Source organism: Burkholderia sp. Bp9004, from assembly GCF_003858025.1.
In the GTDB taxonomy this organism is placed as follows: domain Bacteria; phylum Pseudomonadota; class Gammaproteobacteria; order Burkholderiales; family Burkholderiaceae; genus Burkholderia; species Burkholderia diffusa.
Genome location: NZ_QTQD01000037.1, coordinates 1 through 55,023, shown reverse-complemented (window position 1 = coordinate 55,023; position 55,023 = coordinate 1). Strand labels below are relative to the sequence as shown.

Below are 55,023 nucleotides of genomic sequence, written 5' to 3'. Positions count from 1 at the left end.
GCATGCATCGCATGTCGTCGCGAGGGAGATCGGTAAGGTTGTGTCAGCGCTTGCGCAGACGGCCGGTGAACCGGCCCGACAACGGATCGACGCGGCTGGCAAACGCCACCAGCGCACCGATTCCGAACAGGCTGAACCCCGCAGCTATCAGAAGCAAATCCATGGTCTCATCACTGTTTTTTCATGATCTTATGCGTCATGGCGGAATCGTGCACTGAGCCGCCCCCGTTGGACGAGTCCGCACATTCCCTATCCATCAGGCGCCATTGTGATTTCGGTCGCGTGAAATGCCGATGTAATCTATCGACCAATGCCGACGATCGACGCCAAGGAGACACGCGATGCTACCCGCCGCCGACCGCTACGACGACCTGCTCTCCCGCTTCGCGTGGGACGTTCCGGCCCGTTACAACATTGGTGTGGACGTCTGCGACAAGTGGGCTGACGGCAGCGGACGGCTCGCGCTGATTCACGAAACGACGCAAGGCGACGTGTCCCACCTCACGTTCGACGACCTGAGGAATGCTTCTAACCAGCTCGCGAACAGCTTTGCGCGTGCGGGTTTGCAACGCGGCGACCGGATCGCCATCTTCCTCGCGCAGGGCCCCGAAACCGCGATCGCCCATCTCGCCGCGTACAAACTCGGCGCGATCGCGGTGCCGCTGTTCACGCTGTTCGGCGCCGACGCGCTCGAATACCGGCTCTCGAACAGCGAAGCCGCCGCGCTCGTCACCGACGCGGCCGGTTACGCGAAGATCGCGCCGCTGCGCGCGCAACTGCCGGCGCTGCGCACGTGCTACTGCATCGGCGACGATGCGCCCGATGCGCCCGGCGTGCTGCGCTTCGACGCCGCACTGGCCGCCGAATCGCCGGATTTCGTGCCGGCGGACACCGCCGCCGACGACCCGGCGGTAATCATCTACACGTCCGGGACGACCGGGAAGCCGAAAGGCGCACTCCATGCGCATCGCGTGCTGCTGGGCCACCTGCCGGGCGTCGAGATGTCGCAGCAATGCTTTCCGCGCGACGCGCGCCTGTTCTGGACACCCGCCGACTGGGCGTGGATCGGCGGGCTCCTCGACGTGCTGCTGCCGTCATGGCACCACGGCGTGCCCGTACTCGCGCGCCGCTTCGAGAAGTTCGACGGCGAAGCCGCGTTCGCGCTGATGGCGCGGCACGGCGTGACCCATGCGTTCCTGCCGCCGACCGCGTTGAAGCTGATGCGCGCGGTGCCCGCGCCGCGCGAGCGCCATGCGCTGGCGCTGAAATCGGTCGCGAGCGGCGGAGAATCGCTCGGCACCGAACTGACCGCCTGGGGACGCGACGCGCTCGGCGTGACGATCAACGAGTTCTACGGACAGACCGAATGCAACATGGTGCTGTCGTCATGCGCGGCGCTGTTCGACGCGCAGCCCGGTGCGATCGGCAAGGCCGTGCCCGGCCATGCGGTCGCGATCGTCGACGAGCACGGCACGCCGCTCCCGCCCGGCGTCGAGGGGCGCATCGCGGTGCGTCGCCCCGACCCGGTGATGTTCCTCGAATACTGGCGCAATCCCGCCGCGACGCGCGACAAGTTCGCGGGCGACTACCTCCTCACCGGCGACACCGGCACCATCGATGACGACGGCTTCGTGCGATTCGTCGGCCGCGACGACGACGTGATCACGAGCGCCGGCTACCGGATCGGGCCGGGGCCGATTGAAGACTGCCTGCTCACGCACCCGGCAGTGCGGATGGCGGCCGTCGTCGGCGTGCCCGATCCGACGCGCACCGAGATCGTCAAGGCGTTCGTCGTGCTGAACCCCGGCCATGTCGGCGACGACGCGCTCGTGCAGGCACTGCAGGCCCACGTGCGAACGCGCCTGGCCGCGCACGAGTACCCGCGCGCGATCGCGTTCGTCGACAGCCTGCCGATGACGGCAACCGGCAAGATCGTGCGCCGCGCGCTGCGCGACGCATGAACCGGGCGCGTGCCGCCGCGCCGCGTGGCTGGCCGCGCGCCCGGATGGTTTATAGTGGCGCCCACGCAGTCTTTTCAGTACACGACCGATGTCCTCCGACCAACACGAATCCGCCGCGGGCGCGTCGCACAGCCCGCTCTACGCCAAACTCCTCGGCGAAACCGCCAAGATCGACTGGTGCGACCTCGAGCGCTTCTTCGCGCAGGGCAAGCTGCTGTCGGTCGCACGCGATCTCGATCTCGTCAGCGTCGCGGAAGCGATCGCCGGCGACGACGCCGAACAGGTCACGCGCTGGCTGTCGTCCGGTCTCGTCGCGCGCATGCCCGCGGAAACCGCCGCCGACTTCGCGGCGCGCAATCCGGAGCTGTGGGCGGTAGTGGTGTCGCCGTGGGTCTGCGTGCAGGAACGCGCCTGACGCGTTCGCCATGTCCGAATCCGCATTACCGCACGGGGCCGGCACCGGGTCGGCCGCGGTCTCGCACCGGCGCGTCCTCGCGCTCGCCTTCCCGATCGTCCTGGCGAACCTGACCCAGCCGATCCTCGGCGCGGTCGACACGGCCGTCGCCGGCCACCTCGACGGCGCGCAGTATCTCGGCGGCGTCGCGCTCGGCGGGCTGTTCTTCAACTTCGTGTTCTGGGGCTTCGGCTTCCTGCGCATGGGCACGACCGGCCTCGTCGCGCAGGCGCACGGCGCCGGCGACGCCGCCAGCATCCGGCTCAACGTGCTGCGCGCGCTGATCGTCGCGTTCGCGCTCGGCGCCGCCGTGCTCGCGCTGCAGGTGCCGCTGCTGTCATTCGCGCTGACCGCGCTGGGCGGCAGCGACGCCGTCCGCGCGACGGCGCTGGCCTATGGCCACGCACGAATCTGGAGCGCGCCGTTCGCGCTCGCGAACTACGTCGTGCTCGGCTATCTGCTCGGCGTGCAGCGCGTGCGGCTCGCGCTCGTCGCGCAGGTCTTCATCAACGCGGTGAACATCGGCGCCGTGCTGCTGTACGTGTACGGCTTCGGCTGGGGTATCGCCGGGATCGGTGCGGCGACCGCGACCGCGGACGCGTGCGGCTTCGCGCTCGGCGCATGGATGCTATGGCAACTGCGCCCGCGCGGCCTTGCGCCGCTGGCCGCGGGTGCATTGGCGGATCGCGCGGCGCTCAAGCGGCTGATCGCGCTCAATCGCGACATCTTCCTTCGCACGCTGTGCTTGCTCGGCGCGTTCGGCTGGTTCGCGCACCTGGGCGCCAAACAGGGTGACGCGACGCTCGCGGCCAACGCATTGCTGCTGAATTTCCAGACCTTCATGGCGTACGGGCTCGACGGCTTCGCGCATGCGGCCGAGGCGCTCGTCGGCGCCGCAGCCGGCGCGCGCGACCGCGCCGCATTCCGGCGGGCCGTGCGGGTCACGCTGCTGTGGTCCGCGCTCGGCGCGCTGCTGTTCGCGCTCGTCTACTGGGCGGCCGGCGGCTGGATCGTCGCACGGCTGACCGACCAGGCCGGGATCCGCGCGGTCGCGCTGCAATACCTGCCGTGGGCGGCGATCTCGCCGATCGTGTCCGTATGGGGGTTCCTGCTCGACGGCGTGTTCATCGGCGCGACGCAGACGCAATCGCTGATGCGCGCGATGGTCGTGTCGTTCGCGATCTTCATTGCCGCGACGCTGGCGGCTGTCGGCCCGTTCGGCAATCACGGGCTGTGGTTCGCGCTGCTGCTGTTCATGGTGGCGCGCGGCGCGACGCTCGCGCGCTACCTGCCGGCGCTGACGCGGCGAATCGGCGCCGACGCACCCGCAGCCGGCACCTGACGGCCACTCAGGCCGGCCGGTTTCGTCATTGCGCGGATGCGGGTGCGGGTGCTGACGGCGCAGGCGCACCGAGCATCGACGGTGGCGTCATGTCGGTCGGCACGCCGTGGTAATCGGCCGGATCTTGCGGCGGGTGGCCGCGGCGGGCCTGGCGGGGATCGCTGGAACAGCCGGCGAGAATGGACGCGGCCAGCACGGCCAGCATGAAACGGGTCATCGGTGAGGCTCCGGAAAACGGCGCGCCCATCGCGCGCCAGGACCGCGCCGAGTCTAGCGGAATTCCGGGTTAGGGGTTGTCCCGCGCATGTTCTACCATGTACCCATGGCGCTGTGCCGTTGAAAGGAGGCTGCCATGTCGTCTGAAGAGATCGCCGGCCTGATCGGTCTGTTCATCGGTCTGATGGTGCTCGTCGCCCTGTCCTATTTCGAGTCGCGCGAATACAAGCGCAGCCACGGCGGCGAAGGAATGATCCATCACTGGATGGCCGAACACCACCTGCTCGACTGGCGGCGCAAGCACTAGGCAAGCCCGCCCTGTCGTCCGGGCCGCCGCTTGCGCGGCCTGCTCCGAACGTGCGCCTGCGTGCACGGTGGGCAGTGTGTACCGCCCAAATTAACAGGGCCGGATAGAACAACTTCCTCGGAACGAACAAACGCCGTCGCGCGGCAATCTGCCGTGCGACGGCGTTCGCTTGCGTGCGCGCCTGAGCAGCGCGCTGCGATCAGAATGGCTCAGCCCAGAAAGTGCCGGGCGTAGCGGGCGTTGATGTCCGACAGCCGGAACAGCGTCAGGAAGTCCGCGCAGTTGAAGTCGGGATCCCACGCCGGAGCACCGCAAATCTTCGCACCGAGACGCAGGTAGCCCTTGATCAGCGGCGGCGGTGCGACGACGGTGCCCGTCTGCAGTTCGTCGACCGGCAGCGCCGTATGAGGGAACGCGCGGTATTCCGGCGCCGTCAGCGAGTTGGCCGGCAGCGACTGATACAGGTTCGCCGCATAGTGCCCGCCGTCGGCCATCGACACGCTCGCGCAGCCGAGCATCGTCTCGTAGCCGTTCTGCATCATGTACGCGCCGAGACCGCCCCAGAGCGCCATGATGACGGCGCCGCTGCGGTAGTCGCTGTGCACGCACGAGCGGCCGACCTCGACCATCTTGCCGCGCAGGTGCGTCAGGCGCGACAGGTCGAATTCGCCTTCGGCGTACAGACGGCCGACACGCGCGGCCTGGTGCGGCGGCAGCACACGGTACGTGCCGACCACCTTCAGCGTGTCGAGATCGCGCACCAGCAGATGATCGCAATAGGCGTCGAACGGATCGACGTCGAGACCGGATGGACCGCTGACCTGCGCGCCCATCTCTTCGGCGAACACGGTGTAACGCAGGTGCTGGGCCTCGCGCAGTTCGTCTTCCGTGCGGGCCCAGGCGGCCCGCAGACGGAACTCGGATGTGACGGTTTCAGCAGCGCGCGGCAGGTGACGCCGCGACGTGTCGAGGGGAAGCGAGGCAAAGGGGAGCGTAGGCGTCGGCAGTTCTCGCATTAGGCTTTCCTGATCGTAAGGAATAGGACGACATGCCAGCCAATGTAGTAACCGGTCGTTACCGTTCTGTGGCACGACCGTGTCCTTTCAATGACGTGTCGCCGAATTGACTTTAGCAGAAAGCCTGCGAAACCGTATGATCAATGCCTTCGAACCCCGTCAGACAAGGTCTGGCGTCAATACCGCGCGCAGCACGGCCTGACGGCTGCCGTCGCGCGTGCGGCTCGCGAGCCACACGATACCGCCCTTCTTGACGCTCCAGCTGTCGCCGTTGCCGGCGATCAGCTGCGCCGCGACGCTGCCGAGCGTCGGCTGGTGCCCGACGATCACGACCGTCGGCGCGATGCCGTCGGGCCACCCGGCGGCCGCCAGCACGTCGTCGACGCTGCCGCCCGGCGCGAGCGCATCGACGGTCCGGTATTGGTCGGTCAGCGCCTCGACGGTCTGCACGGTGCGCGCCGCCGGGCTGGCGAGGATCACGCTGCTCGACTCGAGCCGGCCGCGCAGCCATTTGGCCATGGCCTGCGCTTCCTTGCGCCCGCGGGCCGTCAACTGGCGCGCGAGGTCGCTTGCCGCGTAGTCCTCGGCTTCGGCGTGGCGCCACAGGATCAGGTTCATCATGATGTCTCTCCATGCTTCGACGAATGATCCGGCCACACGCTCGCAGGCCGGACGATCACGCTTCGAATTGTCGCCAATCGTGAGCGTTTCGTGATGACGTGCGCCTTGTGCAAAACGTGATTGACCCAGTTACCCATTAGACGATAGAATCTTTGGCTCGTCGGAGCGTAGCGCAGCCTGGTAGCGCATCTGATTTGGGATCAGAGGGTCGTAGGTTCGAATCCTATCGCTCCGACCACGAGATACACGATAAGGGTTGCAAGCCATCGCGCTTGCAGCCCTTTTTCGTTTGGTCCGCCGCCCGCTTGCGCCACCGGTGCCGTACCGCCCGCAGCCCGCGCACGAAAATTGCGGGAACACGCGATAATGTCCGCGACCAACCCGCAATCGCGCATGAAAAACCACGTTTTCAAGACTGCCCTGCTCGGCGTGCTGCTCGCAATCGGCACCCTCGGTGCGTCCGGCGTCGCATCGGCCAAGTCGCTCGATGACGCGCTCGACTGCCATTCGAACGGCCACAAGTTCGTCGCGCCGCTGCTCGCGGCAGGTGACATCCAGTCGGAGCCGATGCACGTCGAATCGAATTCGGTGAACGCATTCCGCACGAACCATCCGCTGACCGCCTACGGCTTCGGCGTCTATGTCGTGCTCGGCTACCAGGCGAACGATCCGATTTTCCAGCCCGGCGACGGCACGCCGATCGGCAACTGGGCATACGGCGTCGTGGTGCGCGGCACGAAGAACGCGGTCGAGCAGGCCGTGCGCAAGGCCGGCAGCGACGCGACCGTCAAGCAGGCATTCCCGTTCCTGACCGCGATCGTGTGCTCGGACTGAGCGCATCGCAAGGCAGCCTGGCGGCGCGAGCGCGCCGCCGTCGTGCCGGCGCGTCACGCGCCCGTATAAACCACGCGGTACGGAATACCGACCTTCTCCCACTCGGCCGCTTCCTGGCTGAGGCTGTAGTCGGTCAGCGGGTTCTGCTCGACCCATGCGCCCGGCAGGCGCACTTCATACCCGCCCTTCTTCATCTGCGACACGGAAATGTCCGGCAGCCCGGCATCGGTCCGGCGCCGGCACAGCAGCGCCGCGAGCCTCAGGCAGAACAACAACGGCCATTCGACGTCGCGCGCCTGCGACAGCTTGCCGAGCTTGCCCGCATGCCCGAGCACGAGCGCGGCAAGGCGCGCCTGGTCGGTGCGCGAGAAACCCGGCATGTCGGCGTTGCTCGCGATATAGGCCGAATGCTTGTGATACGAGCTGTGCGAAATCGACAGGCCGATCTCGTGCAACGCGGCGGCCCAACCGAGGAACATCCTGCCTTCCTCGCGTTCTTCGTCGTCGGATTCGTCGAGCTCGTCGTAGAACCGCACCGCGAGCGCACCGATACGCCCGGCCTGCGCGCGATCGACGCCGTAGCGGCGCGTGAAGCCCTCGACGGTCACCGCGCGCATGTCCTCGTGCTGGGTCCGGCCGAGCAGGTCATACAGTACGCCGAGACGCAGCGCGCCGTCGGTGGTATCGACGTAGTCGACCCCCAGTTCCTCGAATACCGCGAGCATGATCGCAAGGCCGCCGGCGAGCACCGGCACGCGATCGGGCTTCAGCGCGATCAGCTTCAGCCGGTTCACGTTCTCGGACTTGATCAGCGCGCGCTTCAGGCGTTCGAGCCCGCCGCGTGAAATGCCGTGCGTGATGCCCGCGTCGTTGAAGCCGTTCGCCTCGACGAGCTCGGCGAGCGCACGCGCCGTGCCGGACGAACCGATCGCCTGGTCCCATCCGGCCTTCTTGTACTCGCTGGAAATGATCTGGATCTCGCGCTTGGCCGCGAGTTCGGCCTGCCGCATCGTGTATTCGTCGACGTTGCCGGCCGGGAAGAACGCGCGGCTATGGCTCACGCAGCCGATGTAGAGGCTCTCCATCACGATCGGCGTGTAGTGCGAGCCGATGATGAATTCGGTCGAGCCACCGCCGATGTCGACGACGAGCCGCTTGCCGGCGCTCGCTGGCACCGAATGTGCGGCGCCCGCATAGATCAGACGCGCCTCTTCGCGGCCCGCGATCACTTCGATCGGAAAACCGAGCGCCGCTTCGGCCTCGCCGAGAAATTCGCCCGCGTTCTTCGCGACGCGCAGCGTGTTGGTCGCCACCGCGCGCACATGATCGGGATGGAAATCGCGCAGGCGCTCGCCGAACCGCTTGAGCGCCTCCCAGCCACGCTCCTGCGACGCGCGATCGAGCATCTTGTCGCTCGACAGGCCCGCGGCCAGTCGAACGGGCTCGCGCAGCGCATCGACGGGATAGATCTGGCTGCCCGCCGGCGTTTCCTCGACGCGCCCGACGATCAGCCGAAAGCTGTTCGAGCCGAGATCGACGGCAGCCAGCAAGTGGGGGGATGTAACCATCAGAAGGGGGCTCCGTGCGCGTTCGCCCGCGGCAGCCGGCCGGCCACGCTGGGCGATCAATCAAAGGCGACATTTTAAGCGTGGAACGCTTGCCGTTGCCACGCTTCACGGGCATGTACACGGGTAGATTGTATATGGCCGAAACATTTATGAGACAAAACGGTTCAGGCGTAGAATTTCCCGATATAAATACATTATCGTCATCAGCACGTCATCGTACCGTGAGAGTTTCCGAGCGTCCTTTCGAATCATCGCCCGAATCCCCCCCTACTCTGCCGATGTCCGTCCGCTATCCGCTTCTCAATCGTGAACTCGGCATCCTCGGTTTCAACGAGCGCGTGCTGGCCCAAGCGGCTGACCCGCAGATTCCGTTGCTCGAGCGACTCCGCTTCATCTGCATCACGAGCAGCAACCTCGACGAATTTTTCGAAGTCCGGATGGCCGGCCTTCAGGAACAGATCCGCGACAACCCGGGCGCACTGACCCCCGACGGCATGTCGCTGCAGCACGCTTACGACCTGGTCGTCGAGCGTGCGCAACGGCTCGTTCACCGCCAGTACACGATGCTGCACGATACCGTGCTGCCCGCGCTCGAACAGGAAGGCATCTACTTCCACGCGAGCGACACGTGGAACGAAGAGCAGCTCGAATGGGCGCGCCGCTACTTCCTCGATGAACTGCTGCCGGTGCTGACGCCGATCGGCCTCGATCCCGCGCACCCGTTCCCGCGCGTGCTGAACAAGAGCCTGAACTTCGTCGTCGAGCTCGAGGGCCGAGACGCGTTCGGCCGCCAGGCGGTGATGGGCATCGTGCAGGCGCCGCGCGCGCTGCCGCGCGTCGTGCGCATGCCGCAGGCGCTGTCGGGCTTCGAGCACGGCTTCGTGCTGCTCAGCTCGTTCATGCAGCGCTTCGTCGGCGAACTGTTCCCGCAACTGGTCGTGAAAAGCTGCAACCAGTTTCGCATCACGCGCAACAGCGAGCTCTTCGTCGACGAGGACGAAATCACCAACCTGCGCGTCGCGCTGCAGGGCGAGCTGCCCGCGCGCCACCTCGGCAACGCGGTACGGCTCGAAGTGTCGGCCGATACGCCGGCGCATATCGTTCGGCGCCTGCTCGAGGAAAGCCTGCTCAGCGAGAAGGACTGCTATCGCGTGGCCGGCTCCGTGAACCTCGTGCGACTGATGCAGATCCCCGATCTCGTCGATCGCCCCGACCTGAAGTTCGCGCCGTTCGCCGCGTCGATCCCGCCTGCGATCGTCAACGCGCCGACGATGTTCGACGCGATCGACGACGGCGACATCCTGCTGCACCATCCGTACGAAAGTTTCCAGCCGGTGCTCGAACTGCTGCAGCAGGCCGCGAAGGACCCGAGCGTCGTCGCGATCAAGCAGACGATCTACCGCACCGGCACCGATTCGCCGTTGATGGACGCGCTGATGGAAGCCGCCCGCAACGGCAAGGAAGTGACCGTCGTCGTCGAGCTGCTCGCGCGCTTCGACGAGGAAACCAACATCAACTGGGCGTCGCAGCTCGAAGCCGTCGGCGCGCACGTCGTGTACGGCGTGGTCGGCCACAAGTGCCACGCGAAGATGATGCTGATCGTGCGACGCGTCGTGCAGAACGGCAAGGCGTCGCTGCGCCGCTACGTGCACCTCGGCACCGGCAACTATCACCCGCGCACCGCCCGCCTCTACACCGACTTCGGCCTGATGACGGCCGACCAGAAAATCTGCGAGGACGTCCACCACGTCTTCCAGCAACTGACCGGGATCGGCGGCGAGCTCACGCTGCACGAGCTGTGGCAGTCGCCGTTCTCGCTGCATCCGCGCATCATCGAATCGATCCGCGCGGAAATCGACAATGCGCGCGCCGGCAAGCGCGCGCGCGTGGTCGCGAAGATGAACGCGCTGCTGGAGCCGTCGGTGATCGCCGCGCTGTACGAAGCGTCGCAGGCCGGCGTCAAGGTCGACCTGATCGTGCGCGGCGTGTGCGCGCTGAAGCCCGGCGTGCCGGGGCTGTCGGAAAACATCACGGTCCGCTCGATCGTCGGGCGCTTCCTCGAACACCACCGCATCTACTATTTCCACGCGGGCGGCGCGGAGGACGTCTATCTGTCGAGCGCCGACTGGATGGACCGCAACCTGTTCCGCCGCGTCGAAGTCGCGTTCCCGATCCGCGAGCGCAAGCTGAAGCGCCGCGTGATCGCCGAAGGGCTGTCGGTCTGCCTCGGCGACAACCAGTCGGCCTGGCAGATGCTCAGCGACGGCCACTACCGCCGGCGCCGTGCAGGCAAGACGCTCCGCAACGCGCAGCTCGGGCTACTCGCGAAGTTCTGTTCGTAGACACGGGGCGGCGCGCGGTTTCGCGTGCCGCGCCACCAAACAAAAAAGCACAGCCCACGGGCTGTGCTTTTTTGTTTGCGGCGCATTTGCGTTGGGATGCCGACGTCAGGCACCCGATTCGCGTCACGCGCTCATGCTTCGAACGCGGCCGGCCGGATCGCGATGATTCGCGAGGCCGGGAAGCGCGCGGTGAACGTGCTGCCGCGCCCCTCCTCGCTCTGCACGTACAGGTGAGAGTCGTGCCGCTGCAGCACGTGCTTGACGATCGCGAGGCCGAGCCCCGTGCCGCCCGTATCGCGCGAGCGGCTGCGGTCGACGCGGTAGAAGCGCTCGGTCAGCCGCGGCAGGTCGGCGGCCGGGATGCCGAAGCCGCTGTCGGTGACCGAGAACACGCCTTGCGCGCCCTCGCGCCGCCACGACACGAAGATCTTGCCACCGTCCGGCGTATAGCGGATCGCATTGGTCACGAGATTCGCGAACGCACTGAACACTTCGGTCTGCGCGCCCGTGACGCCGAGCGTCTCGTCGATCGTGAACGCAATCTCGTGATGCCCGTTCGACAGCGTCTGCGCATCCTCCTTCAGATGGTCGAACACAGCACGCATGTCGATCGCGTGATCCATCGGCGGCTTGCTTTCGCCCTCGAGCTTCGCGAGCACCAGCAGATCGGTGACGATGTGCCGCATCCGCGACGCCTGCTGCTCCATCATCTCGAGATAGCGCGCGCGATCTTCCTCGTTCAGCGGCAGTTCGCGCATCGTCTCGAGGAAGCCCGACAGCACGGTGAGCGGCGTCTTCAGTTCGTGCGATACGTTCGCGACGAAGTCGCGCCGCATCGCGTCGGTCCGCTCGAGCTCCGTGATGTCCTGCGTGAGCAGCAGCTTGCGGTTCTCGCCGTACGGAAACACCTGCACTTCCAGCACGTTCTGCCGCGAGTCGCCCATCCCGCGCATCACGAGCGTCTCGTCGTAATGCTGCGCGTTCAGGTAGCGGACGAATTCCGGATGACGAACCAGGTTCGTGATGTGCTGGCGCAGGTCGCGCTTCGCATCGAGGCCGAAATGCACCTCGGCGATCGCGTTGCACCACTCGATCTGGTCATGGTCGTCGAGCATCGCGACGCCGTTCGGCGACGCCTGGATCGCCTGGATGAAGCGCGAATGCTGCTGCTCGACCTGCCGCACCTGCGCATGCCATTGCTTCGCGAGCTTGTGCAGCCGGTAATAGATTTCACCCCAGATGCCCGGCGCGCTCGGCACCTCGCCGTAGACGGGCGCATCGAGCAGACGCCACAGGCGTTGCGTATGGAAGGTACTGAAGAAGCCCTGCGCGACCAGCATCACGACCGCGAACCCGAGGCCCGCGATCGGGCCGGCGAACACGCCGACCAATACGCTGATCAGCACGAGCAGCACGAGCGACACGAGAAAGCGCGCCCAGATGATGTTCATGTTTCAGCGCCCGAAAGAATGAACGGCATGCCGTGGCACACGGCATGTCCGGATACGTTACGCGTGCTTGGCGAGCCGGTAGCCGCTGCCGCGCACGGTCTCGATCATCGCATCGCAACCGGCCGGTTTCAAGGCCGCGCGCAATCGTTTGATATGGACGTCGACCGTACGCTCTTCGACGAACACGTGATCACCCCAGACCTGATCGAGCAGTTGCGTGCGGCTGTGCACGCGCTCCGGATGCGTCATGAAGAAATGCAGCAGGCGGAATTCGGTCGGGCCGAGATCGAGCTTGATCTCGCTGCCGTCGCCGTGCGCGGCGACCCGATGCGTGGCCGGATCGAGGCGCAGCCCGTTGATCGACACGACGTCCTCGGTCAGCTGCGGCGCGCGACGGCGCAGCACGGCCTTGATGCGCGCCATCAGTTCCTTCGGCGAGAACGGCTTCGTCACGTAGTCGTCCGCGCCGATCTCGAGGCCGAGCACCTTGTCCTGCTCGTCGCCCCGCGCGGTCAGCATGATGATCGGGATGTGCTTGGTCCGTTCGTTGTTGCGCAGGTCGCGCGCAAACGCAATGCCGGACTTGCCCGGCAGCATCCAGTCGAGCAGCACGAGGTCGGGCAGCACGTCGCTGATCAGGTTCTGCGCCTGCTCGGCGTTGTACGCGCGAATCGGGCAGTGACCGGCATGCTGGAGATTCACCGAGATCAGTTCGGAAATCGCGGGCTCATCTTCGACGACGAGAATGTTGCTGGGCATCGGCACCTCTGTTCTTCCTTACGGAGTCGATTAACTGTTGGCTTCGCGATCGAGCGTGTCGCGCGGCTGGTGCCGCACGTCGGTGCCCTTCACGATGTAGATGATGAATTCGGCGATGTTCTTCGCGTGGTCGCCGATCCGTTCGATCGCCTTCGCGATGAACAGGTACTCGAGGCCGACCGAGATCGTGCGCGGGTCTTCCTGCATGTACGACACGAGCTTGCGCACGAACGCGCGGAATTCGAGGTCGATTTCCTTGTCGTCCTTGACGATCTGCGCGGCCGCTACCGTATCGAGGCGCGCGAACGCGTCGAGTGCGCGGCGCAGGATCGTCACGGCCATCTCGCCCGACACCTTGATCTCGGCGATGTTCACCGCACGCGCGGCCGGCTCGTCGATCAGGCGGCGCACGCGCTTCGCGATCTTCTCGGCCTCGTCGCCGGCGCGCTCGAGGTTCGTAATCGTTTTCGAAATCGACATCAGAAGACGCAGATCGCGCGCGGCCGGCTGCCTCCGCGCGATGATGTTGCCGCACTCCTGGTCGATGTCGACTTCCATCGCGTTCAGCGTTTCCTCGGCCGCGATCACCTTCTCGGCCGTCTCGCGGTCGAATTCGTTCAGCGCATGCATCGCGCCGACGATCTGCGACTCGACGAGTCCGCCCATTTCCAGCACTTTCGACGACACGGCATTCAGGTCCGCGTCGAACTGGCTCGACAGATGTTTATCCGACATGGTTGTGATTCTCCGTCATCAGCCGAAACGGCCGGTGATGTAGTCTTCCGTTTCCTTGCGCACCGGCTTGATGAAGATCTTTTCGGTTTCGCCGAATTCGATCAGTTCGCCCAGGTACATGTAGGCCGTGTAGTCCGAGCAGCGCGCAGCCTGCTGCATGTTGTGCGTGACGATCACGACCGTGTAGTCGCTCTTCAGCTCCGCGATCAGCTCCTCGATGCGGCCCGTCGAGATCGGGTCGAGCGCCGAGCACGGCTCGTCGAGCAGCAGCACTTCCGGACGGATCGCGATACCGCGCGCGATGCACAGACGCTGCTGCTGGCCGCCGGACAGCCCGTAGCCGCTCTGGTTCAGCTTGTCCTTCACCTCGTTCCACAGCGCGGCCTTCGTCAGCGCCCACTCGACGCGATCATCCATCTCCGAGCGCGTGAGCTTCTCGAACATCTTCACGCCGAACGCGATGTTGTCGTAGATCGACATCGGGAACGGGGTCGGCTTCTGGAACACCATGCCGATCCGCGCGCGCAGCAGCGAAATGTCGCGCTTGGTGGTCAGCAGGTTCTCGCCGTCCATCAGGATTTCGCCTTCGGCTCGCTGCTCCGGATAGAGCGCGTACATTTTGTTGAACGTGCGCAGGAGCGTCGACTTGCCGCAACCCGACGGACCGATGAACGCCGTCACCTTCCCTTCGGGAATGCGCAGGTTGATGTTCTTCAGCGCGTGGAACTTGTTGTAGAAGAAGTTGAGGTTGTTGACCTCGATCTTCGCGTTCAGCGGCGCCAGCGGACGGCCATGTGCCGCATCTTGCGTGCCGGCGGGCGCAGCGGTGCGCTCGACGGGATTCAGGTGGCTTTCTGCCATATTCATCGGATTGCTCCGCCGTTACTTTTTCGAGAAGATCGAGCGCGCCAGGATGTTGAGTCCGAGCACCCCGAGCGTGATCAGGAACACGCCCGCCCATGCGAGCGACTGCCATTCGGCGAACGGGCTCATCGCGAACTTGTAGATCGTCACGGGCAGGTTCGCCATCGGCTGGCTCATGTCCCACGAGAAGAACTGGTTCGACAGCGCGGTGAACAGCAGCGGCGCCGTTTCGCCAGCGATCCGCGCGATCGCGAGCAGCACGCCCGTGATGATGCCGCCCACCGATGCGCGCAGCGTGATCTTCAGTACCATTCGCCACTTCGGCGTGCCGAGCGCGAAGGCTGCTTCGCGCAGCGCGTTCGGCACGAGCTTCAGCATGTTCTCGGTCGTGCGGATCACGATCGGGATCTGCAGCAGCGCGAGTGCGATCACGCCGGCCCAGCCCGAGAAGCGCCCCGACTTCGCGACGACGATCGCGTACACGAACAGGCCGATGACGATCGACGGCGCCGACAGCAGGATGTCGTTGATGAAGCGGATCGTGCCCGCCAGCAGGTTCTTCTGGCCGTATTCGGCGAGATAGACGCCCGCGAGGATGCCGATCGGCGTGCCGACCAGCGTGCCGAAACCGCACAGCAGCAGGCTGCCGACGATCGCGTTCGCCAGACCGCCGCCTTCCGTGTTCGGTGCCGGTGTCGATTCGGTGAACAGCTGCAGCGACAGGCCGCCGACGCCGAGATGCACCGTGGTGTAGAGAATCCATACAAGCCACAGCAGGCCGAACGCCATTGCAGCAAGCGACGCGGTCAGCGCGATCGCGTTGGTCACCTTGCGCTTGCGCTGCAGGCGGTTGCGCATCGCGTCGAGCGCGGCGCCGTTCGGCCCCGGGAAGTTCATGACGGGCTCGCTCATTTCTTGCCCTCTCCTTTCTCGAGACGAAGCAGCAGCAGTTTGGAGATGGACAGCACGATGAACGTGATCACGAACAGGATCAGGCCCAGCTCCATCAGCGCGGACGTATGCAGGCCCGGTTGCGCTTCCGCGAATTCGTTCGCGAGCGCCGACGTGATGCTGTTGCCCGGCGCGAACAGCGACACGCTGTCGAGCAGGTTGGTGTTGCCGATCACGAAGGTCACGGCCATCGTTTCGCCGAGCGCGCGGCCGAGGCCGAGCATCACCCCGCCGATCACGCCGGTCTTCGTGTAGGGCAGCACGACCTTCCACATCACTTCCCACGTCGTGCAGCCGATCCCGTAGGCCGATTCCTTCAGCAGCACGGGCGTGACTTCGAACACGTCGCGCATCACCGATGCGATGTACGGGATGATCATGATCGCGAGGATCACGCCGGCGGCGAGAATGCCGATGCCGATCGGCGGGCCCGCCGTCAGCGGACCGAGCACCCACACGTCCTTGAACAGACGGCCGATCGGCTTCTGGAAGTATTCAGCGAAGATCGGCGCGAACACGAGCAGGCCCCACATGCCGTACACGATCGACGGAATCGCGGCGAGCAGCTCGATCGCGATGCCGAGCGGGCGACGCAGCCACACGGGCGACAATTCGGTGAGGAACAATGCGATGCCGAAGCTGACCGGCACCGCGATGACGAGCGCGATGAGCGACGTCACGATCGTGCCGTAGATCGGCACCACTGCACCGTAGATATCCGAGTTCGGATCCCACTCGGTTTGCAACAAGAAGCCGAGGCCGAACTTCTGGATGGTCGGCATCGACGCAATGATCAGGGACACGATGATCCCGCCCAGCAGCAGCAGGGTCACGATCGCGGCGAGCCGTGCGAGGCCGCCGAACAGAACGTCTCCGAGACGGCTCGGCGCGCGTTGCTGCGGGACATCGGACCGGGAAGACGTGTAGGAAATATCAGACATGGGCGCCTGTTCTGGATCGCCGGGCGCCGTGACGCCCAGCCTTACCGCACACACTGCCCGGCCGGCACGGCCGGGCAGCGAACCGCTGGATTGCTTACTCTGCGGCGACCGGCTTGCCCGATGCGTCCGTCACCTTCGTCTTCCACTGCTTGCGGATTTCCGTCTCGACCGACGCCGGCAGCGAGATGTAGTCGAGGCTGTCGGCCGCCTTCTCGCCGTTCTTGAACGCCCAGCTGAAGAACTTCAGCGTTTCGGCGCCCTGCTCCGGCTTGTCCTGCTTCGCGTGCAGCAGCACGAACGTCGCGCCGACGACCGGCCATGCTTCCTTGCCCGGCTGGTTCGTCAGGATCTGGTAGAACGACTTCGACCAGTTCGCGCCAGCAGCAGCAGCCTTGAACGTTTCGGTCTTCGGCTCGACCACCGTGCCCGTCGAGTTCTTCAGGGCCGTGTAGGTCATGTTGTTCTTCTTCGCGTACGCCCACTCGACGTAGCCGATCGCGCCCGGCAGGCGCTGCACGAAGGCCGCGACGCCGTCGTTGCCCTTGCCGCCCGTGCCCGTCGGCCAGTTGACCGTCGTGCCTTCGCCGATCTTCGACTTCCACTCGTCGTTGACCTTCGACAGGTAGTTCGTCCAGATGAAGCTCGTGCCCGAACCGTCAGCGCGGCGAACGACTGCGATGTCCGTATCCGGCAGCTTGACCTTCGGGTTCAGCGCGGCGATCGCCGGGTCGTTCCACTTCTTGATCTTGCCGAGGTAGATATCGCCGAGCACCGGGCCCGACAGCGTCAGTTCGCCGGCCTTCACGCCCGGCACGTTGACGACCGGCACCACGCCGCCGACCACCGTCGGGAACTGGAACAGGCCTTCCTTCGCGAGCTCTTCATCCTTCAGTGGTGCGTCCGAACCGGCAAAATCGACCGTCTTCGCGTTGATCTGCTTGAGGCCGCCCGACGAACCGATACCCTGGTAGTTCACCTTCGCGCCGCCGGACTGCTGGTAGTCGGCAGCCCATTTCGTATAGATCGGCATCGCGAACGTGCTGCCTGCGCCCGTGATGTCGGCAGCTTGCGCGGCGACTGCGAAAAGCGCGCCAGCCAGGCCGGCAATCGCGGTTTGCATCAATTTCATGAGACCTCCAGTGTGTGAGCGGATGACTACGGCACCGCGAAGGTTAGGGGCTCCTCATGACGATAATGTGACAATCGATGAAACTGGTGTGACAGTAACATGACTGGTTGAAAGGGAGTATCGGGCCCTGTGAGGGCGGCCGCGCAAGGGCAGCGCGGCGGGAATGACGGCAAAAATTACCGGTCAGGAAGGGCTGTTCGGTACCCGCTGATGCGAGGCCCGGAGCGAAACATATGCACCGCACGTGGGGGCAGGAAAACCCATCGCCACAGCCAATGCAATTCAGGGTCGGATGTTTTCCTCCGTCACACGAAATCCGCGCCGAAGCCGCCCTCTATTTAATAGCGCAAACCTTTGCGTCTGACGAATTGCGGCGCCCGAAAGCGCCGCCCGTCGAATCACCAAAGAGGCGGCGCGCACACGGCCTGACCGTCGCGCGCCGTCACCGGTTCGGCTCAGCTCGTCGCCGCGCGCACCGCGTCGGCAATCGCTTCCGCGTGAAGGGTCGCGTCGGCCGCATGCTGTGCCTCGACCATCACGCGCAGCACGGGCTCGGTGCCCGACGCGCGGATCAGCACACGGCCGCGGCCGGCGAGCGCACTTTCGGCTGCGTCGATCGCCGCGCGAATCGATGCACTGCCCTTCCAGTCGGCACCCGCCTTCATCCGCACGTTGATCAGCTTCTGCGGGAACAGCGTGACGCCGTCCAGCATCTGCGCAAGCGTGCGGCCGCTGCGCTTGAGCGCGGCCAGCACGAGCAGCGCCGACACGATGCCGTCGCCGGTCGAATGGCGGTCGAGCGACAGGATGTGGCCCGAGCCTTCCGCGCCAAGCTGCCAGCCGCGCTCGCGCAGCTGTTCGAGCACGTAGCGGTCGCCAACGGCCGCCCGCACGAACTGCACGCCCTCGCGCTGCAGCGCGACCTCGACCGCGAGGTTCGTCATCAGCGTGCCGACAGCGCCGTCGACCTTGCCGGCGGTCGCAATCCGGTCCTTCACGAGCACGTAGAGCAACTCGTCGCCGTTGTACAGCCGGCCCGTCGAATCGACGACCTGCAGGCGGTCCGCATCGCCGTCGAGCGCGATGCCAAGGTCCGCATGGTTCGCCCGCACGGCACGCACCAGTGCGTCGGGCGCCGTCGCGCCGACACCGTCGTTGATGTTGAAGCCGTTCGGCGCGACGCCGATCGGGATCACGTCCGCGCCGAGTTCGTGGAATACGTGCGGCGCGATCTGGTACGCGGCGCCGTGGGCGCAGTCGATCACGAGCTTCAGCCCGCGCAGGTCGTATGCAGCCGGGAACGTGCTCTTGCAGAACTCGATGTAGCGGCCGGCCGCGTCGTCGAGGCGGCGCGCCTTGCCGAGCCGGTCCGACGACGCGCATTCGAGCGGCTTGTCGAGCCATGCTTCGATCTCGGCCTCGGTATCGTCGGGCAGCTTGTTGCCATCGGCGGAGAAGAACTTGATCCCGTTGTCCTGATACGGGTTGTGCGATGCGCTGATCACGACGCCGGCCGACAGGCGCAGCGCGCGCGTCAGGTATGCGACGCCCGGCGTCGGCATCGGGCCGGCCAGCATCACGTCGACGCCTGCCGCCGAAAAACCGGCCTCGAGCGCGGCCTCGAGCATGTAGCCCGACACGCGCGTGTCCTTGCCGATCAGCACCGTCGGACGTACCCCCGCCGCGACGTCGGCCGCGCCGGCCAGTACCTTGCCGGCTGCATAGCCGAGACGCAACACGAAATCAGGCGTGATGGGCGCATCGCCCACCGTGCCGCGAATGCCGTCCGTGCCGAAATATCGACGTCCCATGGCGAACCTTCCTCCTTCGTCTTTCTGACTTCTGACTTATCGTTGCCGCGCGGCTGCGCGCACGGCGTTCCAGACCTTCAGCGCATCGACCGTCGCCGCGACGTCGTGCACACGCACGATCGCCGCGCCGCGCCCGACCGCGCACAACGCAGCCGCCACGCTCGCCGCGACGCGTTCGATCGGCGGCTTGCCGCCGATCACCGCGCCGAGCATCGACTTGCGCGACATGCCCGCGAGAATCGGATACGCGCGCCCGTCAGGCCGCGCGGGGGCCGTGTCCGGCAACGCGGCCAGCAGCGCGTAGTTGTCATCGACCACGGCCTTGCCGAATCCGAACCCGGGGTCGACGCAGATCCGTTCCGGCGCGACGCCCGCGTCGCGCAGCGCCTGCACGCGTGCGGCGAGAAAGTCGCGCACGTCGGCCACGACGTCGCCGTAGTCGGGCTCGCCGACCTGCATCGTCTGCGGCTCGCCGAGCATGTGCATCGCGCACAGCCCGCCGTTGCCTTCGCGCACGGCGTCGATCGCACCCGGCTGGCGGAACCCCCATATGTCGTTGATCATATCCGCGCCGGCAGCGAGCGCCGCACGCATCACGTCCGGCTTGTAGGTGTCGATCGAAAGCGGCACGTTCAGTGGCCGCAGCGCTTCGACGAGCGGGATCACGCGCGCGAGTTCCTCGTCGAGCGGCACGGGCGGCGCACCGGGACGCGTCGACTCGCCGCCGATGTCGATCAGGTCGACGCCTTCGGCGATCATCCGCTCGGCCTGGCGCAGCGCATCGTCGCGCGCGAGGAAGCGGCCGCCGTCGGAAAACGAATCGGGGGTGGCGTTGAGAATGCCCATCACGAGCGGGCGTTCGAACGTCAGCGAGAAACGGCCGCACTGGAGCGGCGCGGGAATGGAGGCTGGAACTGCGGATTCGGGCACGGGCGGGAGACGTTGATGAATGCAAAACGGGCCGGTGTGAAGCCACACCAGCCCGTGAACGGTGCTACGGCGAAGGTCAGGCGGGCGAAGCAGGCGCCGGCGCGTTGCCGGGCTTCACTTCGGCGGCCGTGCCGCCACCCGAGGAATCGCCGCCGACGGCCGGCGAGCTCTTCGGCGAGCGCGGCGGACGCCCTTCCATGATGTCGTTGATCTGATCGGCGTCGATCGTCTCCCACTCCATCAGCGCGGCCGTCATTGCCTCGACCTTGTCGCGGTTCTCTTCGAGCAGGCGACGCGCAAGGCCGTACTGTTCGTCGAGCACTCGACGGATTTCGCTGTCGACCTTCTGCTGCGTCGCTTCCGAGATCGTGCGGGTGAAGCCGCGGCCAAACGGGCTGCTGTCGTTCTCGTCATCGACGTAGACCATCGGTCCGAGCGCGTCGGTCATGCCGAAACGCGCCACCATCGCACGCGCCGTCTGCGTCGCCTTGTTGAAGTCGTCCGACGCGCCGGTGCTGATCAGGTTCAGGAACAGCTCCTCAGCCACGCGGCCGCCGAACAGGATCGCCAGGCGGTCGAGCAGGTAGTCCTTCGAGTACGTCTCGTTGTCATGCTCCGGCAGCTGCCACGTGACACCCAGCGCGCGACCGCGCGGGATGATCGTGACCTTGTGCACCGGGTCGGCCTTCGGCAGCAGCTTCGCGATCACCGCGTGGCCCGACTCGTGGTAAGCCGTCGCACGCTTCGCTTCTTCGCGAATCACCGCCGACTTGCGCTCCGGACCCATGAAGATCTTGTCCTTCGCGTCCTCGAAATCCTGCATCTCGACGATGCGCTTGCCGCGACGTGCGGCGAACAGCGCCGCTTCGTTCACGAGGTTCGCGAGATCGGCGCCCGAGAAGCCCGGCGTCCCGCGCGCGATGACCGCTGCGTCGACGTCGTTCGCGATCGGCACCTTGCGCAGGTGCACGCGCATGATCTGCTCGCGGCCGCGGATGTCCGGCAGGCCGACATAGACCTGGCGGTCGAAACGGCCCGGACGCAGCAGCGCCTTGTCGAGCACGTCGGAACGGTTGGTCGCGGCGATCACGATCACGCCCGAGTTCGCTTCGAAGCCATCCATCTCGACCAGCATCTGGTTCAGCGTCTGCTCGCGCTCGTCGTTGCCGCCACCCATGCCGGCGCCGCGATGACGACCGACCGCGTCGATTTCGTCGATGAACACGATGCACGGTGCGTGCTTCTTCGCCTGCTCGAACATGTCGCGCACACGGGCCGCGCCGACGCCGACGAACATTTCGACGAAGTCGGAACCCGAGATGCTGAAGAACGGCACCTTCGCTTCACCGGCGATCGCGCGGGCGAGCAGCGTCTTGCCGGTACCCGGGGGGCCGACGAGCAGCACGCCGCGCGGAATGCGACCGCCCAGCTTCTGGAATTTCTGCGGGTCGCGCAGGAAGTCGACGAGCTCGGACACTTCTTCCTTCGCTTCGTCGCAGCCCGCGACGTCGGAGAAGTTCACCGCGTTGTTGTTCTCGTCGATCAGCCGCGCCCGCGATTTCCCGAACGAAAATGCGCCGCCTTTGCCGCCTCCCTGCATCTGTCTCATCATGTAGAACCAGAACACGATGATCAGGATCGTCGGCCCGAGGTAGTACAACGCGGACATCAGCGCGTTCGGTTCGTCATCGGCCTTGCCGCTGACCTGCACGCCGTACTTCATCAGATCGCCGACCATCCAGATGTCGCCGGGCGACACGATCTGGTATTTTTGGCCATCAGCCGGAGTGACGGTGAGGTTGCGCCCCTGCACGATGACGTTCTTGACCTTGCCGTTCTTGGCGTCGTCCATGAACTGCGAATAGGACACACCTTCCTGGACGCGGGGCTTGTCGAACTGCTTGAACACCGTAAACAGCACCAGTGCGATCACCAGCCACACCGCTGCCTTCGAAAACATATTGTTGTTCAAAGCACCACTCCTTCACTCGTAGACGAGCGCCTACATTTTCCTTGCAGCGCTCCTCGGTCATTCTAATCCAGTCCGACCACCCCTGCCATAAGCATTGACAACCGTCGCAATAGCGCTTCGCTTGTCTGGCAAGGGCCGGAGCCCGTTTGCGGCACAGCGCTCCGCGTCACCGCGGATGCTTCAGTTGCCGGCCCAAAATGAACGTTTCGGACGATTTGTCGCGCGACGCCTTCGGCTTGCGCGGCGCGACGATCTTAAACTGCTGTTTGAACTTTTCGACGATCTGGCTGTAGCCACTGCCGTGGAAACACTTCACGAGCAGCGCACCTTCCGGCTTCAGATGATTCTGCGCAAATTCGAGCGCCAGATCGCACAGATGCTCGATGCGCGCCGCGTCCGCCGAGGCCACGCCCGAGAGGTTGGGGGCCATGTCCGAAATAACAAGGTCCACCGAGCGGCCTTCGAGCACTTCCTCCAGCCGGTGAAGAACCTCGTCCTCGCGAAAGTCGCCCTGGAGGAAGTGGACGTCGGCGATCGGTTCCATCGGCAGGATGTCGAGCGCCACGATCGTGCCGTCGATGCCGCCTTCGCGCTCCGCGTCACGCTTCTTGCCCTGCGCGAGCTTGTTGCGGGCATACTGGCTCCAACTGCCCGGCGTCGCGCCGAGATCGACGATCACCTGGCCCGGACGGATCAGCTTGTCCTGCTCGTCGATTTCCTTCAGCTTGTACGCGGCACGCGCGCGATAGCCCTCCCGCTGCGCCATTTTGACGTACGGGTCGTTGATGTGATCGTGCAGCCAGTGCTGGTTAAAGCGGTTTTTTGCCATTCGAGAGAGAGATTGCTGCTATTTGCTTCGTGAAGCCGTGCTTTTGGCGGATAATACGCGTCTTCTTCGCGCGGCTACGGCCCCTTCCAGGGCCCAAGCCGCGATTTTACGTGGTTTCGGCGCGCGGCTGATGCGGTAACTTCCCGCGATTCGCTTCTGATGCAGCGCGCCCCTATTTAGATTTCGACATTTCCATGCCCGCCCTTTCGCTTTCCCCCGCCGAGCGCTCCGCGCTGCGCTCCCAGGCCCATGCGCTCAAGCCCGTCGTGCTGATCGGCGCCGAAGGGCTGACCGACGCCGTGCTGAAGGAAATCAAGGTACACCTCGCCGCGCACCAGCTGATCAAGATCCGTGTGTTCGGTGACGAGCGCGACGAGCGCGTCGCCATTTACGACGAGATCTGCGACCGCCTGAACGCGGCGCCGATCCAGCACATCGGCAAGCTGCTGGTGATCTGGAAGCCCGAGGCTGCCGTGGCGGCCCCGACCCGCGGCCGTCGTGCCGGCGCGCTGCCGAGCGCAGCCGAAGCCGTCGACGACAAGAAAGGCCGTGCGCCACGCACCGTCAAGGTCGTCAAGGTGTCGCCGAACGCGAGCCCCGTGCGTCGTCCGAAGCCGACCAAGGTCGTCGTGCGCGGCAACGAGCGCGTGACGGCGGGCGGCAACGTGAAGCGCGCGAAAAAGCGCCAGGCCAGCACGAAGCGGCCGCATCAGGACAAGTAATCCTGCCGCGCGGCACGGGGCAGCCCGTGCCGCCCTGCCGGTGCGGCGCTCAGGCCGTTCAGGCGTCTTGCGCCGGCAAACGCCAGATCAGCATCAACCCCAGCACGCTCTCGACGAGATAGAACAGGCTCGAGACGCCGTGCAGCATCCCGAAGCGGCTCGCATACGGCGAGTTCGCGATATCGGTGCCCGCCTCCATCGCGGCCACCCGCAGCGCGTTCATGAACGGCTGCAGCGCGAAATACCCGACCAGCACGCACGCGACCATCGCCGCGACGATCCAGCGCACGCGACGGTAATCACCGCTGCCGCGCCGCACCTGCTGGTTCGACAGCGCGAGCAGCAACACACCGCATACGACACCGAGGATCGCCTCGATGCGAAACAACTGGGCGGCGACCGTGCCGGCCGTCATCCGCTCCAGCGTCTTGAACAGCACGGGCGCGACCGCATACCCGATCGTCAGCAGGCTGCCGACCCACACGGCCGACAGCAGACGGAACACGCGATGCGGCATCACGTCGCCCCGCTTCAGATGTAGCTGACCGAGATGATTTCGTATTCGCGCACGCCGCTCGGCGCCTGCACGGCCGCGACGTCGCCTTCGGACTTGCCGATCAGTGCGCGTGCGATCGGCGAGCTGACCGAGATCAGGCCGTGATCGATGTCGGCTTCGTCGTCGCCGACGATCTGGTACTTGACGGTGTCGCCGGACTCGAGATCCTCGAGTTCGACCGTCGATGCGAAAACCACTCGGCCTTCGGCGTCGAGCACGGTGGGATCGATGACCTGCGCGGCCGACAGCTTCGATTCGAGTTCCGCGATACGACCCTCGATGAAGCCCTGCTTTTCCTTCGCGGCATCGTATTCGGCGTTTTCGGACAGGTCGCCCTGTGCGCGGGCCTCCGCGATCGCGTTGATCACGGCCGGCCGCTCGACGGACTTGAGGCGCTGCAATTCATCGCGCAGGAGTTCTGCGCCACGCTTTGTCAACGGAATGGTGCTCATAAACGGCTCAATCGCTAAAAACGGCTTTAAAAAAAATCACCGCGATTAAGCGCATTTCCGGCGAACCGGAAACACCGCTTAATCGCGGCACGTGTTGCTTCGACAGGTAACTGACCGCTTAGTTTAGGCGAGCGTGAAGACCTTGTAAATCATAGACTTCCAGATCCTTCAGGTAGCGCAAGCCTTCGACGGCCGCGCGCGCGCCCGACATCGTCGTGTAGTACGTGACCTTGTGCGCCTGCGCGCTCATGCGGATCGAACGCGAATCGGCGATCGCCTGGCGCGTCTCGTCGACCGTCGTGAACACGAGTGCGATCTCGCCGTTCTTGATCATGTCGACGATGTGCGGACGGCCGTCCTTCACCTTGTTGACGACCTTCACCGGCACGCCGGCCGCTTCGATCGCGGCAGCCGTGCCCTTGGTCGCGACGAGCGGGTAGCCGAGGTCGTGCAGCATGCGCGCGACTTCGACCGCCTTCGGCTTGTCGGCGTCCATCACGGTCAGCAGCACCGTGCCCGACTCCGGCAGGCGCGAACCGGCCGCGAGCTGCGACTTGAACAGCGCCTCGCCGAACGTCTGGCCGACGCCCATCACTTCGCCGGTCGAACGCATTTCAGGCCCGAGGACCGGATCGACGGTCGGGAACTTGACGAACGGGAACACCGCTTCCTTCACGCTGAAATACGGCGGCTCGACTTCCTTCGTCACGCCCTGCTGCGCGAGCTTCTGGCCGACCATCGCGCGCGCCGCGATCTTCGCGAGCGGCAGGCTGGTCGCCTTCGACACGTACGGCACCGTGCGCGATGCGCGCGGGTTCACTTCGAGCACGTAGATGATGTCCTGCTTCGACCCGTCCGCCTGCGGCACCTGCTGGATCGCAAACTGCACGTTCATCAGGCCGACCACGTTCAGCGCCTTCGCCATCGCACCCGTCTGGCGCTTCAGTTCGGCGACCGTTTCCTTCGACAGCGAGTACGGCGGCAGCGAGCACGCCGAGTCGCCCGAGTGGACACCCGCCTGCTCGATGTGCTCCATCACGCCGCCGATGAACACGGCTTCGCCGTCGCAGATGCAGTCGACGTCACACTCGATCGCGTCATTCAGGAAGCGGTCGAGCAGCACCGGCGAATCGTTCGACACCTTCACGGCCTCGCGCATGTAGCGCTCGAGGTCGCGCGGCTCGTGGACGATTTCCATCGCGCGGCCGCCCAGCACGTACGACGGGCGCACGACCAGCGGATAGCCGATTTCCTCGGCGAGCTTGAGCGCTTCGTCTTCGGCGCGTGCGGTGCGGTTCGGCGGCTGGCGCAGGCCGAGGTCCTGCAGCAGCTTCTGGAAGCGTTCGCGGTCTTCGGCCGCATCGATCATGTCCGGCGACGTGCCGACGATCGGCACGCCGTGCGCCTCGAGGTCGAGCGCGAGCTTCAGCGGCGTCTGGCCGCCGTACTGGACGATCACGCCGACCGGCTTTTCCTTGTCGACGATCTCGAGCACGTCTTCCAGCGTCAGCGGCTCGAAGTACAGGCGGTCCGACGTGTCATAGTCGGTCGACACCGTTTCCGGGTTGCAGTTGACCATGATCGTTTCGTAGCCGTCCTCGCGCATCGCGAGCGCCGCGTGCACGCAGCAGTAGTCGAACTCGATGCCCTGGCCGATCCGGTTCGGGCCGCCGCCCAGCACCATGATCTTCTTGTTGGTGGTCGGCTGCGCCTCGCATTCTTCCTCGTAGGTCGAGTACATGTAGGCCGTCTTGGTCGCGAACTCGGCCGCGCAGGTGTCGACGCGCTTGTACACCGGACGCACGTTGAGTTCGATGCGGCGGCGGCGCACGTCTTCCGGCGTCGCGCCGAGCAGCTTCGCGAGGCGGCGGTCGGAGAAGCCGCTCTGCTTCAGGTAGCGCAGCTCGTCGAACGTCAGCGACGCGAGCGTGCGGCCCGCCAGCGCCTTTTCCTTCAGGATGATCTGCTCGATCTGATGGAGGAACCACGGATCGATCGCGGTTTCCGCGAAGATTTCCTCGGCCGTCATGCCGATGCGGAACGCGTCGCCGACATACCAGATGCGGTCCGGGCCCGGCTCGTGGATCTCGATCGCGATCTCGTCGCGGTTGGTCGACTTCTCGTCGAGACCGTCGACGCCGACTTCGAGGCCGCGCAGCGCCTTCTGGAACGATTCCTGGAACGTGCGGCCGATCGCCATCACTTCGCCGACCGACTTCATCTGCGTGGTCAGGCGTGAATCGGCTTCACGGAACTTCTCGAATGCGAAACGCGGGATCTTCGTGACGACGTAGTCGATCGTCGGCTCGAACGACGCCGGCGTCTGGCCGCCGGTGATTTCGTTCTTCAGCTCGTCGAGCGTGTAGCCGACCGCCAGCTTCGCCGCGACCTTCGCGATCGGGAAGCCGGTCGCCTTCGATGCGAGCGCCGACGAACGCGACACGCGCGGGTTCATCTCGATGACGACCATGCGGCCGTCCTTCGGATTGATCGAGAACTGCACGTTCGAGCCGCCGGTGTCGACGCCGATCTCGCGCAGCACCGCGAGCGATGCGTTACGCAGGATCTGGTATTCCTTGTCGGTGAGCGTCTGCGCCGGCGCGACCGTGATCGAGTCGCCGGTGTGCACGCCCATCGGGTCGAGGTTTTCGATCGAGCACACGATGATGCAGTTGTCGGCGCGGTCGCGCACGACTTCCATCTCGTATTCCTTCCAGCCGAGCAGCGACTCTTCGATCAGCAGCTCGCGCGTGGGCGACAGGTCGAGACCGCGCTTGCAGATCTCTTCGAACTCTTCGCGGTTGTACGCAATGCCGCCGCCCGAGCCGCCGAGCGTGAACGACGGACGGATCACGACCGGATAGCCGCTGCCGCCCGTCTCCGCCATGATCTCGGCGTGCACCTTGGTCGCCTCTTCCATCGAGTGCGCGATGCCCGACTTCGCGGAACCGAGACCGATCTTGGTCATCGCTTCCTTGAATTTCTGGCGGTCTTCCGCCTTGTCGATCGCTTCCGGCGACGCGCCGATCAGTTCGACGCCGAACTTCTCGAGCACGCCGTGGTGGTGCAGGTCGAGCGCGCAGTTCAGCGCGGTCTGGCCGCCCATCGTCGGCAGGATCGCGTCCGGGCGCTCCTTCTCGATGATGCGTGCGACGACTTCCCACGTGATCGGCTCGATGTAGGTCACGTCGGCCGTGTTCGGGTCGGTCATGATCGTCGCCGGGTTGCTGTTGACGAGAATGACCTTGTAGCCCTCCTCACGCAACGCCTTGCAAGCCTGCGCGCCCGAATAGTCGAACTCGCACGCCTGGCCGATGATGATCGGGCCGGCGCCGATGATGAGGATGCTTTTGATGTCTGTGCGTTTTGGCATGGCTTGTGAATTCAGTAAGTAATCTTTGTCGTGGCGTTGTCGCGGATCGGCGGTTGCGCTCAGCTCATGGTGGCGAGCGCGAGCTTCACCGAGAAACCGATGAACAGGCCGCCCACGCTGCTCGCCGCGCCCGCCGCGAGCCTGCGGCGGCGGCGGAAATGCTCGGCGAGCCGCGCGCCCGCGAAGATCAGCGTGCTCAGGTACAGGAAGCTCGCGCATTGCGCGATCGCCCCGAGCACGACGAACGACAGCGCGGGATGCGGGAACGCCGGGTCGACGAACTGGATGAAGAACGAGATGAAGAACAGGATCGCCTTCGGATTCAGGAGGCTCACGATCAGCGCCTTGCGGAATGGCCGCTCGCCGTCGACCGCACGCGGTGCATCGGCTGGCGCATCGGTGCGCGCGCGCAGCTTCTGCCACGCGCTGCGCAGCATCCCCGTGCCGATGTACAGCAGGTACGCGGCACCGCCGTACTTGACGACGGAGAACAGCAGCGGGTTCGCCTTCAGCAGTGACGCGACGCCCGCAGCGGACAGCACCATCAGCACCGTGTCGCCCAGGAACACGCCGCAGGCCGCGCGATAGCCGGCCTTCACGCCGCGCTGAGCCGCAAGCGACAGCACGTACATCGAGTTCGGCCCCGGCAGCAGGATGATGAAGATCACGCCGAACACGTAGGTCCAGATATCCGTGATGCCGAGTGCGTGGCCGAACATGATGCGAATCTCCCGTTCTTCGGTTGCTTCAGTCGCGTCAGGCGTTGCGCTGCTTCGCCGCGTCCATCAGTGCGGTGAAACGGTCGAACAGATACGCGATGTCGTGCGGGCCGGGCGACGCTTCCGGGTGACCCTGGAAGCAGAATGCCGGCTTGTCGGTCAGCTCGAAGCCCTGCAGCGTGCCGTCGAACAGCGACACGTGCGTCACGCGCGCGTTGGCCGGCAGCGAATCCGCGTCGACCGCGAAACCGTGGTTCTGCGACGTGATCACCACGCGACCGTCGCCGAGATCCTTCACCGGGTGGTTCGCGCCGTGGTGGCCCGTCTTCATCTTCAGCGTCTTCGCGCCGACCGCGAGGCCCATGATCTGGTGGCCGAGGCAGATGCCGAAGGTCGGCACGCCGCGCTCGATGAACTCCTTGGCCGCCGCGATCGCGTAGTCGCACGGCTCCGGGTCGCCCGGGCCGTTCGACAGGAAGATGCCGTCCGGATTCAGCGCGAGCGCGTCGGCCGCGCTCGCCTCGGCCGGCAGCACCGTCACGTGGCAGCCGCGCTCCGCGAGCATGCGCAGGATGTTGTACTTGACGCCGAAGTCGTACGCGACGACGCGGTACTTCGGCGCTTCCTGCATGCCGTAGCCGCTGCCGAGGCGCCATTCGGTCTGCTTCCACTCGAACGGCTTCGTGGTCGACACGACCTTCGCGAGATCCATGCCCGCGAGGCCGGGGAACGAGCGAGCGAGTTCGATCGCCTTCGCCTCGTCGTTCGAGCCGGCCAGGATGCAACCGTTCTGCGCGCCCTTGTCGCGCAGGATACGGGTGAGCTTGCGGGTATCGATGCCGGCGATCGCGACGACGCCTTCGTCGCGCAGGTAGTCGCCGAGCGTGCGGTCCATGCGGAAATTCGATGCGAGCGTCGGCAGATCACGGATGATCAGGCCGGCGGCATGGACTTTCGTGGCTTCGACATCTTCGGCGTTGACGCCGACGTTGCCGATATGCGGGTAGGTGAGCGTGACGATCTGACGCGCGTAGCTCGGATCAGTCAGGATTTCCTGATAGCCGGTAATCGCGGTGTTGAACACGACTTCACCGATCGTGTGGCCTTCGGCCCCGATCGAATAACCACGAAAGACCGTGCCGTCGGCGAGTGCAAGCAAGGCGGGAGAAAAAGACGGCAACACGGGAGGCTCCTTGGGGAACACCCTGCTGCCGACCTGTTTACCCTGCCGCGCGAGCGCCGCGCTGCATAGGCGCGCGGAGTCGCTAGCTGGACGCGACCTGCTGTGTCGGCACGCGAACCCGGCGCGGGGCGCACGAGGCTTCGCGGCATCGCCCGACAGGCGGCGTGCGGCGGATGAACGGGATAAGTGAGGTAGGCGCTAGGGTGCGAGGTTGATCAGCACAAACTTTCAAATTATAGCCCGAAAATGACCTTATCTTCAATTGATATAGCCGTCCCATCACGCATGCGGCGCGCGCAATGCTGTGGCATCAGGCGCGACATTCCTTGCTGCGGCCCCGTTTCCGCAGCCGCCCTACCCGTCAGCGTACCGCCGGATCAACGTGCTTGCCAGCACTGCGCGCGGGCCACACGTACCAGACCGCGCTGGCAAGCTGCAGCGCGAGCAGCACGCTCCACGCGGTGACGTGGGCGGCAGCCGGGTAATGGCCGTCGACGGCCGGCCAGTGCGACAGCACCGCGCCGATACCGATCTGGAACGCAAAGATCAGCACGAAGATCACGAGCGTCAGTGTCGTATTCGCGCGGCCGATCAGATGCGCCGGGAAGTGACCGGCAAGCACAGCATAGGTCAGGATCCCGACGCCGCCGAACATTCCGTAGGCCGCCCACAGCACGGCCGGCGGCAGCGGCACGCGCGCGACGATCGCGATTTGCGTGGCGACGAACAGCACCATGCCGACGCCGCAAAATGCCTGGACGGACACCCCGCGGCGCTCGAGCACACGCGCCGCCGCGCCGAAACCGACACAGCCGGCCATCATCGCGAAGCCGAGCACCGACACGAGCCGTGCGGCGCGCTGCGCATCGAATCCCGCGACGTCGCGCAGGTACGGACCGACCCACAGTGACTGCATCGCGTAGAACACGCCCTGCGTGACGATCGAGAATGACGAGATCTTCCAGAATGCGCGGCTGCCCAGGATGTGCCACGTGCCCTTGAACTGGCTAACGAGCCCGCCCTGATGGCGCGGCCGCTCCGCTTCCGGCGCACCGAAGCCGATCGCGGCCGCGACGACGACCGTCAGCACCGCGAGGCCGCCGCAGATCACACGCCAGCTCGTGACGCCGAGCAGCCAGGTCAACGGCGAGCCGACCGCGACGCCGCCCAGGCCGCCGACGGCCATCACGAGACCGTTGACGAGCGGCAGCCGGCCGACCGGAAAATGCTGCGCGAGCGCCTTGAACGCCGCACCGAGACACACCGATACGCCGACGCCGATCAGCAGCCGGCCGACCATCATCGTGCCGAGGTCGTGCGCGACGCCAAACACGGCGGCACCGGCGGCCGCGAACAGCAGCATCCCGGCCGTCACGCGGCGCGGGCCGAAATGGTCGAGCAGCACGCCGGCCGGAATCTGCGCGCCGGCAAAACCGAGGAAATAGAGACTGGTGAGCAGCCCGAGATCGGCGGCCGATAGCCCGAGCTCGTGCGTGACGAACGGCGCGAAGCCGAGATTGACGCCGCGGAACACATAGGACACGAAATATCCGACCGCAAACAGCGCGAGCACCCTCACCTGCACCGACGACATCGCTCCTCCTCGTGATCCGATCCCGGCCCCGCGAAGCAGCGACCCCGCTGCCGCGCACAAACGAAAACGCCGTCACCTTGGTGACGGCGTTGCTTCGTGTTTCATCGGATGATAACGCAAACGCACGGTCCGGCCGGACCGCCGCGCCGCGGTCGCGACCGCGTTACTTCTTCTTGCCCTTGCTTGCAGCGGCCTTCGGCGCTGCCTTGGCCGGCGCCGCCTTCGCGGGAGCAGCCTTCGTCGCGCGAGCCGCCGGCTTCGCGGCACCGCGCTTCGCGCCGCGCGACTTGCCGCCGACGGACAGGCTCGCGCGCTCGATATGCGCGCCGGAGGTCGACGTCGCGATCCGCTCCGGACCCGGCTCGGCCGGCACCGCGCGGCCGACCGGCACGTGCAGCACGATCGCCTGGCCCGGCATCGCGAGATCGCGATGCGTGCGGTTCCATGCCTTCAGCTGGCCGACCGACACGCCGTAGCGGCCGGCGATCGCCGCCATCGACTGCTTGCGGCGCACGCGGATCAGCATCTTGCGCGTGTCGGGTACGTCGGGCTCCATCGCGAGTACGCCGTTTTCCGCAACGTCCGCGCTGATGTCCTCGTCGTCGTCATCGCCGCGCGGCACGACGATCGTCGAGCCCGGCTTCAGGCGCATGCCGGCGGGAATCTTGTTGACCGACATCAGCGTATCGGCGTCGACACCGATCTTCTCGGCGATCGCGGCCGGACGCGCGCGCTCGCTGACCGTATAGGTGGTCCACGTCGACAACTGGCCGTTGTAAGCCTTCAGGTTCTTCTCGAACGCTGACGCGTTGTCGAACGGCAGCAGGATCTGCGGCTCGGTCGCGCCGAGGATCACCGGCTTCGAGAACGACGGGTTCAGCGAACGGAACTCGTCGAGCGACAGGTTCGCGAGCTTCGCGGCCACCGCCACGTCGATGTCGCGCGACGTCGTGACCGTCACGAAATACGGGTGGTTCGGGATCTCCGGCAGCGTCAGGCCGAACTGCTGCGGATTCGCGATGATGTTCTTCACCGCCTGCAGCTTCGGCACGTAGTTGCGCGTCTCGTTCGGCATCCGCAGGCTCTGGTAGTCGGTCGGCAGACCGGCCGCCTGGTTGCGTGCAATCGCACGCTGCACGTTGCCCTCGCCCCAGTTGTACGCGGCCAGCGCCAGATACCAGTCGCCGAACATGTCATGCAGGCGCGACAGGTAGTCGAGCGCGGCGCTCGTCGACGCGAGCACGTCGCGGCGCTCGTCCTGCCACATGTTGCGCTTCAGGTTGTACGTGCGGCCCGTGCCCGGCATGAACTGCCACATGCCTGCCGCCTTCGCGACCGACAGCGCCTGCGGATTGAACGCGGATTCGATGAACGGCAGCAGCGCGAGCTCGGTCGGCATATGGCGCGCCTCGAGCTCTTCGACGATGTGATACAGATACTTCTGCGAGCGCTCGGTCATGCGCTGCACGTAATCGGGACGCTGCGTGTACCAGGTCGTCTGCATGTCGACGAGGTCGCTCTGCAGGTCGGGCATCTGGAAGCCGCGACGGATACGGCCCCAAAGATCGGAATCTGCACTGGTCAGGTCGCCGACGGATTGCTTGTCGACGTCGACAGTTTCTTTGGCGGTGGCTGATTTACGGAGGTAGTTGGACGCTGCCTGCGAATCGGCGGCGTTGTTGGCGACAGGAGCCTGGCTCGCACAAGCGGCGAGCAGCAGGACCACCATCGCACTCAATATAAGTCGCATGAAAATCTCGGCTTCCGACGGCTGGAAATTGCTGGCGATACTACGGAAGTGCGTGCTTCACGTCAATAAAAACACCGAAAACTCAGCCAAATCCTACAGTTGGAGCAATTTTTACAGGCTCTGCCTGAGCTTTTTGGAGTCCTCCGGAAATCGTCATCGGAACCGGTTTTTCCACTCGCGCATCAGCGTGAATGCCGCCAGGCGATCCGGCACGGTTTCGTGCAGCTCGGCCTCAAGCGTCGCATGGATGGCCGCGCTGTCCGACCGCATGAACGGGTTGACGGCGCGTTCGTGCGCGATCGTAGTGGGCAGCGTCGGCACGCCGCGCGCGCGCAGCGCCTGCGCTTCGTCGCGCCAGGCGGCGAGCGCCGCATTGCCCGGTTCGCACGCGAGCGCGAAGCGGATGTTCGACAGCGTATATTCGTGTGCGCAATGCACGCGGGTGTCGCCGGGCAGCGCCGCGAGCGCGTCGAGCGACGCCAGCATCTGCGCCGGCGTGCCTTCGAACAGGCGACCGCAGCCGCACGAGAACAGCGTGTCGCCGCAGAACACATGAGGGGTGGCGGCGCCCTGCCCGGTCGCCTGGAAATAGGCGATGTGACCGCGCGTATGCCCCGGCACGTCGAGCACGTCGAACGTGAGCGCCGGTGCGTCGAGCGTCACGCGATCGCCGCCCGCGAGCGGCCGCATGACCACGCCGATCGCCTCGGCCGCCGGGCCGAAGACGACCAGTGGCACATCGTCCGGTTGGCCATCGCGCAGCGCGGCGACACCGCCGACATGGTCGGCGTGATGGTGCGTGAGTAAAATAGCGGTCAACCGCCAGCCGCGTTCGGCAAGAACACGGCGTACGGGCGCGGCTTCACCCGGATCGACGGCGATCGCATCGCGGCCGTCCGAGACGAGCCAGATATAGTTGTCTTCGAATGCCGGAACCGGCACGTATTCCAGCTCGTTCATGGGCGCGCAATCATCGTTATGTCCGATCGTCAAATTATAGACTGGCCCGCCTGGACCGACTCGCCGCCCGGCCGCTATGTGCTGGACTGGGAGCAAGCGCAGCTCGACCGGATCGTGTCCGACGTCTTCGGGTTTCACGCGCTGCAGCTCGGCCTGCCGCAGCTCGATGCGCTGCGCGAGAACCGCATGCCGTATCGCGGCCTCGTGCTCGACCCGGCAAGCGGCGCGAGCGCGCCCTACCAGTATCCGTGGGCGCGCGAGGCGCACGCGCCCGAACACGCGCCGGCCGGTCGCAGCACCACGTGGTGCGACCTGCTCGACCTGCCGTTCGAGTCGCAGAGCGTCGACCTGATCGTGATGCCGCACACGCTTGAATTCACGTCCGACCCTCACCGCCTGCTGCGCGAAGCCGAGCGCGTGCTGATGCCGGAAGGCCAGCTCGTGATCACCGGCTTCAATTCGTTGAGCCTGTGGGGCATGCGGCAATCGTTCGGACGCATGGCGAACCGTCCGTTCGTGCCGGCCGCGCGTGACCAGATCGCGTTCATCCGGCTCAAGGACTGGATCAAGCTGCTCGGCTTCGATCTCGAGCGCGGCCGCTTCGGCTGCTACCGGCCGCCGCTCGTCACCGACAAATGGCTTACCCGCTACGGCTTCATGGAAGCCGCCGGCGACCGCTGGTGGCCAATCTTCGGCGCTGTCTACATGGTCACGGCCGTCAAGCGCGTGCGCGGCATGCGCCTCGTCGGCCCGATCAAGATGAAGAAGCCCGTGCTCGCGCCGGGCCTCACGCCGGCGGCCACCCCGACCACCCATCAAGAACACTCATGACCACCGACACCATCGACATCTATACCGACGGCGCCTGCAAGGGCAACCCTGGCCCCGGCGGCTGGGGCGCACTGCTGCGCTACGGCGACCGCGAAAAGGAGCTGTTCGGCGGCGAGCCCGACACGACCAACAACCGCATGGAACTGATGGGCGTGATCGCCGCGCTCGAGGCGCTGAAACGGCCGTGCCGCGTGATCGTCCATACCGACTCGCAATACGTGCAGAAAGGCATCAGCGAGTGGATCCACGGCTGGAAGAAGAAGGGCTGGGTCACCGCGGCGAAAACCCCCGTGAAGAACGCCGACCTGTGGAAGCGCCTCGACGCGCTCGTCGCGCAGCACGAGGTCGAGTGGCGCTGGGTGAAGGGCCACGCGGGCCACCCCGAAAACGAACGCGCGGACGCGCTCGCGAATCGCGGTGTCGAATCGCTCGTGGCCTGAACGCAGGCCACCCAACCCTACTGTCTTTCCCGATTTATCCGACATGCGCCAGATCATTCTCGATACCGAAACCACCGGCCTGAATCCCCGCACGGGCGACCGCCTGATCGAAATCGGCTGCGTCGAGCTGCTGAACCGGCGGCTCACCGGCAACAACCTGCACATCTACGTGAACCCCGAGCGCGACAGCGATCCGGGCGCACTGGCCGTGCACGGCCTCACGACCGAATTCCTGAGCGACAAGCCGAAGTTCGCGGAAGTCGTCGACCAGATCCGCGACTTCGTGAAGGACGCCGAGCTGATCATCCACAACGCGCCGTTCGACCTCGGGTTCCTCGACGCCGAATTCGCCCGGCTCGACCTGCCGCCGTTCAGCGAGCATTGCAGCGGCGTGATCGACACGCTGGTGCAGGCCAAGCAGATGTTTCCCGGCAAGCGCAATTCGCTCGACGCGCTGTGCGACCGGTTCGGCATTAGCAACGCGCACCGTACGCTGCACGGCGCACTGCTCGACTCGGAACTGCTCGCCGAAGTCTATCTCGCGATGACGCGCGGCCAGGACAGCCTCGTGATCGACATGCTCGACGATGCAGGCGCCGCCGGTGGCGCCGCGAACGGCCAGCGCGTGTCGCTCGCGTCGCTCGACCTGCCGGTTCTCTCAGCGAGCGACGACGAACTCGCCGCCCACCAGACCCAACTCGACGAACTCGACAAGTCGGTCAAGGGAACCTGCGTGTGGCGCAAGTCCGCCGACACGGATGCTGGCGAAGCCGCCAAAGCCGCCTGACGCAGCATCTCCCGACCGACGCCTGCAGCCGCGCTCACGCGCGCGGCTGCAGCGCGATGATGGTCATCCCGCCGAGCGCAAGCACCGCGCCAGCCACATCCCAGCGGGACAGCGCGATGCCGTCGACCACCCGCAGCCAGATCAGCGCCACCGCGATATACACGCCGCCGTACGCCGCATAGGTGCGCCCCGCCGCGCTCGGATGCAGCGTCAGCAGCCACGCGAACAACGCGAGCGACAGCGCTGCCGGTACCAGCAGCCACACGGGCCGGCCGCCCTTCAGCACGAGCCAAGGCAGGTAGCAGCCGACGATTTCCGCCAGTGCAGTGACGGCGAACAGCGCCGCAATCCTGATCAGTTCGGTCATCCGTTTCCTCGCAGATTCGCCCCACCCGCCCGGTGGGCCGCGCGCCGCCGATCATACCGGAGGCGACCCGGGCGGAACCGCCGCCAGACGGGGGATTCCGGGCAATTTGCACGATCGTCTGCCATCGTGCTATCATGTCGCCTGTTTCAACATTCAATATCTGTCTATTCGATTTCGAAAGAAGTCCGTCCGCGCGTTGCGGGCCGGTGCTTCGACCGAAATTGCATCCACAGGAAAGCCCGCCCGACAGGCCCGCTTTTCTCGTTTCGTTGCCCCTCCGGGGCGCTTGCCGGAACGCCGGACACCGTCCGCACCGGCATCTGCCGCTTGCATCACGCGGCCCATTCTTCATGAGCGCACAGTCGCGACGGCCCATCGGGCCCGCGTCGAAGCAGTCCCTTCCGGCCCTTTACCGCCTCATGTGCAGTAAGCGCTTAAATGGCCTGCCCCGACGCGCAGCACGCGACATCGCGCTCGCCGGCAAACCGTGTCGGACGGCCCGCCCGTTCCGGCGCAGTCAAAGGAGTGCATGACCTTGACCGCAACACACGTCAGCCCGACCGCTGCTTCTTCCTCGACGTCGTCCGGCGAGGCCCCACTGGCCGCGGACGACATTACCGTCGTCGACCAGAGCCTGCTCAAGCGCGCCGTCAGCGCGATGGCCATCGGCAATGCGATGGAATGGTTCGACTTCGGTGTCTACAGCTATATCGCCGTCACGCTCGGCAAGGTGTTCTTCCCCTCCAGCAGCCCGTCCGCGCAGTTGCTCGCGACCTTCGGCACGTTCGCGGCCGCATTCCTCGTACGTCCGCTCGGCGGCATGGTGTTCGGCCCGCTCGGCGACCGCATCGGCCGCCAGCGCGTGCTCGCCGCCACCATGATCATGATGGCCGTCGGCACCTTCGCGATCGGCCTGATCCCCAGCTACGCGTCGATCGGCATCATGGCGCCGATACTGCTGCTCGTCGCCCGCCTCGTGCAGGGCTTCTCGACCGGCGGCGAATACGGCGGCGCCGCCACCTTCATCGCCGAATTCTCGACCGACAAGCGCCGCGGCTTCATGGGCAGCTTCCTCGAGTTCGGCACGCTGATCGGCTATGTGATGGGTGCGGGTGTCGTCGCGCTGCTGACCGCGTCGCTGTCGCAGGAGGCACTGCTGTCGTGGGGCTGGCGCGTGCCGTTCCTGATCGCCGGCCCGCTCGGCCTGATCGGCCTCTACATCCGGATGAAGCTCGAGGAAACGCCGGCGTTCAAGCGCCAGGCCGAAGAGCGCGAAGCGCAGGACAAGGCCGTGCCGAAGGCGCGCTTCCGCGAAACGCTGATGCGCAACTGGCGTGCGCTGCTGCTCTGCGTCGGCCTCGTGCTGATCTTCAACGTGACCGACTACATGGTGCTGTCGTACCTGCCGAGCTTCATGTCGTCGACGCTGCACTTCGACGAATCGCACAGCCTCGTGCTGGTGCTGATCGTGATGGTGCTGATGATGCCGCTGACGCTCGCCGCCGGCCGCCTGTCGGACAGGATCGGCCGCAAGCCCGTGATGCTGGCCGGCTGCGTCGGCCTGCTCGTGCTGTCGATCCCGTCGATGATGCTGATCCATGCGGGCACCACCGCGTCGGTGTTCGGCGGCCTGCTGATCCTCGGCGTGCTGCTGTCGTGCTTCACCGGTGTGATGCCGTCGGCACTGCCGGCGCTGTTCCCGACCGAGATCCGCTACGGCGCGCTCGCGATCGGCTTCAACGTCTCGGTGTCGCTGTTCGGCGGCACGACGCCGCTCGTCACCGCGTGGCTCGTCGACGTGACCCATAACCTGATGATGCCCGCGTACTACATGATGGGCGCCGCCGTGATCGGCATCGTGTCGGTCGTCGCGCTTGCCGAAACCGCGCGCCAGCCGCTCAAGGGCTCGCCGCCGGCCGTCGCGACGCGCCGCGAGGCGCACCAGCTGGTGCGCCAGATGCGCGAGGACGACGATGCGGAGATTTACGGCGTCGTGTCGACTGTACGCGCCTGAGCATCGCCCAAGAAAAAGCCCCGGCAAAAGCCGGGGCCCGATCGAATCCGATCCGCCCGACCGGCTTGCGCCGGCCGGGCTTTTTTTCATCTGTTGGGTGGCTGCGCGATCATGCGTGCGCTTCGCAGTGGCGGCAGAAGATCAGCGCCCGCGAACGCGACACCGCAGCCTGCGCACCGCGCGCCGCGACGATCAGGCCGACCTGGCCGAGATTGAAATCGCGCTCGACCATCAGCTGCGTCAGCGCGGCAAGCGGCAACACGACGGACGGGTGGTACAGACTCGATTCGATCAGCGCTCTCATCATCGGCTCCATCAGGCAATGCTTATTCGATGGAGTGGATTCTAGGGATCGGCCGCAACCGGATAAACAGCGCGAATGCGAAGTCACTTGTCAGTGACGGAGAACAATCGGCCGGGCCTTTGGCGCACGGGGCCGAGCGGGCGGCGGCGGATGGTTCGGCAGCGCCAGACGGAGGGTGCGCGGCGGCGTCTTGCGGACGCCGCGCCGGGCGAAAACGGGCGACCGGACGGCCGATAGCGGCCGGGTCGATCCGTGCCGGAAGCCGGCACGAGTCCCGGCGGGACCGCACGCCGGTCGCGTCGCCCACCGCCCTCGCTCCCGTGCCGACGCGACAGCCGCCGGCTTCAGTCGAGCGGCGTCTCGACAAACGCCGGCAGCGCTTCCGCCCGCGCCGAATGCGCGGCGAGTGCCGGATAACGGGCCGGATCGATCCGTGCGAGCGCCGGGTAATCGGCGGTCATGAATTGCGTGAAACGCCACGCGACGGCGACGGTCACATCGGACTGCAGCAGGCGCGCGCCGCCGAGCCAGCCGTTCGCGGCCGCGACGAGCGGCTCGAGCTCGCCATACGCGGCCTCGATCTGGCCCAGCACGCGCTCGAGCCATGGCGCGTGCTGCTTCTCGGCTGGCCGCAGCGCGTGCTCATACACCACCTGCACGGTCTTCTCCGCCGCTGCCAGCGCGAATCCGACCGGCACGAGCGTGCGCAGCCGCGCGTCGGCGGCGTCGGGCAGCAGGCGCCGCTCGGGCGCGACGCGATGGTCGAGATAGTCGACGATCAGCGACGAATCGATCAGCGTCGCACCGTCGTCGGTCACGAGGGTCGGCGCCTTCACGACCGGGTTGAATGTCTGGAACCGGTCGAACTGACGGAACACCGAGATCGACTCGTGTTCGAACGGCAGGTCGAGCAGCTTCGCCGAAATGGCGGCACGGCGCACGAACGGGGAATCCAGCATGCCGATCAGCTTCATCGCGAACGCTCCGCTTGAGGGAATGGGACCGACGACTGTAGCAGCGCCGTGCGTCGCCGCCTAGGGCCTGTTCGCGTTTCCGACACCCGCTGCGCGGCCAGAGTGACCATAATGCAGATTCACGCCCCCTCCGCCCCAAGGTTCGCCATGTGGTACACCGTCGTCGAGCAGCAGCGGGAATGGATGCGCGCCTGGCGCGCGGCGACGCGCCAGGCGTTCGACGCATGGCCCGCCGCGACGCTGGCGCACGCCGCGTCGTCGTGCTACGACGACCTGTTCGAGCCGCTCCTCGGACCCGCCGCCGGGCCGCCGCGATTCGAGATCCGGCGCCCGGCGATCGACGAGCGGATCGTCGCGCGCACGCCGTTCTGCCAGTTGCGACGCTTCGCGCGCGACGCAGCGCGGCGCACGGTGCTGCTGTGCGCACCGCTCGCCGGACATGCGGCCGTGATGATGCGGGAGACCGTCGAGGCGCTGCTCGCGGACGGCGACGTCTGCGTGACCGACTGGGTCAATGCGCGCGACGTCCCGCTCGCGGCCGGTCGCTTCGGGCTCGACGAATACGTGGCGACGCTCGACGGCTTCGTCGACGCGCTCGCCCGCGACGAGCGACCGCTGCACGTCGTCGCCGTGTGCCAGGCCACCGTTCCCGCGCTCGGCGCACTTGCGCTGCGCGCCGCTCGCGGCCTCGCACCGCCCGCGAGCATCACGCTGATCGGCGGGCCGCTCGACGCGCGCGTCAACCCGACCACGCTCGGCACGACCGCCGCGTCCCGATCGCTCGCGTGGTGCCGCCGCCACCTGATCGACATTGTGCCGCCCCGCTTCCCCGGCCGCGGCCGGCACGTGTTCCCGACCTATCTTCAGCAAGGCGAGATCGCGCTGCTGTATCCGCAGCGCTTTCTGACGCTGATCGAGGACTACGCGCGCGCGGCGTCGCATTTCGACCTGACGGCGCTGGCGGACGCGCGGCGTGCGCTGCGCGAATACACGGCGCTGCTCGACATGCCGGCCGAATACTTCCTGGATACCGTCGATATCGTGTTTCAGCGAATGTGCCTCGCGAACGGCACGTGGGACGTCGGCGGGCAGCGCGTCGAGCCGGCCGCGCTGCGCGGCGTCGCGCTGCTGACGGTCGAAGGCGGATGCGACGCCGTCACGGGCATCGGCCAGACGCATGCAGCGCTGGCCATGTGTCGCGGCCTCAAGGCCGGCGAGCGCCAGCGCCTCGATGTCGACGATTGCGATCATTACGGGTTGTTCACGGGCGCGCGCTGGCACGGCGAAGTCCATCCGGCGCTGCAGCGCGTATTCGTGCAGGCCGAAGCCGCTCGCCCGGGATCGCGCCGGCGCCGTATCAGGCGGACGTGATGTCGTCGTCAGGCGCGCGGGCCGCGTCGAGGAGCGCACGCACCTCGTCGTCCCCGGTCTGGTCGAAACGCGCGTAGAACTGGCTGATTCCGAGGAACGACAGCGGCTGCAACACCGTCACGAACGCGTCGGCCAGATCGTCGAACGCGTGCCGGGCACCGCCCGGCGCGACGGGTGCGGCGGCCACGATGCGCGCGGGATGGCGTTCGCGCAGCGCCTGCAGCGCAACGCGCATCGACGCGCCGGTCGCAACGCCATCGTCGACGACGATCGCGATCCGGCCGTCGACCGGCAGCGGCGGCCGGGCGCCGCGATACAGCGCTTCGCGGCGCTGCAGTTCGGCTGTCTCGCGCGCGATCACGTCGGCCAGTTGGGCATCGGTCACGCCCATCGCGCGGATCGCCGAATGCTGCAGGTGGATCGCTCCGCCGGTCGCGATCGCGCCGATCGCGAATTCCGGATCGGACGGCATGCCGAGCTTGCGCACCACCAGCACGTCGAGCGGCGCGCGCAGCGCCTGCGCGACCGGGAATGCGACCGGCACGCCGCCACGCGGCAGCGCGAGTACGACGACGTCGCGACGCCCCGCATAGTCCTGCAGCGCATGCGCAAGCCGGCGCCCCGCGTCGGCACGATCGGCAAAACATTCGATCACGATGGTTCCCTGCCCGTTGCGCCGGATGCGCGACGCGCGCACCGGCACCCTGTTCAACGAGCATGGTTCATCGGACGCGCCGATGCAAGCGGGGTCATACCGGCGCGCGCGGCATGCGGATTACGGCGGGAAAAGGATGGGTGGCGTTTGCCCGGGCGGGTCCGCCGTCAGGCGCTCAGAGCCCGCCGGCCTGCCGGTACAGCCGCCAGAACGACTGCGCGTACGACTGCGCGAGCTCCGGTGCGCGCTGGAACACGTTCACCGTTTCCGCGTGCGCGGGCGCGCCGTCGGACAGCGTCGTCAGCGCGACGCTGTCGTCGACGATCACGAAGCGCGGCGCGGGATCGCCGTGCCGCGAATCGATCGCGACGTCGATGCCTGCCGATTTCAGATAACCCGCGCCGCTGTACTTGCCCGCACGCGGCGAACGCACCAGCACGACCCGCACTTCGATCCCGCGCGAACGCGCGTCGCGCAACGCCGCCGCGACCGCGGGCGGCACGTACGCGTAGCCGGCCAGCAGCACGCGGCGCTGCGCCTGTCCGATCAGGTCGACGGTCGCGTCGGCCGCCGCATTGTCATACGAAAAGTACGTGCCGACCGATGCGGCATCGGACGGAATCGGGCTGGCGTGGGCGGTCGCCGCGCAGCAAAGCACGGCGAGGAGGAAGGCGGCTGGTCTCATGGCGGGCGCCATTGTAGCGACGCCAATTCGCGTGGCAAGCGCCTGCTGCGACGCTGCTGCGCCGGCGCAACACCCGGTGCGCAACCACCACCTGGCGGGCCGGTTCCGGAATCGATCTCGCCGGGATTTCCCGGCGTTTCCGGGCCGCTCGCGCGCCGCCCGTCAGCCGGGCGCGACGCGCGCGAGCCAGTTCGCGATACCGTCGACCGAACGGAAATCCGCGACGCTGCGTGCCGGCAGTGCCGGATAAGCGCCGCCCGCCATCTCGGCCAAGGCTCGGCCCGGGCCAAGTTCGAGAAACGCGGTCGCGCCGGCCTCGACGCACGCGGCCAGGCAGGCCGCCCACTCGACCGGCTCCGCGATCTGCCGCGCGAGCTTGTCCAGCCCCGTGCCGACATCGAGCACCGACGCGCCGTCGATCCCCGAAAACAGCCGCGTACCGGGCAACGGCCGGCGCACGTTCACGCCAGCCAGCGACGCGCGAAACGCGGGCACCGCCGACGCGAGCCAGCGCGTGTGCGACGCGATCCGTACGCACACGGGCGCGACGCGCAGCGCACCGTCGCGTGCCGCGTCGTCGGCCACCGCGGCAACGTCGGCCTGCCGCCCGGCCACCACGAATGCGTCGCCCGGATTGGCGATCGCGATCGCCGCATCGCGACCGTCGCACAGTTGCGTGAGCTGCGCGCGCGTCAGCCCGCGCACGAACGCCATCCGTTCGTCGCCGCCGCTCGCGGCGTCCATTGCGCGCGCGCGCGCGTCGGCCAGATCCAGCGCATCGTGCGGATCGATCATCCCCGCGACGCTCCACGACGCGACTTCGCCGACGCTGTAACCCGCGACACAGCGCCTGCGCGGCCACACCGCGTCGAGCAACGCGGCCGCCGCGAGCGCCTGCACCGTGCAAAGGATCTGCGCGGCGCGGTTCTCGCGCAGCGCGTCCGGTCGGGCATGCCGCACCCAGTCGCGCGGATCGTCGCCAAGGAGCCGGCCCGCATGCTCGAACAGCGTATCAGCCTGTGGCGCGGCGCCGGTCAACTCGAACATGTCCGCCCGCTGCGCGCCTTGCCCCGAACACAGGATCGCCAGCGTCATCCCCCCTCCTCGGCCGCTTCGAGTGCGTCGACGAACACGCTCATCGCCAGCAGGTCGGCCGCGCCGCCCGGGCTCAGCCGGCGTGCGACGAACGCGCGGTGCGCGGCGGCCGCGCGCAATCGCCAGTCGCGAGCGCGTATGCCGCCGCGGGCGACGAATGCGCGTGCCGTGGCCCGCGCGAAATCGAGGCCGGCCGGCCCACCCCGGTGCAGCAGATTCGTATCGTCGAGCGCGGCGATCAGCGCGAAGCATGCGTCGACGCGCGCGGCCTCCGGATCGTCCGGCACGCGGCGCTGCGCGCGGCGCAGCGCCGGCAATCCGACGCCGTACACGGTCGCGAACCCGTCGGCCGCCTCGCGCCGCGCGCCGCCCACGCCGTAGCGGCGGCTCGCGCGCTCGCCGTGACTGTCGGGCAGCCGCGGGCCGCCGAGAATCTCGGTGCCCCACCGCTGCGCGACGAACGCGCCGAGCGTCATCGTGCGGGCCGCCGTGCCGGGCACCGTGCGGCGCCCGGCGGCCGCGCACAGCAACCCGAGCCCGAAAATCGCGCCGCGATGCGTGTTGACGCCGCCGGTCGCCGCGAGCATCGCGTGTTCCGCGCGCAGCCCGATCTTGCGCAGCACGGCCATATCCGCGTCACGCGCGCCGGCGTCGGCGAGTTCCGCGAAGTACGGCCGCAGCACGGCCGCGCTGCGCGCGAACGTCGCAGCGTCCATGTCCGCATGGCTGCCGGTGTCGACGTGACTGACGAGGCCCGGTTTCGGATATGTCTCGATCTCGAGCACGAGGCTGCGCTCGGCGAGTTCGGCGATGCGCTCGGCCTCGGACGGCGCCGCCGCCCGGCGGGCGGCCCATGCACTCATCGCGTGCCTCCCGTGAATGCGTCGGCGGACATCAGTTCGACGGCGATCGCCGTCTTGACCGCGACTTCAGGCAGCCGCGCATGCAATTCGCGCCAGTTCGCGCCCGCGCCGTCGTCGCGCAGCAGTTCGCCGTCGATGTGCATCGGCGCGCGCGCGTCGAGTGCCGCCAGGCCGTCGAGCAGCGCCGCGAGCGATGCGGCGTCCGGCAGCGGGAACACGATGTCGAGATCGGAGGACGCGCTCAGATAGCGCTCGCCCGTCAGCGCCTGCCACGCGAGGCTGCCGAACACGCGACCCTGCACGCCGCAGCGCGCGCCAAGCGCATCCAGCTCGCGCAGCGTCGCGTGCCATGCGTCGGGCGCAGCGGCCAGCACGTCGGCCAGCGTGGGCAGCGGGCCGACCGACTCCACCGCGTCGGCGGCGACGCTCAGTGCGATGCGCCGTTTGCCCGCGGAAGGCGGCAGCGGCAAGCCGAGCGGCACGCGCCGCGCATCGGCCTCGTCGGGCGACGCGCGGCGCACGATCGTCGGCCAGCCGCGCGCGGCCCACGCGTGCACGAGCGGATCGGCCGCCAGCGCGGGATCGCGCGCGCATGCCGCGCGCCACCCGGCCGCCGTCAGCGTGACGAGCGTGTGGCGTCGCGGCGGCGTGTCAGCGTGCGGCACGCGCGAGTGCCTCGACGCGCCGCGCGACATCGGCCGCGACCGGCCGGCCGCGCGCCGCACGACCATCGGTGCGATCGGCCGGCTTGCCGAGCCATTCGCCGACCTGCGCGTCGAGCGCGCGGGCTGGATCGAGCACGGCGTCGACGGCGCCCATCTTCACGAGATTGTCGAGCCCCGGCGCGAACACCGGCGTCGAGCGTGCCATTGCCTTCAGCACGTCGATCGGCAGCTTCGTCACGCGCGACATCGACGGCAGGTCCATCACCTCGGGCTCGGCACCCGGCACTCCGAGCAGCGTGCGTGTCGCGAGCGCGGTCGCGATGAACGCGCCCGCGGCCGCATGGCCGTACAGCAGGCCGATCGTCCGGTGCCCGGCAAGCTCCGCATGCATCAGGCATTTCGCGAGATGCGACAGCCCTTCGTTCAGGCCGAGCAGTTCGTCGCGCTTGCTCATCCGCTGGCTGTCGCTGTCGACGAGCACGAGAATCGGCGTGACGCCGCCACGCTCGATCGTGTCGAGCACGTGCGATGCGAGCGTGATGGCTTCGTCGATGCCGAACGGCAAGCGATCGGCGACGCCGATCACGTCGACGCGCGTGCCGGTCAGTTCAGCGTGGCCCGTCAGCAGGCCGCCGTTTCGCTTGATCGAATGGCCTTCGGGAAACAGCGAATTCAGAACTTCATCGAGCGTCATGCTGCCTCCCGCCGGGCCACCCCAAGGGAGGCAGGCGCCCCCTCGGGGGGCAGCGAACCAAGTGAGCGTGGGGGTCGTGTCATTTCTGCTCCTGCAGTTGATCGGCGAGCTTCGCGAATTCATCGTCGGACATGCCGGGAATCGCTTCCGGCTCGCTCGCGCCGAGCGCGCGCCACACGTCGAGCGCATCCCTGCACGTGCCGAACCGCTCGACGCGCGCTTCGAGCCGCGCCTGCTCCGCACGCAGCATCGCCGCATCGAATGTCGGCGCACGGCCGATCAGGTCGAGCGCGGCCGCGCGAAACGCATCGGGTGTATCGGCCACATAGCGATCCGCGCTGCCGATCAGCCGACGGTGCTTGCCGCCCATCGTGCGCCAGATCAGCGCGCGGTCCTTCGCGTCGAATTCCTCGACACCGCGGTTGGTCTCGATCACCTCGGGCCCCGACACGCTGATGCGCCCCTGCTCGGACACCGCGAGCGCCGAGCAGCACGCGGCGAGCAGCCCGCCGCCGCCGTAGCAGCCCGCGCGCCCGCCGATCAGCCCGATCACCGGCACGCCCGCCGCGCGCGCCTCGACGAGCGCACGCATGATCTCGGCGATTGCGAGCTCGCCCGCATTCGCTTCCTGCAGCCGCACGCCGCCGGTGTCGAACAGGATCAGCACCGGCTTGCCGACGTCGCGCGCGGCGCGCAGCAACCCGGTGAGCTTCGCGCCGTGCACTTCGCCGAACGCACCGCCCATGAAGCGGCCCTCCTGCGCGGCGACGAACACCGGCTGGCCGCCGAGCCGGCCATGGCCGACCACCATCCCGTCGTCGAACTGCTGCGGCAGGTCGAACAGCGGCAAGTGCGGGCTCGTCACACGCTCGCCCGGCCCGAGAAATTCCGTGAAGCTGCCCGCGTCGAGCAGTCCGTCGACGCGCTGGCGCGCCGACGCTTCGTACCAGCTCGCGGCGTTCGCGACGAACGCGGGTGCGTCGTGGATCGCGTCGGTCATCATGCGTCCCCCTCGATCGCGCGCACGGCTTGCGCGAGCCGCAGCGACACCATGTCCGGCCGCGCGCCGCCGTCGTTGATCGACAGCTTCAGGCCGCCCGGCGCGCGCCGTTCGACGAAATCCGACACCACCGCCTGCCACACCGCGCCGAAACCAACCGCCGCAGTGCGGATGTCGATCTCGCATTCGTTGCCCGGCAGCACGCGCTCGACGAGCACCTCGAGATTGCCGGACGCGACCACGCCAACGAGCGCGGTGGCCAGTTCGCCCCGCGCACGCCCGCGCGCGGTGAAGCGATAGTTCAACTGTTCCATGCCCTCTTCCTCACCAGTTGCGGAACCGGGCCGGCGGCGCATACAGGCCGCCCGACCAGTGCACGAGATCCTTGATCGAGCGCGCGGCGAGCCAGCGGCGGTCGGCGTCGAGCGGATCGATGCCGAGATCTTCCGGGCGGCGGATCACGCCGCGCTCGCGCAGGCGCTCGACCATCCTGCGGTCGCGGCCGCGGCCGACTTCCGTGTAGCCGGCCACGCCGCGGATCGCATGCTCGCGTTCGTCCTTGTCGCGGCACATCAGCAGGTTCGCGATCCCTTCCTCGGTGACGATGTGCGTGACGTCGTCGCCGTAGACCATGATCGGTGCGAGGTCGAGCTGCAGCTTGTCGGCGAGCTTCAGCGCATCGAGCTTCTCGACGAACATCGGCACGTTCTTGTCGCCGAAGGTCTCGCCGATCTGCACGACCAGCTTGCGGCCGCGCCTGAGCGCCGCCGGCGTGTCCGGGTCGGCTTCCGCGCCGGCCTTCAGCCACGGCTCGCTCGGGTGGCGCCGGCCGCGCGCGTCGCTGCCCATGTTCGGCGCGCCGCCGAAACCGGCGATCCGCTCGGCGGTGACCGTCGACGAATGGCCGGACAGGTCGATCTGCAGCGTCGAGCCGATGAACATGTCGCACGCGTAAAGGCCGGCGGTCTGGCAGAACGCACGGTTCGAGCGCAGCGAGCCGTCCGGGCCCGTGAACCACACGTCGGAGCGCGCGCGGATGTAGTCGTCCATCCCGACTTCGGAGCCGAAGCAGTGGATCTGCTCGACCCAGCCCGATTCGATCGCGGGAATCAGCGTCGGGTGCGGATTGAGCGCCCAGTGCGTGCAGACCTTGCCCTTCAGCCCGAGCTTCGCGCCGTAGGTCGGCAGCAGCAGCTCGATCGCGGCCGTGTTGAAGCCGATCCCGTGATTCAGGCGCTTGATCCCGTACGGTTCGTAGATGCCCTTGATCGCGAGCATCGCGGTCAGGATCTGTGTCTCGGTGATCGCGGCCGGGTCGCGCGTGAACAGCGGCTCGACGTAGAACGGCCGGCCGGCCTCGACGACGAAATGCACGCGGTCGCCCGGGATGTCGACGCGCGGCACCTTGTCGACGATCCGGTCGACCTGCGCGATCACGATGCCGTCCTTGAACGCGGTGGCCTCGACGACGGTCGGCGTGTCTTCCGTGTTCGGGCCGGTATAGAGATTGCCGTCGGCGTCGGCGCTGACCGCCGCGATCAGCGCGACATGCGGCGTGAGGTCGATGAAGTAGCGCGCGAACAGTTCGAGATACGTGTGCACCGCGCCAAGCGCGATCTTGCCGCCGAACAGCAGCTTCGCGATCCGCTGCGACTGCGGGCCCGAATACGCGAAGTCGAGCCGCTTCGCGATACCGCGCTCGAACACGTCGAGATGCTCGGGCAGCACGACGCCCGACTGCACCATGTGCAGGTCGTGGATCTTCGCGCTGTCGACGTCGGCGAGCGCCGTCGCGAGCAGGTCGGCCTGCTTCTGGTTGTCGCCTTCGAGGCACACGCGGTCGCCGGGCCGCAGCACTGCTTCGAGCAACGCGACGGTGTCGCGCGCATCGACCCGCTTGCCCTGCGCGAAGGCTGCGCCGGCCGCGAGGCGTGCATCGCGCGCCTGCCGCGCGTGATTCCATCCCGTCATGAACAGTTCTCCCGCTTCGATGGTTCAGCGGCATTCTAAGCCTGGCGCCGCCGCCGATTGATGATGTTGACGAATGCGACTCAGAGGACGCCGCGATGGATGCGGCCCGCGCGCGACGGGCCATGTGCGGTCACGCGCCGACCAGCGCGCGCGTCGTGAAGAACAGCACCGACGGCCCGAGCAGGCAGCCGACGCCGGTATGGAACGTCGCGACCAGCGCGCCATACGGCACGAGCCGGCGGTCGGTCGCGGCAAGCCCCGCACTCACGCCGCTCACGGTGCCGGCCAGGCCGCCGAAGATCATCGCGGAGCGCGGCGTCTTCAGGCCCATGAAGCTGGCCGCGACCGGCGTGCCGACCATCACGATGATCGCTTTCACGAGCCCGGTCGCGATGCTGAGCGCGATCACGTCGGAGCTCGCACCGATCGCCGCGCCCGTGACGGGCCCGACGATGTAGGTGACGGCGCCCGCGCCGATCGTCGTCATGCTGACCGCGTCGGTATAGCCGAACGCGCGCGCGATGCACGCGCCGACGATGAACGGCAGCACGGTGCCGAGCAGCAGCGACACGACGCCGACGAGGCCGGCCTTGCGCGCCTCGGCCGGCTGCACTTCGAACGCGGTCGCGACGATCGCGAAATCGCGCAGCATCGCACCGCCCATCAGGCCGATACCTGCGAACAGCTTGACGTCGGCCAGCCCCTTCTCGCCACCGGTGAATGCGCCGCCGACATAGGCGAGCACGAGGCCGATCACGATCGCGATCGCGGAGCCGTGCACGCGGCCGAACGTGAGCTTGCGCGACGCGATCGACGACAGCCACATGATCAGGCCGACCAGCGCGAACGATGCGACGAGCCCGTTGTGGGCGACGGTTTTTTCGAGCATCTGCAACATGGTGGCCTCCGTCACTGTTCTTCGAATTGCGGCACGCCCGCGAAGGCCGTGTCGTCGCGCCCGGTGCGCACGAGTATCGCGATGCAGCATGCGCAGATCGCGACCGCGCCAATGGCGGCCAGCAGCGCGACGGGGCCGCCCTTGAGCGCGGCGACGACGTTCTGGTTCGCGGCCATCGCGACGACCACCGGGATGTACATCGCGCCCCAGAAACCGACGCCGGCCTCGGTCTCCTTCGGCAGCCAGCCACGGCGATGCAGCCACAGGCGCAGGCAGATCAGCAGCAGCATCGCGATGCCGACGCCGCCGACGTTGGTTTTCACGCCGATCGCGGTGCCAAGCAGGTCGCCAAGGAACAGTCCGGCCAGGTGGCAGAACGCCAGCAGCGCGGTTCCGTAGATGATCATGAGTCGTCTCCAGTCTCTTCGTGACGGGCGCCGAACGCGTGCGGGAGTCAGGCCCGCACGCCGATCCCGGGCGGACTGTCTGTCTCCTGCGGCGGTGCGCCGCGGCCCGGCGGCTCGTCGTGCGAGCACGTTCTCGGGGTCGATGGGATGATGCGGTTTCGGGCCGGACGCCGGATGGCTTAGACTGACCGATGCAGCCGGCGGCGCGACACGGGCTACGCGTCTGGTGGCCCCCGGTCGCAGAGGCCGCACCGGCGCGTGATCCGATACTAGCGCCGCATCATCCGGCCATTTATGAAGTTGTCGAAACCGATTCAGTGGATTTAGCAATGCGCCCGTTACCGCCTGAGCTGCTGCGCAGCTTCGTTGCCGTCGCCCAGTCCGGCAGCTTCACCGCCGCGTCCGAGCGCGTGAGCCTGTCGCAGTCGACCGTCAGCCAGCACATCCGCCGCCTCGAGGAGCTGCTCGACCGGCCGCTGTTCGAGCGCGACACGCGCAACGTGCACCTGTCGCAGCACGGCGACGCGCTGTTCCGCTACGCGGTGCGCATCCTCGAACTGATGGACGAAGCCGTCACGTCGGTGTGCGGGCCGCCGCTGTCGGGCAAGGTGCGGCTCGCGATGTCGGAGGATTTCGCGTCCGCGCACCTGACGGCCGCGCTCGCGAGCTTCGTGCAGCGCAATCCGGACGTCGAGCTCGCGATCTCGACGGGGCTGTCGGGCGACCTGTTCGACGCGCTCGACGAAGGCCGGCACGATCTGGTGTTCGCGAAACGCATCGCCGGCAGCCGGCGCGGCCGCGTGATCCGCAGCGAGCCGCTGTACTGGTGCACCGGCCCCGATTCGCGGATCACCGGCCACGAGGCCGTGCTACCGCTCGCGATGCATCCGGAGCCGAGCGTATCGCGCCGCCGCGTGCTCGAGTCGCTCGAGGCGGTCGGACGGCCGTACCGGATCGCGGTCGTGAGCAGCAGCGTCGCGGTGCTGCGCGCCGCCGCGAGCGCGGGGCTCGGCGTCAGCGCGTTCGCCGGCTACGTGATCCCGGCCGGGCTCGCACGGCTCGACGCGGGGCTGCCCGAACTCGGCGAACTCGAATACGTGATCGACCGCCCGGCGGCCGCGTCGCGCTCGACGCTCGCGCTCGAAGCCACGCTGATCACGGCGGCGGCCGAGCTGTAGCGCGGCACCGCGCGCCCGGCCGCACCCGGGCGCGTCCGTCGCACCTGACAGCGTTGCCCGGAACGCGTCATCGTCCGCGCAGCACCCGCTCGCGACAATGGGCTCACATCGGAACGCATCGCACCTCGCCGCGCGCCTCCGGTACCCCGTCCCATTGATCGGAGTCCACCATGAAGAACGTCCTGCGATTCGCCGTCGCGACCGCTGCAGCCGCCCTGCTGTCCCCCGCCTTTGCCCAGACCGATGCGTCGGCCCCCACACCGGGGCTGACCCGCGCGGAAGTCATCGACCAGCTCAAGCAGGCCTATCTCGACGGCGAACTGCCGACGAACGACGGCAACTACCCGCCGAACGCGGCGACGCGCGCGCGCAACCGCGAACTCGTGCAGGCCGCGAGCCCCGCCTGGCTGGCCCAGACGCCGCCAGCCCGCCAGGCGATGTCGCAGCAATAGCCGGCGCAGCCGCGCCGGCGCGCCCGGATCAGGGCAGGAAGCTGCGGCGCCGCGCGTCGATCAGCTCGACGAGCAACCGGTCGCGCTCGGCCGCCAGTTCCTGCATCGAATGGTCACCCTGGATCGCGCGCAGTTCATCGTTCAACTTGCGATCGACGGCCGGATCGAACGACGGCGTGCCGAGGTCGTCCCACCAGCTCGTGATCGGCCCCGACAGGTGTTCGAGAAAGTGCGCGATCCCGCCCGCCCCGCCGCCGAGGTGATAGGTCAGGCACTGCCCCATCAGTCCCCAGCGCAAGCCCGGGCCCCAAGCGACGGCCTTGTCCGCATCGGCGACGCTCACGACGCCTTCGCCGACGAGGTGATACACCTCGCGGAACAGCGCGGCCGCGAGGCGGTTCGCGACGTGGCCGGTCATCTCCTTGTTGAGCACGATCGTCTGCTTGCCGAGCGCGTCGTAGAAATCCTTCACGCGCGCGATCACGCTCGAGTCGGTCGCGTCGCCGCCGACCAGCTCGACGAGCGGGATCAGGTGCGGCGGATTGAACGGGTGCGCGATCAGGCAGCGTTCCGGATGCTTCGCGCACGCGGTCTGGATATCGGACATCTTCAGGCCCGACGAGCTCGACGCGATCGGCACGTGCGCGGGCAGCACGTCGTCCATCTGCCGGTACAGCGCACGCTTCAGGTCGAGCCGCTCGGGGCCGTTCTCCTGCACGAAGTCGACACCGTCCAGTGCACGCCCGAGATCGGCATCGAACGACAGCCGCGCGGCAAGTTCGGCGGCGCGCTCGCCGAGAAACGCAGCCAGCGCGTCGCGCAGCCGCACGTCGGCCTGCGGCGCCGGGTCGGTCGCGACGACGTCGAAACCCTGCGTCAGATAGAAAGCCGTCCAGCTCGCGCCGATCACGCCGGTGCCGACGATCGCGATACGTTGAATGTCCATGTGCGTCCCGTCTCCGTGGTCAGTTGATGCGCGGGGATTGTCGCATCGATTCGCGGCGTCGCGCTGCGGCGATGCAACGTGCGATTTCCCTCTTGAAATACGTTTCGACGGCCTCTAATTACGCGGTGCCGGGCAGTGCCGATATCGCGCACCGCCCCGTTTCAATCCCGCGGAAAACCGCGCGGCACCTTGTCGTCAGCGCCCGTCGCGTATTCCGCGGTTCACGTGCAGGAGGACCATCATGAGCGATCTCTATTTCGGCAACGACCTGTTCGACGAATTCGCCCGCGTCCAGCGCCAGATGGCGGGCCTGTTCGGCGGGCTTCCGACCGGCATCCGCGAGGGCCGGCCGAGCGCGTTCCCCGCGCTGAACATCGGCGCCACCGACGACACGATCGAAATCGTCGCGTTCGCGCCCGGCATGGCCGCGGCGGACTTCGACGTATCGATCGACAAGGATCTGCTGACGATCAGCGGCGAGCGCAAGCCCGTGCCGCAGCAAGCCGGCGACGACGTACGCACCTATGCGCATGAGCGCTTTCACGGCAAGTTCCGCCGCGTGGTCGAGCTGCCGCAGAACGCCGATCCCGACAACGTCAGCGCCCGCTACCAAAACGGCTGCCTGCTGATTCGCGTCGGGCGTCGCGAAGAATCGAAGCCGCGCGCCATCACCGTCCAGTAACCTCGGCATCACCTTCAGGAGAACGACATGAATACGAGCCAGACCCTGACCGAACGCCAGCCCGGCACCCCGTCCGCTGGCGCTACCGCCGCCGCCGAGGACGCATCGCGTCGGCCGGCGATCGTGCCGGCCGTCGACATCGTCGAAGATTCGCAGTGCGTCACGCTGCGCGCCGACCTGCCCGGCGTGCCGCGGGAAAACCTCGACGTGAAGGTGCACGACAGTACGCTGACGATCGAAGCCGAAGCGCGCATCGACACGCCGGCCGAGTTGCGCGTGCGGCATGCGGAAGTTCGCGCGCCGCGCTTCGTGCGCACGTTCGCGCTGAGTGCGGACCTCGACACGTCGAGGATCGACGCGAACCTGCGCGACGGCGTGCTCACGCTGACGATTCCGCGTCGCGAAGAAGCCCGCCCGCGCCGTATCGACGTGAAAGCCGGCGACGCATGAGCGTCGCGCTCCGGTACTGCCCGAGGCCGTACCGACGATGAACAAGCCCCGCCAGGCAACGCCTATGCGGGGCTTGTTTCACGACGCGCGGCATGCGGCGGCTGCCGGCGGCTTCAATCGAAATCGAACAGGTCGAACACCGACTTCTTGCGACGCCGGCCGTCGTGCCGGTAACGCTCGTCGTGCGAGCGTCCGTCGCGCCCCCAGCCATCGTCGCGACCGCGCTGCGCGGGCGCATCGGACGGCGCCGGCGCGGCGTCGCGACGTGCCGGCGCGTCATCGGTTTCGCGGGCGATCAGCTTGTCGAGTTCGCCGCGATCGAGCCACACGCCGCGGCAGGTGGGACAGTAGTCGATCTCGATCGACTGGCGCTCGGCCATCAGCAGGTCGGGCGTCTTGCAGACAGGGCATTTCATCGCGTCTCTCCTTTCCGGGCGAATGTCGTCCGGGTTCCGTGTGACGCGCGCGAGCCGGCCACAGCCGGCGTCACGCGCGGTGGCTCAGTGACCTTGCGTGCGTGCCGCGCGCTTCGCCTTCGCACGCCGCGCCAGCATGTTCATGCCTTCGACGAAGGCCGAGAACGCCATCGCCGCGTAGATGTAACCCTTCGGCACGTGCGAACCGAACCCTTCGGCGATCAGCGTCATGCCGATCACGACCAGGAACGACAGCGCGAGCATCACGATGGTCGGGTTGCGGTCGATGAAGCGTGCGAGCGGCTGCGCGGCGAACAGCATCACGCTCACCGCGACGATCACCGCGACGAACATGATCGGCACGTGTTCGGTCATGCCGATCGCGGTCACGATGCTGTCGATCGAGAACACGATGTCGAGCATCACGATCTGGCCGATCGCGGCCCACATCGTCAGGCCGGCCGCGCCGCCGGCACCGCCCGCGCCTTCACCGTCGTGCGACACGTGGTGATGGATCTCGGTGGTCGCCTTCCACA

Annotated in this window: 56 protein-coding genes and 1 tRNA gene; 17 read left to right on the top strand and 40 right to left on the bottom strand. The window is 67.2% G+C overall.

The genetic code is table 11. The features are described 5' to 3' along the window. Positions 1–341: 341 nt before the first annotated feature. The 3 genes from DIE08_RS30360 (at position 342) to DIE08_RS30350 (ending at position 3,757) form a co-directional block, all read left to right on the top strand. Positions 342–1,961, top strand: coding sequence for an acyl-CoA synthetase (locus tag DIE08_RS30360; protein WP_124905266.1), 1,620 nt, complete (start codon positions 342–344; stop codon positions 1,959–1,961). A gap of 88 nt (positions 1,962–2,049) precedes the next feature. Next, complete coding sequence (locus DIE08_RS30355; RefSeq protein ID WP_059606389.1) at positions 2,050–2,376, top strand: DUF2288 domain-containing protein; 327 nt, start codon at positions 2,050–2,052, stop codon at positions 2,374–2,376. A gap of 10 nt (positions 2,377–2,386) precedes the next feature. Then, entirely contained in the window at positions 2,387–3,757 is a 1,371-nt protein-coding gene (locus DIE08_RS30350; RefSeq protein WP_124905264.1) for an MATE family efflux transporter, read from the top strand. Positions 3,758–3,782: 25 nt separating this feature from the next. Here the strand turns inward: DIE08_RS30350 and DIE08_RS30345 are convergent, their stop codons facing one another. Further along, positions 3,783–3,974, bottom strand: a complete 192-nt coding sequence (locus DIE08_RS30345; RefSeq protein WP_124905262.1) for a hypothetical protein — start codon at positions 3,972–3,974, stop codon at positions 3,783–3,785. Positions 3,975–4,109: 135 nt separating this feature from the next. Between DIE08_RS30345 and DIE08_RS35810 the strand changes: the two genes are divergently transcribed. Further along, positions 4,110–4,280, top strand: a complete 171-nt coding sequence (locus DIE08_RS35810; RefSeq protein WP_162840567.1) for a hypothetical protein — start codon at positions 4,110–4,112, stop codon at positions 4,278–4,280. A gap of 209 nt (positions 4,281–4,489) precedes the next feature. Here the strand turns inward: DIE08_RS35810 and DIE08_RS30340 are convergent, their stop codons facing one another. Next, the gene (locus DIE08_RS30340; RefSeq protein WP_124905260.1) at positions 4,490–5,296 is read right to left on the bottom strand and encodes a GNAT family N-acetyltransferase; all 807 of its coding nucleotides are present in this window, start codon (positions 5,294–5,296) and stop codon (positions 4,490–4,492) included. Between the two features lie 159 nt (positions 5,297–5,455). After that, entirely contained in the window at positions 5,456–5,917 is a 462-nt protein-coding gene (sixA, locus tag DIE08_RS30335; RefSeq protein ID WP_059606379.1) for a phosphohistidine phosphatase SixA, read from the bottom strand. Between the two features lie 161 nt (positions 5,918–6,078). Between sixA and DIE08_RS30330 the strand changes: the two genes are divergently transcribed. Both DIE08_RS30330 and DIE08_RS30325 read left to right on the top strand, forming a co-directional pair. After that, a tRNA-Pro gene (locus DIE08_RS30330) sits at positions 6,079–6,155 on the top strand. 155 nt (positions 6,156–6,310) lie between these two features. Beyond that, the gene (locus DIE08_RS30325) at positions 6,311–6,751 is read left to right on the top strand and encodes a hypothetical protein (RefSeq protein WP_124626652.1); all 441 of its coding nucleotides are present in this window, start codon (positions 6,311–6,313) and stop codon (positions 6,749–6,751) included. Between the two features lie 53 nt (positions 6,752–6,804). On the opposite strand, the gene ppx is transcribed toward DIE08_RS30325, so the two are convergent. Then, positions 6,805–8,319, bottom strand: coding sequence for an exopolyphosphatase (gene ppx, locus DIE08_RS30320; RefSeq protein ID WP_059603629.1), 1,515 nt, complete (start codon positions 8,317–8,319; stop codon positions 6,805–6,807). A 278-nt stretch (positions 8,320–8,597) separates the two neighbouring features. On the opposite strand from ppx, the gene ppk1 reads away from it, so the two are divergent. Next, positions 8,598–10,661 carry a polyphosphate kinase 1 gene (ppk1, locus tag DIE08_RS30315; protein ID WP_124626654.1) on the top strand — a complete coding sequence of 688 codons (2,064 nt, stop codon included), beginning with the start codon at positions 8,598–8,600 and terminating at the stop codon, positions 10,659–10,661. Between the two features lie 131 nt (positions 10,662–10,792). On the opposite strand, the gene phoR is transcribed toward ppk1, so the two are convergent. From phoR to DIE08_RS30255, 11 genes are all read right to left on the bottom strand, one after another. Continuing rightward, positions 10,793–12,112 (bottom strand): phosphate regulon sensor histidine kinase PhoR, encoded by a 1,320-nt coding sequence (phoR, locus tag DIE08_RS30310; RefSeq protein WP_124626656.1) that lies wholly within the window; start codon positions 12,110–12,112, stop codon positions 10,793–10,795. Between the two features lie 57 nt (positions 12,113–12,169). Continuing rightward, positions 12,170–12,871, bottom strand: a complete 702-nt coding sequence (gene phoB / locus DIE08_RS30305) for a phosphate regulon transcriptional regulator PhoB (protein WP_006750313.1) — start codon at positions 12,869–12,871, stop codon at positions 12,170–12,172. 30 nt (positions 12,872–12,901) lie between these two features. Next, the gene (gene phoU, locus DIE08_RS30300) at positions 12,902–13,606 is read right to left on the bottom strand and encodes a phosphate signaling complex protein PhoU (RefSeq protein WP_059523442.1); all 705 of its coding nucleotides are present in this window, start codon (positions 13,604–13,606) and stop codon (positions 12,902–12,904) included. A gap of 18 nt (positions 13,607–13,624) precedes the next feature. Beyond that, positions 13,625–14,473: a phosphate ABC transporter ATP-binding protein PstB gene (gene pstB / locus DIE08_RS30295; protein WP_059523444.1), complete on the bottom strand. Its 849-nt coding sequence runs from the start codon at positions 14,471–14,473 to the stop codon at positions 13,625–13,627. A 15-nt stretch (positions 14,474–14,488) separates the two neighbouring features. Continuing rightward, positions 14,489–15,382 carry a phosphate ABC transporter permease PstA gene (gene pstA, locus DIE08_RS30290; protein ID WP_124905258.1) on the bottom strand — a complete coding sequence of 298 codons (894 nt, stop codon included), beginning with the start codon at positions 15,380–15,382 and terminating at the stop codon, positions 14,489–14,491. After that, positions 15,379–16,362, bottom strand: coding sequence for a phosphate ABC transporter permease PstC (pstC, locus tag DIE08_RS30285; RefSeq protein WP_124626658.1), 984 nt, complete (start codon positions 16,360–16,362; stop codon positions 15,379–15,381). Before pstC ends, pstA begins: the two co-directional genes overlap by 4 nt. A gap of 94 nt (positions 16,363–16,456) precedes the next feature. Then, complete coding sequence (pstS, locus tag DIE08_RS30280) at positions 16,457–17,491, bottom strand: phosphate ABC transporter substrate-binding protein PstS (protein ID WP_059603609.1); 1,035 nt, start codon at positions 17,489–17,491, stop codon at positions 16,457–16,459. Positions 17,492–17,946: 455 nt separating this feature from the next. Then, positions 17,947–19,302: a phosphoglucosamine mutase gene (gene glmM / locus DIE08_RS30270; protein WP_124905256.1), complete on the bottom strand. Its 1,356-nt coding sequence runs from the start codon at positions 19,300–19,302 to the stop codon at positions 17,947–17,949. Positions 19,303–19,338: 36 nt separating this feature from the next. Next, positions 19,339–20,280, bottom strand: coding sequence for a dihydropteroate synthase (gene folP, locus DIE08_RS30265; protein WP_260436592.1), 942 nt, complete (start codon positions 20,278–20,280; stop codon positions 19,339–19,341). A 28-nt stretch (positions 20,281–20,308) separates the two neighbouring features. After that, positions 20,309–22,204: an ATP-dependent zinc metalloprotease FtsH gene (gene ftsH, locus DIE08_RS30260; protein ID WP_059603600.1), complete on the bottom strand. Its 1,896-nt coding sequence runs from the start codon at positions 22,202–22,204 to the stop codon at positions 20,309–20,311. Positions 22,205–22,370: 166 nt separating this feature from the next. Continuing rightward, positions 22,371–23,033, bottom strand: coding sequence for an RlmE family RNA methyltransferase (locus DIE08_RS30255; protein WP_059523464.1), 663 nt, complete (start codon positions 23,031–23,033; stop codon positions 22,371–22,373). 194 nt (positions 23,034–23,227) lie between these two features. On the opposite strand from DIE08_RS30255, the gene DIE08_RS30250 reads away from it, so the two are divergent. After that, positions 23,228–23,755 carry a YhbY family RNA-binding protein gene (locus tag DIE08_RS30250; RefSeq protein ID WP_124626665.1) on the top strand — a complete coding sequence of 176 codons (528 nt, stop codon included), beginning with the start codon at positions 23,228–23,230 and terminating at the stop codon, positions 23,753–23,755. Positions 23,756–23,813: 58 nt separating this feature from the next. On the opposite strand, the gene DIE08_RS30245 is transcribed toward DIE08_RS30250, so the two are convergent. The 8 genes from DIE08_RS30245 to gloB form a co-directional block, all read right to left on the bottom strand. Then, the gene (locus DIE08_RS30245) at positions 23,814–24,272 is read right to left on the bottom strand and encodes a DUF4149 domain-containing protein (protein WP_059603594.1); all 459 of its coding nucleotides are present in this window, start codon (positions 24,270–24,272) and stop codon (positions 23,814–23,816) included. 14 nt (positions 24,273–24,286) lie between these two features. Next, positions 24,287–24,763, bottom strand: coding sequence for a transcription elongation factor GreA (greA, locus tag DIE08_RS30240; RefSeq protein ID WP_057927897.1), 477 nt, complete (start codon positions 24,761–24,763; stop codon positions 24,287–24,289). Positions 24,764–24,881: 118 nt separating this feature from the next. Continuing rightward, entirely contained in the window at positions 24,882–28,136 is a 3,255-nt protein-coding gene (carB, locus tag DIE08_RS30235) for a carbamoyl-phosphate synthase large subunit (protein WP_059603591.1), read from the bottom strand. 59 nt (positions 28,137–28,195) lie between these two features. Continuing rightward, complete coding sequence (leuE, locus tag DIE08_RS30230) at positions 28,196–28,855, bottom strand: leucine efflux protein LeuE (RefSeq protein WP_124905252.1); 660 nt, start codon at positions 28,853–28,855, stop codon at positions 28,196–28,198. Between the two features lie 37 nt (positions 28,856–28,892). Continuing rightward, entirely contained in the window at positions 28,893–30,038 is a 1,146-nt protein-coding gene (carA, locus tag DIE08_RS30225) for a glutamine-hydrolyzing carbamoyl-phosphate synthase small subunit (protein ID WP_059523474.1), read from the bottom strand. 361 nt (positions 30,039–30,399) lie between these two features. Further along, positions 30,400–31,632, bottom strand: coding sequence for a nitrate/nitrite transporter (locus tag DIE08_RS30215; RefSeq protein WP_124905250.1), 1,233 nt, complete (start codon positions 31,630–31,632; stop codon positions 30,400–30,402). A gap of 163 nt (positions 31,633–31,795) precedes the next feature. Next, on the bottom strand, positions 31,796–33,382 hold the full coding sequence (locus DIE08_RS30210; protein ID WP_124905248.1) for a transglycosylase SLT domain-containing protein: 1,587 nt from the start codon (positions 33,380–33,382) through the stop codon (positions 31,796–31,798). A gap of 153 nt (positions 33,383–33,535) precedes the next feature. Next, the gene (gloB, locus tag DIE08_RS30205; RefSeq protein WP_124905246.1) at positions 33,536–34,342 is read right to left on the bottom strand and encodes a hydroxyacylglutathione hydrolase; all 807 of its coding nucleotides are present in this window, start codon (positions 34,340–34,342) and stop codon (positions 33,536–33,538) included. 18 nt (positions 34,343–34,360) lie between these two features. Here gloB and DIE08_RS30200 point away from each other — a divergent pair, with 18 nt between their 5' ends. Genes DIE08_RS30200 through dnaQ form a run of 3 tightly spaced genes read left to right on the top strand, consistent with a single transcriptional unit; the run spans position 34,361 to position 36,400 of the window. Continuing rightward, a complete protein-coding gene (locus DIE08_RS30200) occupies positions 34,361–35,173 on the top strand; it encodes a class I SAM-dependent methyltransferase (protein WP_124626675.1) in 813 nt (270 codons plus the stop codon). Next, the gene (gene rnhA, locus DIE08_RS30195; protein WP_059523484.1) at positions 35,170–35,613 is read left to right on the top strand and encodes a ribonuclease HI; all 444 of its coding nucleotides are present in this window, start codon (positions 35,170–35,172) and stop codon (positions 35,611–35,613) included. Before DIE08_RS30200 ends, rnhA begins: the two co-directional genes overlap by 4 nt. 43 nt (positions 35,614–35,656) lie before the next feature. Next, positions 35,657–36,400 (top strand): DNA polymerase III subunit epsilon, encoded by a 744-nt coding sequence (dnaQ, locus tag DIE08_RS30190; protein ID WP_124905244.1) that lies wholly within the window; start codon positions 35,657–35,659, stop codon positions 36,398–36,400. A 34-nt stretch (positions 36,401–36,434) separates the two neighbouring features. Here dnaQ and DIE08_RS30185 read toward each other — a convergent pair whose 3' ends face one another. Then, a complete protein-coding gene (locus tag DIE08_RS30185; protein ID WP_059603571.1) occupies positions 36,435–36,767 on the bottom strand; it encodes a YnfA family protein in 333 nt (110 codons plus the stop codon). A 529-nt stretch (positions 36,768–37,296) separates the two neighbouring features. Between DIE08_RS30185 and proP the strand changes: the two genes are divergently transcribed. Next, positions 37,297–38,781 (top strand): glycine betaine/L-proline transporter ProP, encoded by a 1,485-nt coding sequence (gene proP / locus DIE08_RS30175; protein ID WP_124626679.1) that lies wholly within the window; start codon positions 37,297–37,299, stop codon positions 38,779–38,781. Positions 38,782–38,890: 109 nt separating this feature from the next. Here proP and DIE08_RS30170 read toward each other — a convergent pair whose 3' ends face one another. Both DIE08_RS30170 and DIE08_RS30165 read right to left on the bottom strand, forming a co-directional pair. Continuing rightward, positions 38,891–39,088: a hypothetical protein gene (locus DIE08_RS30170; protein ID WP_044844954.1), complete on the bottom strand. Its 198-nt coding sequence runs from the start codon at positions 39,086–39,088 to the stop codon at positions 38,891–38,893. Positions 39,089–39,429: 341 nt separating this feature from the next. Further along, positions 39,430–40,059, bottom strand: coding sequence for a glutathione S-transferase (locus tag DIE08_RS30165; protein ID WP_059603565.1), 630 nt, complete (start codon positions 40,057–40,059; stop codon positions 39,430–39,432). A 147-nt stretch (positions 40,060–40,206) separates the two neighbouring features. On the opposite strand from DIE08_RS30165, the gene phaZ reads away from it, so the two are divergent. Then, positions 40,207–41,430: a polyhydroxyalkanoate depolymerase gene (gene phaZ / locus DIE08_RS30160; protein ID WP_124905242.1), complete on the top strand. Its 1,224-nt coding sequence runs from the start codon at positions 40,207–40,209 to the stop codon at positions 41,428–41,430. Here phaZ and DIE08_RS30155 read toward each other — a convergent pair. From DIE08_RS30155 to madL, 11 genes are all read right to left on the bottom strand, one after another. After that, complete coding sequence (locus DIE08_RS30155) at positions 41,417–42,085, bottom strand: phosphoribosyltransferase (RefSeq protein WP_124626713.1); 669 nt, start codon at positions 42,083–42,085, stop codon at positions 41,417–41,419. The genes phaZ and DIE08_RS30155 overlap by 14 nt on opposite strands. 175 nt (positions 42,086–42,260) lie before the next feature. After that, complete coding sequence (locus DIE08_RS30150) at positions 42,261–42,782, bottom strand: phospholipase D-like domain-containing protein (protein ID WP_124626683.1); 522 nt, start codon at positions 42,780–42,782, stop codon at positions 42,261–42,263. Between the two features lie 150 nt (positions 42,783–42,932). After that, positions 42,933–43,865 (bottom strand): malonate decarboxylase subunit epsilon, encoded by a 933-nt coding sequence (mdcH, locus tag DIE08_RS30145; protein WP_124905240.1) that lies wholly within the window; start codon positions 43,863–43,865, stop codon positions 42,933–42,935. Next, positions 43,862–44,728: a triphosphoribosyl-dephospho-CoA synthase MdcB gene (gene mdcB / locus DIE08_RS30140; protein ID WP_124905238.1), complete on the bottom strand. Its 867-nt coding sequence runs from the start codon at positions 44,726–44,728 to the stop codon at positions 43,862–43,864. The genes mdcH and mdcB overlap by 4 nt, the downstream gene beginning before the upstream one ends. Then, positions 44,725–45,393: a malonate decarboxylase holo-[acyl-carrier-protein] synthase gene (gene mdcG / locus DIE08_RS30135; protein WP_124905236.1), complete on the bottom strand. Its 669-nt coding sequence runs from the start codon at positions 45,391–45,393 to the stop codon at positions 44,725–44,727. Before mdcG ends, mdcB begins: the two co-directional genes overlap by 4 nt. Next, the gene (gene mdcE / locus DIE08_RS30130; protein WP_124905234.1) at positions 45,380–46,087 is read right to left on the bottom strand and encodes a biotin-independent malonate decarboxylase subunit gamma; all 708 of its coding nucleotides are present in this window, start codon (positions 46,085–46,087) and stop codon (positions 45,380–45,382) included. Before mdcE ends, mdcG begins: the two co-directional genes overlap by 14 nt. A gap of 79 nt (positions 46,088–46,166) precedes the next feature. After that, positions 46,167–47,090, bottom strand: a complete 924-nt coding sequence (locus tag DIE08_RS30125; RefSeq protein WP_124905232.1) for a biotin-independent malonate decarboxylase subunit beta — start codon at positions 47,088–47,090, stop codon at positions 46,167–46,169. Beyond that, positions 47,087–47,401, bottom strand: a complete 315-nt coding sequence (gene mdcC, locus DIE08_RS30120) for a malonate decarboxylase acyl carrier protein (protein ID WP_059603544.1) — start codon at positions 47,399–47,401, stop codon at positions 47,087–47,089. Before mdcC ends, DIE08_RS30125 begins: the two co-directional genes overlap by 4 nt. A gap of 10 nt (positions 47,402–47,411) precedes the next feature. Beyond that, a complete protein-coding gene (gene mdcA, locus DIE08_RS30115) occupies positions 47,412–49,058 on the bottom strand; it encodes a malonate decarboxylase subunit alpha (RefSeq protein WP_059603540.1) in 1,647 nt (548 codons plus the stop codon). Positions 49,059–49,188: 130 nt separating this feature from the next. Next, positions 49,189–49,956: a malonate transporter subunit MadM gene (madM, locus tag DIE08_RS30110; RefSeq protein ID WP_124626695.1), complete on the bottom strand. Its 768-nt coding sequence runs from the start codon at positions 49,954–49,956 to the stop codon at positions 49,189–49,191. Positions 49,957–49,967: 11 nt separating this feature from the next. Further along, a complete protein-coding gene (madL, locus tag DIE08_RS30105) occupies positions 49,968–50,363 on the bottom strand; it encodes a malonate transporter subunit MadL (protein WP_124905230.1) in 396 nt (131 codons plus the stop codon). A gap of 329 nt (positions 50,364–50,692) precedes the next feature. Between madL and DIE08_RS30100 the strand changes: the two genes are divergently transcribed. Then, complete coding sequence (locus DIE08_RS30100; protein WP_059683131.1) at positions 50,693–51,541, top strand: LysR substrate-binding domain-containing protein; 849 nt, start codon at positions 50,693–50,695, stop codon at positions 51,539–51,541. Between the two features lie 170 nt (positions 51,542–51,711). Continuing rightward, positions 51,712–51,993 (top strand): DUF4148 domain-containing protein, encoded by a 282-nt coding sequence (locus DIE08_RS30095; RefSeq protein WP_124626700.1) that lies wholly within the window; start codon positions 51,712–51,714, stop codon positions 51,991–51,993. A 28-nt stretch (positions 51,994–52,021) separates the two neighbouring features. Here the strand turns inward: DIE08_RS30095 and DIE08_RS30090 are convergent, their stop codons facing one another. Further along, positions 52,022–52,939, bottom strand: a complete 918-nt coding sequence (locus tag DIE08_RS30090; protein ID WP_124626701.1) for a 3-hydroxyacyl-CoA dehydrogenase NAD-binding domain-containing protein — start codon at positions 52,937–52,939, stop codon at positions 52,022–52,024. A 241-nt stretch (positions 52,940–53,180) separates the two neighbouring features. Here DIE08_RS30090 and DIE08_RS30085 point away from each other — a divergent pair, with 241 nt between their 5' ends. Both DIE08_RS30085 and DIE08_RS30080 read left to right on the top strand, forming a co-directional pair. Continuing rightward, complete coding sequence (locus DIE08_RS30085; protein ID WP_124905228.1) at positions 53,181–53,621, top strand: Hsp20/alpha crystallin family protein; 441 nt, start codon at positions 53,181–53,183, stop codon at positions 53,619–53,621. A 27-nt stretch (positions 53,622–53,648) separates the two neighbouring features. Further along, positions 53,649–54,071, top strand: coding sequence for an Hsp20/alpha crystallin family protein (locus tag DIE08_RS30080; RefSeq protein WP_059603522.1), 423 nt, complete (start codon positions 53,649–53,651; stop codon positions 54,069–54,071). A 113-nt stretch (positions 54,072–54,184) separates the two neighbouring features. Here DIE08_RS30080 and DIE08_RS30075 read toward each other — a convergent pair whose 3' ends face one another. Further along, positions 54,185–54,487 (bottom strand): zf-TFIIB domain-containing protein, encoded by a 303-nt coding sequence (locus DIE08_RS30075; protein ID WP_124626705.1) that lies wholly within the window; start codon positions 54,485–54,487, stop codon positions 54,185–54,187. A gap of 84 nt (positions 54,488–54,571) precedes the next feature. Continuing rightward, positions 54,572–55,023: TerC family protein (locus DIE08_RS30070; protein WP_148096087.1), on the bottom strand; the 452-nt coding region annotated here is incomplete at its 5' end.

What these genes read in the sequence shown, in the direction of transcription:
- DIE08_RS30095 (WP_124626700.1), top strand. Translation starts at nt 51,712, where the DNA reads ATGAAGAACGTCCTGCGATTCGCCGTCGCGACCGCTGCAGCCGCCCTG.
- DIE08_RS30360 (WP_124905266.1), top strand. Translation starts at nt 342, where the DNA reads ATGCTACCCGCCGCCGACCGCTACGACGACCTGCTCTCCCGCTTCGCG.
- phoB (WP_006750313.1), bottom strand. Translation starts at nt 12,871, where the DNA reads ATGCCCAGCAACATTCTCGTCGTCGAAGATGAGCCCGCGATTTCCGAA.
- mdcB (WP_124905238.1), bottom strand. Translation starts at nt 44,728, where the DNA reads ATGAGTGCATGGGCCGCCCGCCGGGCGGCGGCGCCGTCCGAGGCCGAG.
- DIE08_RS30345 (WP_124905262.1), bottom strand. Translation starts at nt 3,974, where the DNA reads ATGACCCGTTTCATGCTGGCCGTGCTGGCCGCGTCCATTCTCGCCGGC.
- DIE08_RS30165 (WP_059603565.1), bottom strand. Translation starts at nt 40,059, where the DNA reads ATGAAGCTGATCGGCATGCTGGATTCCCCGTTCGTGCGCCGTGCCGCC.
- DIE08_RS30200 (WP_124626675.1), top strand. Translation starts at nt 34,361, where the DNA reads ATGTCCGATCGTCAAATTATAGACTGGCCCGCCTGGACCGACTCGCCG.
- DIE08_RS30150 (WP_124626683.1), bottom strand. Translation starts at nt 42,782, where the DNA reads ATGGCGCCCGCCATGAGACCAGCCGCCTTCCTCCTCGCCGTGCTTTGC.
- DIE08_RS30210 (WP_124905248.1), bottom strand. Translation starts at nt 33,382, where the DNA reads ATGCGACTTATATTGAGTGCGATGGTGGTCCTGCTGCTCGCCGCTTGT.
- DIE08_RS30245 (WP_059603594.1), bottom strand. Translation starts at nt 24,272, where the DNA reads ATGCCGCATCGCGTGTTCCGTCTGCTGTCGGCCGTGTGGGTCGGCAGC.
- mdcE (WP_124905234.1), bottom strand. Translation starts at nt 46,087, where the DNA reads ATGACGCTCGATGAAGTTCTGAATTCGCTGTTTCCCGAAGGCCATTCG.
- pstS (WP_059603609.1), bottom strand. Translation starts at nt 17,491, where the DNA reads ATGAAATTGATGCAAACCGCGATTGCCGGCCTGGCTGGCGCGCTTTTC.
- DIE08_RS30075 (WP_124626705.1), bottom strand. Translation starts at nt 54,487, where the DNA reads ATGAAATGCCCTGTCTGCAAGACGCCCGACCTGCTGATGGCCGAGCGC.
- proP (WP_124626679.1), top strand. Translation starts at nt 37,297, where the DNA reads ATGACCTTGACCGCAACACACGTCAGCCCGACCGCTGCTTCTTCCTCG.
- glmM (WP_124905256.1), bottom strand. Translation starts at nt 19,302, where the DNA reads ATGGGACGTCGATATTTCGGCACGGACGGCATTCGCGGCACGGTGGGC.
- DIE08_RS30355 (WP_059606389.1), top strand. Translation starts at nt 2,050, where the DNA reads ATGTCCTCCGACCAACACGAATCCGCCGCGGGCGCGTCGCACAGCCCG.
- DIE08_RS30090 (WP_124626701.1), bottom strand. Translation starts at nt 52,939, where the DNA reads ATGGACATTCAACGTATCGCGATCGTCGGCACCGGCGTGATCGGCGCG.
- ppx (WP_059603629.1), bottom strand. Translation starts at nt 8,319, where the DNA reads ATGGTTACATCCCCCCACTTGCTGGCTGCCGTCGATCTCGGCTCGAAC.
- DIE08_RS30325 (WP_124626652.1), top strand. Translation starts at nt 6,311, where the DNA reads ATGAAAAACCACGTTTTCAAGACTGCCCTGCTCGGCGTGCTGCTCGCA.
- pstA (WP_124905258.1), bottom strand. Translation starts at nt 15,382, where the DNA reads ATGAGCGAGCCCGTCATGAACTTCCCGGGGCCGAACGGCGCCGCGCTC.
- madM (WP_124626695.1), bottom strand. Translation starts at nt 49,956, where the DNA reads ATGTTGCAGATGCTCGAAAAAACCGTCGCCCACAACGGGCTCGTCGCA.
- carB (WP_059603591.1), bottom strand. Translation starts at nt 28,136, where the DNA reads ATGCCAAAACGCACAGACATCAAAAGCATCCTCATCATCGGCGCCGGC.
- DIE08_RS30125 (WP_124905232.1), bottom strand. Translation starts at nt 47,090, where the DNA reads ATGATGACCGACGCGATCCACGACGCACCCGCGTTCGTCGCGAACGCC.
- DIE08_RS30350 (WP_124905264.1), top strand. Translation starts at nt 2,387, where the DNA reads ATGTCCGAATCCGCATTACCGCACGGGGCCGGCACCGGGTCGGCCGCG.
- phaZ (WP_124905242.1), top strand. Translation starts at nt 40,207, where the DNA reads ATGTGGTACACCGTCGTCGAGCAGCAGCGGGAATGGATGCGCGCCTGG.
- mdcA (WP_059603540.1), bottom strand. Translation starts at nt 49,058, where the DNA reads ATGACGGGATGGAATCACGCGCGGCAGGCGCGCGATGCACGCCTCGCG.
- gloB (WP_124905246.1), bottom strand. Translation starts at nt 34,342, where the DNA reads ATGAACGAGCTGGAATACGTGCCGGTTCCGGCATTCGAAGACAACTAT.
- dnaQ (WP_124905244.1), top strand. Translation starts at nt 35,657, where the DNA reads ATGCGCCAGATCATTCTCGATACCGAAACCACCGGCCTGAATCCCCGC.
- mdcC (WP_059603544.1), bottom strand. Translation starts at nt 47,401, where the DNA reads ATGGAACAGTTGAACTATCGCTTCACCGCGCGCGGGCGTGCGCGGGGC.
- ppk1 (WP_124626654.1), top strand. Translation starts at nt 8,598, where the DNA reads ATGTCCGTCCGCTATCCGCTTCTCAATCGTGAACTCGGCATCCTCGGT.
- greA (WP_057927897.1), bottom strand. Translation starts at nt 24,763, where the DNA reads ATGAGCACCATTCCGTTGACAAAGCGTGGCGCAGAACTCCTGCGCGAT.
- sixA (WP_059606379.1), bottom strand. Translation starts at nt 5,917, where the DNA reads ATGATGAACCTGATCCTGTGGCGCCACGCCGAAGCCGAGGACTACGCG.
- madL (WP_124905230.1), bottom strand. Translation starts at nt 50,363, where the DNA reads ATGATCATCTACGGAACCGCGCTGCTGGCGTTCTGCCACCTGGCCGGA.
- mdcH (WP_124905240.1), bottom strand. Translation starts at nt 43,865, where the DNA reads ATGACGCTGGCGATCCTGTGTTCGGGGCAAGGCGCGCAGCGGGCGGAC.
- DIE08_RS30255 (WP_059523464.1), bottom strand. Translation starts at nt 23,033, where the DNA reads ATGGCAAAAAACCGCTTTAACCAGCACTGGCTGCACGATCACATCAAC.
- rnhA (WP_059523484.1), top strand. Translation starts at nt 35,170, where the DNA reads ATGACCACCGACACCATCGACATCTATACCGACGGCGCCTGCAAGGGC.
- phoR (WP_124626656.1), bottom strand. Translation starts at nt 12,112, where the DNA reads ATGAACATCATCTGGGCGCGCTTTCTCGTGTCGCTCGTGCTGCTCGTG.
- DIE08_RS30080 (WP_059603522.1), top strand. Translation starts at nt 53,649, where the DNA reads ATGAATACGAGCCAGACCCTGACCGAACGCCAGCCCGGCACCCCGTCC.
- leuE (WP_124905252.1), bottom strand. Translation starts at nt 28,855, where the DNA reads ATGTTCGGCCACGCACTCGGCATCACGGATATCTGGACCTACGTGTTC.
- DIE08_RS30340 (WP_124905260.1), bottom strand. Translation starts at nt 5,296, where the DNA reads ATGCGAGAACTGCCGACGCCTACGCTCCCCTTTGCCTCGCTTCCCCTC.
- pstB (WP_059523444.1), bottom strand. Translation starts at nt 14,473, where the DNA reads ATGAATATGGCAGAAAGCCACCTGAATCCCGTCGAGCGCACCGCTGCG.
- DIE08_RS30085 (WP_124905228.1), top strand. Translation starts at nt 53,181, where the DNA reads ATGAGCGATCTCTATTTCGGCAACGACCTGTTCGACGAATTCGCCCGC.
- phoU (WP_059523442.1), bottom strand. Translation starts at nt 13,606, where the DNA reads ATGTCGGATAAACATCTGTCGAGCCAGTTCGACGCGGACCTGAATGCC.
- DIE08_RS30100 (WP_059683131.1), top strand. Translation starts at nt 50,693, where the DNA reads ATGCGCCCGTTACCGCCTGAGCTGCTGCGCAGCTTCGTTGCCGTCGCC.
- DIE08_RS35810 (WP_162840567.1), top strand. Translation starts at nt 4,110, where the DNA reads ATGTCGTCTGAAGAGATCGCCGGCCTGATCGGTCTGTTCATCGGTCTG.
- DIE08_RS30170 (WP_044844954.1), bottom strand. Translation starts at nt 39,088, where the DNA reads ATGATGAGAGCGCTGATCGAATCGAGTCTGTACCACCCGTCCGTCGTG.
- DIE08_RS30250 (WP_124626665.1), top strand. Translation starts at nt 23,228, where the DNA reads ATGCCCGCCCTTTCGCTTTCCCCCGCCGAGCGCTCCGCGCTGCGCTCC.
- DIE08_RS30215 (WP_124905250.1), bottom strand. Translation starts at nt 31,632, where the DNA reads ATGTCGTCGGTGCAGGTGAGGGTGCTCGCGCTGTTTGCGGTCGGATAT.
- DIE08_RS30185 (WP_059603571.1), bottom strand. Translation starts at nt 36,767, where the DNA reads ATGACCGAACTGATCAGGATTGCGGCGCTGTTCGCCGTCACTGCACTG.
- pstC (WP_124626658.1), bottom strand. Translation starts at nt 16,362, where the DNA reads ATGTCTGATATTTCCTACACGTCTTCCCGGTCCGATGTCCCGCAGCAA.